The following is a 56,702-nucleotide window of genomic DNA, read 5'->3' as shown; positions in this document are numbered from 1 at the left end:
CTGCCTCCCGAGGCCCAAGCCCAAGCCGGTTTTGCCGAGGCCGAGCTGGCGGCGAAGTACTTCGTGGAGCTGCAGTACTACGTCGCCCAAACCAACGATCTTGCTACCTGGGAGCAGGTAGTTAGCCCAGAGTCTAATTATGCGAATAGGGTTTCTGCGCTCGCGATCGAGCGCCAGGAGTTGGGGGTCAGACTTGGATATGAAGGTTTAACCATTGAATCAATAAAAGTTAGACAGGGTGCTGAAAACTCTAATCGGTTCCAAATTTTTTTGATTGTTCGAATGGGTAATGAATACGCGCTAGACTCGACCGGGAAGCTCGTTGAAGAGAATGGGGGGAAAGAGATATATTTTGAAACTTATGTTGAATTTTATGGTGATGCATGGAAGCTGGTCGGTGCAGCCGACTATTCGGAGCGCCCAGAAGGGCTGGACTGACCGTCATGCTGTATCTGATGAAAAAAATTACTGCTGTAATTCTGCTTGCATTTCCCCTGTTAAGTGGAAATGTTGACGATTCTAGTGACGTCGTCGAGATGGGGGATCAGGTTTATTTGGAGGAAGTTAAGGTATTTTGTGACGAGGGTGAGGTTGGGCCTGGGGTGGTTGGGGAGGGTGGTGGGGTGGAGTTGTCTCGGGAGGAGCAGGAACGTTTGGCGGGGTGGGCGGCGTTGTGTGGGGTGCATCAGGGAAGTCAGGGGCAGGTGCCGCAGTGGTGTCAAACGCCCGTGGGGCAGGTGGCCCCGCCGCAGGTCATCAACTGGCATAAACGGGTCACCATGGCCCAGGTGGCGCAGGTGGCTATCCATGGTTCGGGCATCCAAATGCAGCCAGATCAAGGCTGGGTGCTGATAAAGCTGGAGACCATCGTGACTACCAGCAACGCGCCCCAGGAACACCAAGTCCAGGTCCTTGGCCGGCCCATCAATATCAAGGTCACGCCCATCAACTTTCACTACGACTTCGGTGATGGTCAGAGCCTGGACACCCGTGATCCGGGCCGCCTCTACCCCGACCACACCACCTTCGTGCGCTACCAAGAAACCGCTCCCGCCCGGCAGATCACCCTGACCACCACCTGGACCGCGCAATTCGAACACCCCGTCACCGGCACCTGGCACCCCATCGACGGCACCTTGCAAACCACCGACAAAACCGGTGTCTTTGAAGTCCTACGCCTGCAATCGGTCATCGGCACCCGCCCCCCAGAACCCCAAAACGCCTGGGACGTCATCCACCAACAAAACACCCAATAACCAACCCGAAGAATCGAAAAAGGTGGGGGCGACCGGGCATCCGGCCGCCCCCACCGCACTGCCCCACCTACTCGAAAGCAGCCTCCCGGAAACCCAGCGTGCGGGCATTCTCCCGCAACGTGCGCACCTCGGCCTCGGCGAAACCGCCCGCCTTGCGGGCCCGCACGTCCAGGGTGATCTCGATGTCGGCCCCGGCCTGGGCCAGGCGCTCCAGCACCTCGCGCTGCACCTCGCCCAACGGCCGGGCGTAGCGGGCCCCGTCAATGTCCACGACCGCGAAGAAAGTCGTCGGCGGAGCCGGGGTGGCCGGGGCGACCGGGCTCCCGACGATCCGGCCCGCCCCGGCCGCCGCGGCCGCGCTCCCCGCAGGGCTCGCCCCCGCCGGGGCCCCGGTGGGCAGCCCGCTCGTGTCGCCAGCGGGCTCGCCCGGCACGTCCGTCCCGGCCGCACTCTCGGCGGTGGCCGCGGCGGCGTCGGCCTGCTGCTGGGCCTCGCCCACCTCCCACCGCAGCAGCAGCGTGGCGTCGGTGACCTGCAGGGTGGCGTGCGGTGTGGGCGGCACCACGAGCCCCACGTACCGACCGGTCTCCGCCTGCCGCCCGGTGGCCACGGCGAAACGGCCGCTAAACCCGGGCAGCTGATCCAACGCCCCCGTGATCGCCGCGTCCAACACCTGCCGGTTGGCCAGGCGCAACATGTAGGGGTAGCGGGTGAAGAACCCCCACAGCTCGCCGACGCTCACCTCGCCCCGGGCCTCCCACAGGGCGCCCAGCTCGTCTTGCAACGCGGCGCCGAGCGTCTCGTGCCCCAGCTCGCACACCAGCTGCTCGGAGCGCTTCAGCTTGTTCGAGACCCGCGCGGCCAGGCTCTCCTGCCCGGAGTCGGGCACCCGCTCGATCTCCAGCGTGAACGGCGCGGTTGGGTCGTCCTGCGTCGGGTAGAGCGCCCACACGTACGCCGCGCGCAGCCGGTCCTCGACGGTGCGGCCGTAGCCGTCGACGTTGCGCTCGGCTTGGCCCCGCTGCTGGGCCGACAGGTTCAGCGCCTCGGCGCTGTCCAAAATGTGTCGCCAGGCCAGGTAGGCCCGGGTGGCGGCCTCCAAATTTTCCAGCTCGGCGTGGTCCGGGGCGAGGAAGATCAGCGAGTTGCGGTGTACCCGCTGGGCCGCCCCGCGCCCCTCCAGGGCCGCGCGCACCCAGGTGGCGGCCGCCGAGTCGGTCTTGTCCTGGCGGCGGTGGGCGTGGCGCGGGTGCAAGATGACCAGCCGGGCCTCCTCCAGATCCGGCACGTCGGCGCTGGTGGCGGGGGCCAGGTGGACGCGGTCGAAGGCGCCGCGCGGTCGATCCTGGCCGCTCAGGCGGGCGACGATCTCGTTGAACACCGTCTCCGGGTCCTCCCGCAACCGCTCGGCGTAGTCATTGGCGCTCTTGTTGACCGACGGCTGCGTGTCGAACCAGTAGCGGCCCTGCTCCTCGTAGAAGTAGGTTGAGCGCTGCGCCAGGTGGGCCAAGGCGGTGGGGAAGTTGCCGAGCTGGTCTCCGGGCAGGGCCGTGCCCAGCCACACGTACTGCTTGTCCAGGCCCCGGTGGGTGGCCTTGGTGCGCGGGGCGGCCCCGAGGAAGATGGCGCGGGCCAGGCGCTGGGTGACGTGCCGCTGCCCCAGGTTGACCTTCTCGGCGTCGATCCGCCCGGCGGTGGCCGTATCGGAGTCGATGTCGGAGTCAATGATGGGCTTCCACTGGTCCTCCAGGTACTGGGTGAGGTCGGTGTTGACGGCGGTGGCGGCCAGCGGCACCGTGCCCGGCAGGATGAGGGGCGCGGTGTCGCCGTCCCGCCACAGCTCGTGCACGATGGAGGAGACGAGCTTGAGCACCCCACGGGTGCGCTGGAAGCGCTCCAGGGTGGACCAGTCCTCGTACAGGCGGTCCAGCAGCTCGGGGTGCAAAGGGTAGGACGCCCGCAGCCGGGCCTCGTAGTCGTCGTTGGGGCCGGAGGTAGCGGCCGGGAAGTCAGCCTTGTGCTGGCGGTAGAAGTTGGCAAACGCGCGAGCCGTGGCGTTGATGGTGGCGTGGGCGGCGGCGTCGGGGGTGGCAAACAGGCGCCGCCGCACGATCTCGAACGACTCGCCCTTGCTGGAGGGCCGCCACTGGTCGGCCACCCGGCGGATGACGTTTTGCAGCCGCTCCAGCGCCAGTTGGCCGTTGCGGCCCCCGACTTCGATGTCGTTGCCGCCCGCCTGCCCGCTGCCGACGTCGGAGGCCGGAATGGAGACCACCAGCATCGCCCCGGGCACCTGCCGCACCACCTCGGTCAGCGACTGGGCGAACGTGAACTGGGTGTCGAAGGAGCCGGCGGGCAGCTCCTGATCGGTCAGCAGCTGACGGGCGTAGGCCACCCACTCATCGATGAGGATCAGGGCGGGGGAGTAACGCTCCAGCAGGGTGCGCAGCGACTGGCCCGGGTTGGTGCCGGTGCGGTCAGCGTCAGCCACCAGGGCGTAGCCCTCGGCCCCGCCCAGCTGCCAGGCCAGCTCGCCCCACAGGGTGCGGACCTCGGTGCCGTCGGGCTTGCGGGAGACCGCGCCCGGCTCCAGGTAGGTGCCCACCAGCACGGCCCGCCGCACGGGCAACCGGTCGATGTCGCTGGCCTGGGCAGCGGCCAGCAGCTCCTGCAGCTCCTGGGGGAACGCGGTGACCGGGGTGCCGGAGCACAGGTGGTACAGGGCCAGCATGGAGTGGGTTTTGCCGCCCCCGAAGTTAGTTTGCAGGTTGACGACGGGGCTGGCGCTGGCGTCGCCGCTAAGGCGCCGGGCCGCGCGCGTCAGCAGGTCTTTGAGGCCCTCGGTCAGGTAGGTGCGGGCGAAGAACTCGCCGGGCTGGGCGTACTCGGCGCCGAGCGCCTGCCCGGTGTGGACCTGGTGCAGGTCCGCGGCGAATTCGGCGGCGGTGAAGGCGCCGCTGGCGACGTCCGGGTGCGGGGCGAGAACCTCGCGCCACGGCTTGAGGCCGACGCCGGGCTCCAGCTTGACCTGGGTGGCGCGCTTGGCCTGCTGGCGGGTCTGGTCGGCGAAGATCTGGCGCTGCAGGTCGGCGTGCAGTTTGCGGACGTCGGCCGCGGAGTCGGGGGCGTCCACGGCCGCCAGCAGCAGCGCCATCGTGTCCAGGGCGCGCAGGGTCTCCTCGGAGGAGAACTTTTCCATGTGGGCCCAGCGGTTGCGGGTCTCGCGCAGTTCGGAGGCGTAGCTTTGCTGGGAGCGGGAGAGCAGGGCATTGAACTCGCGACCCTTTTCCGTGAGGGCGCGCAGCTGCACCTGGACGTCCTCCTTGGACAGGGTGCGCATCACCCCGCCGCGGGCGTCCTCCAACGCCCAGCGCCGCGGCCAGTCGGGGGTGGCGTAGGTGCGGGTGAGGACGCCGTCGACGACGTCCTCCAGGCCCTCGGACAGCAGCTCGAAGGCGCGGCTGAGGCGATCACGATTGTTGAGGGACATGGCGGGGCCTTTCGGTCTCAGGGCAGGTCGAAGGTGGTTTGGGTGGCGGCCGGGCGGGCGGCGAGGGCACGGGCCTGCTCGGTGAGCTCGGCCCAGTCCGTGACCAGGGCGTTGAACAGGCCAGCGTCGGGGCCGTGGCCCTGCTTCTCGGCCTCGTGGAAGAGCAGGAAGCCCAGCTCCTTGACGGCCTCCCAGTCCACGCGCCCGGCCAGGCGGGCCAGGAGGGCGGCGGTGGCCGCCAGCCCGGTGTGGCCGAGGCGGGCGGCCAGGCGCACGGTCGCCTCCCAGATACTCAGGTGCGCGTCGGTGTGCGGGTCCCAGTCGCCCGCCAGTTCGGCGGGCGGCAGCAGGCGGGCCTGCCCGCCGCGGGCGACGAAGATGCCGCCGCGCTCCAGGGCGGCCAGCGAGGTGTCGGCGCTGCGGGCCAGTTGGTCGGCCTCGCCCGCGGCCGCCTGCCCCCAGCTGTGCTGGCGGTACCACTTGACGGCGAAGCGGGTGTCGGGGTCGAAGTCGGCCTCCTGCTCGTGCAGCACCTCGTCCAGGGTGTGGTTGATGAGGGCCAGGGCGGCGCGCACCGACATGGCGGTCCCGTCGGCCTCCCGCACCTGGGCGTAGCGGGAGAAGACCGCGATGCCGGGGCCGATGGCGGCCTGCGCCAGGTCGACCGGCGAGATGGCGCCCTGCATGAGGGGGCGTAGGGCGGCGGGTAGCTCCCGCTTGAGCTGGGCAACGAACTTGCGGCGGTCCGTGGCCGGGGCGTCGGCGGGGCGCGGGCGGCAGGCCAGCACAATGGAGGAGGCCAGGGCGTTGCTGCCTTGGGATCTAGGACGGTTAGCCAACTCGCTGCGCACCGGCCAGGTGGCGGTCACCCGCCAGCCCGCGTCGATGAGCCCGGCCAGCAGGGTGTGCCAGCCGGTGGCGGTCTGGTCCTGGCCGTCCTGTTGCTTGTAGGCGTAGTAGACCGTCAGCGGCACGGTCGGGGAGGCCGCGGCCCGCAGGCGGGCAAAGACGCCGTTGAAGCCGTCGACGAAGAACTGTGCGGCCGCCTCCTTGCTGCCGTGCCGGTAGGGGTTGGCGACCAACTCCTCGGCCTTCGGGGTCAGCAGGGTGCCGGTTACCGCGGGGTGGACTTCGCGCAGCATGCGCCGCAGCCAGACGTAGAAGTAGTCGCTTAAGTCGCTGTAGCCGATGTTGTCGTAGTACGGCGGGTCGGTGGAGACCACCAGGCCCGCGTACTCCCGTTCGTTCGCGCTCAGCTGCGCCACCGTCCCGCTGGCCGCAGCCGGGACGGAGGCCAACGCCTTGGCCACCCACTCCACCTGCCCGAGGAAATTGCCCGAGGAATTGGAAAACGGATTGGCCTCCGCAAAGTCCCAGACCATGGGCAGCGCCTGGCGAGCAAACACGTTTCGCTGTGAATCTCTAGTGCTGTCCCAGCTGGCCAGAGAAGAAAGACGGTCTGTTTGTCGACTAACGGCCAGCGCAAGGTAAGTGGCCACCGCGTCGGCGTAGGCCCGAGCCCGCTCAGGGGACAGCCCCGCCGCTTCCGCGTCGGCCGCGACCTGCGCGCGCGCCTCGCCCACCAGGTCGCTGAAGGTGGTCAGGGCCACGAGCTGGCGATTGGTGAACAGGTCCGTCCACATGGTCATGCCGTACTGCTGCACCCGGAAACCCAGCGCGCGCTCAGGCAGCTGGGCCGCTGGCAGCGCGGGTAGATCAGTGACCACGGCGCTGGCAACATGATCAGCGGTGGGGGAGCAATACAACCTTCCCTTCGGCCCGTCCGCCACCACCGCGAGGAGGTGAGCGCCCATGCGCCCTGCCCGGGCCTCGGCGCGCACGTACTCCAGGGGAAGAGGCGTACCGTCGCCCACCGCGTGGCCGCCGGTGCGGCCGATGGTGCCGTCGACCTCCGGCCCGGCGGGGTCGTGGCGGACCTCGTAGCGCACCTGCCCGTCCACCACCTCGGCGTGCACCCAGGCCTCCTTGCCCTTCTTCTTGCTCAGCCACCACGAGTTGACCAGCGGCACCTCCAGCGGATGGGCCGGGTTGGGGCTGCGCACGGTGCGGGCCCACTTCCAGGCAATGACCGTGTGTTTAGTCCCATCGGGCGCCACCGCCGGCGGGTAGAGGTGGCCGATGCGGCGCGCGGCCGCGTCCCGCAGCCACCGCCCGTAGTGCCGCACGTCCTCGGCCAGGCCCTCGGCGCGGACGTAGTGCGTCTGCTCCGCCGGACCGGGGTGGATGGGGGCCGCGCCCGCGAAGCGGGGCGGCAGCTCGATGAGGGCCTTGTTGAGGAGGACCGCCAGCGGGTTGAGGTCCGAGGCGTGCGCCGCCAGCCCCAGCCGTTGGGCCTCCAGCGGGATCGACCCGCCGCCCGCAAACGGGTCCAGCACCGCGGGCAGCTGTCCGCCGTTGCTCTTGGCGATCTCGGCCCGAGCCGCGGCCAGCAGCGCCTCGTCGTTGCTGTTTTCCCACTGCACCAGCCTGCTCAGCAGGTCGTGCAGGCGGGCCCGCTCGGCCGCCTGCGCCTCCTCGGTCGGAAACTCCTCCGGGCGGGCGGACGGATCGTCCACCAGCTGGGCGAACAGCACCGCCCGGGCGGTGGCCAGGGGCTTGCGCGACCAGTACAGGTGCAGGGTGGAGGGGTGGCCGTGGCGGATCGACTTCTCCCGCACCGAGGCAGCGTTGATGGCCTCCAGCGGCAGGGAGGTCTCGATGAGTTTCTTGGACATGAGGGGGCTTTCTGCAAAACGAGGAGATAAGGGCAGGCGGGGGAAGATCAGTGCGGAGGCTGGCCGCGCGCCCAGTGCGCGGCCCACTCCTCCACAAAAGAGACGGTGGTGGTGGCCGGAGTCAGGTGGGTAAAGGCGCCCTCCACGTAGCGCACCTCGTCGGCCGCGGGCCCCGCCGGGCTGACCGCCACCAAGGCCAGGCGGTGGCGCGGGCCCTGGGTGCGGGCAAACTGCACCTCGTTGGCGGTGATGGAAAACGTCGGCGCCCCCGCGGTGCGGCCCTTGACCTCCAGGAAGAACACGCGGCCCTGCGCGTCGGTGGAGCGCACGTCGAAACCGGGATTGTTGCGGGCCATCTCCTCCGGCCGTCGCCCGAGCGCCCGCTCCGCGGCCAGCACCGCCGCCACCGCGCGGCGCTCCACCTCCCGGTCGGCTGCGCCCCACAGCGGGGGCGCCTGCTCCGCCTGCGGGGCGCGGGCCGCCAGCCAGCGGCTCGGCACCACCAGCGCCGTCCCCCGTACCCGCAGCTGCGCCGGGCCCAGCTGCGCGGCGCGCGCCAGCTGCGCTAACCGGGTGGTCAGCCGCGCCTCCAGGGCGTGGGCGCGCCCCCGGGCCGCGCTCGCCCGCAGGCGGCCCACCGTGCCCGCTCGCTCCAGCGCCTCCAGGCGCGTGAACTCCTGCTCCCAGTAATTGATCTCCGCCAGCAGCCGGGCGCGCACCTGGGCCGCGGTGTGCTCCACCTCGGCCCGCCGGGCCGCCGCCACCCGCGCCAACTCCGCCCCGGCGGCCTGCTGCGCCAGCCAGCTCTCCACCTGGCGGCGCGGGGGCTGGCGGGCAGTGGGCGGCAGGGCAGCGGCCAGGGCCGCCTCCTCCGCCGCCGTGGGCGCCGCAAAATCCAGGTAGGGCGGCACCGCGCTGACCCGCACCCGGCCCGTCGCGTCCACCACCGGGTGGGCGAACTGGTGCCACACCCGCTCCCCGGTGCCGTCCAGCGCCCACTGCTCCACCACGAACAACCACTGCGGCCGGCCCGCCTGCTCCGGGCGGCGATCCACAAACAGCGTGCCCGCTGCCAGGGCCCCCGCCGTCGCGGTCAACGTTGCCGTCGCCAACGCCTGCACCAGTGGGTAGCCGGGCGCCAACAGCTCCGCCGGATTGCGGCCCGGTGTCCCCGCCCCGGGCGTGAACGTCACCCGCTCGAAGGCCTGCGGCAGGCCCGCCCCGCCCGCTCGCACCACGGCCCGCGGCAGCCGCCCGATCGTGAACTCGCCGCCCGGCCGCGCCCCCAGGCGCCCGCCCAGTCGCGCCAGGGCCGCCCGCACGAAGGCCTCCAGGTAGCCGGGCTGCAGCTGGCGCTCGCGGGCGGCCTCCAGGCGGGCCGCCAGCTCCGCCACCTGCCCGGCGGTGTCCAGCCCATCGACCGCTGCCCGCCGGGCCGCCAGCTCCCGCACTCCGCGGGCCACCGCGTCGTCCACCCGCTGTGCCAGCCGGTCCGCCACGGTTTGCTGCTCTCCGAACCGGATGGCCTCCACCAGCAGCTCGCGCAACGGTTGGCCCGTGAAGGCGTCGTCCTGCCCCAGGATCGCGAACAGGTTGCCGTCGTAGGCCTGGCCCATGCAGGCCAGCTTCTCCAGCAGCCGCTGATAGACCTGGCCCTCCCGGGTATCGGCCGCGACCAGGTTCCACAGGTGGCACACCTCGCGCTGGCCGATGCGGTGAATGCGCCCGAACCGTTGCTCGATCCGATTCGGGTTCCACGGCAGGTCGTAGTTGACCATCAGGTGGGCGCGCTGCAGGTTCAGCCCCTCGCCCGCCGCGTCCGTGGCCAGCAGCACCAGCAGCTGCGGATCGTGGGTGAAGTTCTCCCGCACCGCCAAACGGGTGGCACGCGGGGTGCCCCCGTGGATGGTGGCCACCGCCTCGGCGCGCCCCAGCAGCCCGACTATCCGGGCGTGCAGATACTCCAAGGTGTCGCGATGCTCGGTGAAGACGATGAGCTTGCGCGGCTCGGCTGCCCCGCCCGCCAGCAGCTGCTCGTCCAGGATGCCGCGCAGCTGTGCCCACTTGGCGTCCGTCTCGCGCTCGCACACCCGCCCGGCCAGCTGCACCAGGCCCGCCAGCACCTCGACCTCGCGGGCCAACTCGGCGCGCGAGCGGGCCGCCGACGCCGACTCCGCCAGCGTGGTCAGCTGCGCCTCGGCCGCGCCCTGCTCGGCTGCGGGCAGGTCCTCCGCGAAATCAGCGAGAGCTAGCGGGGGGGGGTGCGTAAATCGCTGCCGGGAGGCCCCCGGCGGCCACCGGGGCGGCGCCCGCGCGCCAGTCAGCCAGCTGCGTGCGCAGCCGCGCGTGGCGGCGCTGCAGCGACCGCCAGATCGCCTGCGGGCTGGAAGCCAGGCGCCGCTGCAGGATCGTCAGGGCGAAGCCGACGCGGTTGCCTCGCTCGCCGTCACCGGCCCGGGCCACCGCCTCGGCGCGCCCCATCTCGGTGCGCACGTACTGCGTGACCTCCTCGTACAGCTCCCGCTCCGGCCCGCTCAGCTCGTAGGCCACCGTGGAGGCGCGGCGCGGCGGAAACAGCGGCTGGCCGGAGAAAGTCCGCAGGTCCTCCTTTACCAGGCGCCGCATTAGCCCGCGCGTGTCACTGCGGTGGGCGCCCGGGCGGAACTTGCCCGCGAAGCGGTCCCGGTCTAGCAGCGACATGAAGAGCTGGAAGTCGGCCTCCACCCCCGCGTGCGGGGTGGCGGTCAGCAACAACAGGTGGTGCGGCCCAGCCGCCAGGGTGCGGCCCAGCCGGAAACGCTGCGTCTCGGTGACCCGGCCGCCGCTGTAGTGGGCTGCCATGCGGTGGGCCTCGTCGACCACCACCACGTCCCAGCCCGCCCGCGCGAACTGCTCGGCCAACTCGGGGGAGCGGGCCAGTTGATCCATGCGGGCCAGCAGGTACGGGTGGGCGGCCAGGTCAGCCATGGCGCGGGAGTAGATCTCAAACTGCAGGCCAAACTTGTCCGCCAACTCCTCCTGCCACTGCTCCACCAGACCGCCCGGGGCCACGATCAAGGCCCGGGCGCACGCCCCGCGCAGCAACAGCTCCTTCAGATACAGGCCGGTCATGATCGTCTTACCGGCCCCCGGATCGTCCGCCAACACGAAACGCAACGGAATGCGCGGCAGCAGCTCCTCGTACACCGCCGACAGTTGATGCGGCAGCGGCTCGACCCGGGACGAATGCACCGCGGCCAGCGGATCGAACAGGGCGGCGTACTTGATGCGCAGCGCCTCGGCCGCCAGCTGGAAATCGGCAGGCGGGGCCGCGAGCGTTAATGCCTGCGCGGACGAGTTGGGCACCGGTGCACTCCCTGTAGCGGGGCCTGGCCGCCTGCCTTCCCCCTAGTGATCTCGGCGGTCAGTCTAGTGCAGGGCCACAGCCGCAAAGCTGGGGTGCTAATCACAGGGTGAAGCGCAGCAGCTGCAAATGCTCCGTCTCCTTTTCGACCCGCACCGTGTCCGGGTACAGCTTGCCGGAATCAGCGGCCACAAAGACGTCCAGCGGCAGCATGATCGCCCGCACCACCTGCCCGTCCTTCTTAAAGACGAACAAGTTGGTGGAGTTCAGGTAGAACTTGTCTTGGGTGAGGCGCTGACCGAATACCTCCTCAATCTTCGTCGCGGGGGTGCCCTCGGAGACAAAACCGAACTCGTCCCACTCGAAATCCGTCAAGGACTTCAGAGGCACGCTCTCTCCTCCGTCCCGGTACAGGGCAGATAGTTCATCAGTCAGTTTGTCATCCGAGGTCAGCATTACTTTCTCCGAGGTAGCGCAAGCGGGAAGCAGGAAAAAAACGAAAAGGAACGCAGAGAGGCGAAGAATAGTTTTCATGGTCGGGTGCCTTCCTGGTTAATAGTTGGGGTAAGCATCCGGGGTGCCGGGGTCAGCTCCGGGCAGCGGGGCTTCGGTGGTGTCTGGCGTGCCGGTTTGCCCCTCCTGGACCCGATCGCTCCACTCTAAGTTGCCAGACCCATCAACCACCACCACCTTGCCGTCACGCACCGCCTGCTCCACCAGCCCAGCCAGCTCCTCCGGGCTGGCGTTCGGATTGTCGCGCGCGATCTGCACCCCGACACTGTTGTTGTGCAGATCCATCGCCTCCCGGGTGGGCGGGTTGTCTGGACCCTGCTCGTGTGCGGTGGTGTACTGGCTCGCCCAGTCTGGGCCAAACCTCTGGGTCAACAGGGCGCTCCAGTAGGCGTGCCGAAAGGCATCATGGTGGTCGTCATTGGCCGTGCCATTGGGGAAACGATCAACCGCAGCTGCCATGGCGTCTTCCTGAATGCCCTTAAAGTCGCGCTTCTGGAGGAGGCTGAGCCCGTCAAGCATTCGTGCCTCAGTCTCGGTCAGCTTGTAAGCTTCAGACCAGGGCAGTGGCTTCCACTCGACCATTCCGACTTCCTGCACCTGGTACTTTCGTTTAATGTCCGCCAGGCTGGGGCGGCCACTCGGATCTGTTTGCGGCAGTGCCCCCTTCGACGATGCCCCACTCAGCCGGGCCGTGTCGATATTGGCTAGGGCTTCGCAGTAGGTCTGATCGACCTCGGTCGCACACCGCATCGCCTCAGATATCGCGGCTGCCAACACCTCAGCCTCTGCCTGCACCCGGATGATGTCCGCCGGGGAGGCGGTTGGGGGCAGCGACCAAGAGACCGTGCCATCGGCACTGGCTGTGACGTTTGCCTGCTGCGCGGCCAGTGACTGACAGTTGCGCACCAGCTCCTGGACACTGGCCACCCCGCGCGCCGCCGCATCGGTCGCGGTCTGCAGCTTCGCTACCTCCTCACTAAGCAGCGTCAACTCGTTAGTCAAAATGGCGAGTCTAACTTTAATGGCCTCGGCGGTCAGTCCCGTGGAACTAACTCTCCGCAAGGCGTCGGCAGAATCTCGCGAGAGGTCTACCAACATGTGTCGGGCGTTTTGCAAATCATCTAACGCTTCGTGCAGCATTTCCGGATTCCAGTTTTGGATATCTGACCATGTTAATGACATGTTCGCACCTGCTATTCCTCGGTTGGGAACTGGGGGGAAAGGATGCCGATAGTGGCGGAGTCGAGCGCCCTCTGTCCAGCAAGTTGCTGGTAAGTAGCCACCATCTTGTCCTCAGCTTGCGCGAAACTGTCTATCGCGATTAGCACCTTGTTGCTGAACTCCGTGTACTCCTGCGTCAGGTGCGTGGTCGCGACGCGCAGGGCGTCTGCGGTGTCTGCGGCGTTCGGCGCCGCCGCAGACCCCGGCATCGCCGCCGCGACTTGCGGCAACGCGAGCCGAGACGCCGCCGACTCCGCATCCCGTCCAATAGCTGCCGTCGAGTCCTGCAGACTCTCCAAGTCGCCTACCGGGAGGAAAATCTCTTCCATGCGCGTGCCGTCGCTTTCAGTAGGAGGGAACCACTAAACCGATGCTAGCGGCTGGCTGTGTGGACGGTGGGGAAACCAGACAGCAACTCGCGGGCGCCACCGTGCCCGGGGGACAATGGCGGCATGGGAAGGAAACGCCGGGCCGCGCGGCCCTCCGACGATCTGGGCCCCGACCGCCTCATGCGCCAATCGGCCGTCGTTATGCGGCTAGGGCAGCTGCTGCAATCGTGCGGCGCGGGCTCCTATCGCATCAAGGCCTCGATGGCCCGGGTGGCGGCCGCCGTCGGCCTGGACCGGCACGAGGCCCTGGTGACGCTGACGGAGATCACGACGACGTCCTACGCCGGGGACTACTTCCGCACCGAGGTCAGCGAGCACCGCCAGGTCGGCACCAACGCCCACCGGTTGGATGAGCTTGGGCGCCTGGTGGCGCGCGTGCGCAAGGGGACGCGCGTGGAGGAGGTGGAGGCCGAGCTGGACCGGATCGCCGCGCTGGCTCCGCTCTACCCGTGGTGGATTAACGCCCTGGCGGCGGGCCTGGCGTGTGCCGGGTTTACCTACCTCAACGGGGGGACGTGGCTGGAGTGTCTCGTCGTCGTGCTGGCCACCAGCGTCGGCCAACTGCTGCGGCGGGCCATGTTGGAGCGGCGCCTGACGCACTTCGCGGTGTGGCTGGCGGCCGGCTTCACGTCGGCCACCATTTACGTGGCCATCGTGGGCGCCCTGCAGGCCGCCCAGGTTATCGACACCTCCCACCACGCCGGGGTGGTCTCCACCATCCTGTTCCTCATGCCCGGCTTCCCGCTGGTCACCGCCATGCTGGACCTGCTACGGCACGACTTCTCCAGCGCCCTGTCGCGCGCCGCCTACGTGCTGACCGTCATGACCGCCACCGGGTTGGCCATCGGCGCCGCCACCAGCCTGTTCCACTGGGACTTCGCCCCGCCCGCCGAGACCGGCGGGGCTGCCGCGCCGCTGGCCGTCTTCGCCCTGCGGGCGCTGGCGTCCTTCGCGGGCGCCTACGGGGTGGCACTGCTCTTTAACTCGCCGCAAAAGGTGGCGCTGACCGCCGGGGTGGTGGGGGCCCTGGCTAACCCGGCGCGCCTAGCGGTGGTGGAGGCCGGGTGGGCGGCGTGGCATGTGGGCGTGGGGGCCGCCGCGTTCGGTATCGGGATCTTGGCCACCATGCTCTCGGCCCGCTCCAGCTACTCGCGCGTCACCCTGTCCGTGCCCGCCATCGTCATCATGATCCCGGGGGCGCCGTTCTACTTCGCGCTGTCGGCCTTCGACGCCGAAAACGTCCCGGCGGCCCTGGATCAGCTGGCCACGATCGCGTTGGTGATTGGCTCCATCGGCATCGGCCTGGCCCTGTCCCGCATCGTCACCGACCCCGGCTGGCGGCGCGACACCGCCACCTCCACCCTGCCGCAGCTGCGCGACCTGTAGCCGCCCGGGCGCCTCCGGGGGCGGAGAAAAAGGGGCCGCCAGGCAGCAACCTGGCGGCCCCTGCTGTTTCCCGCTAGGTGAGCATGCCCAAAATCTGGGCGGTGAGAATCTTGCCGATCATGGCCACCGGGTAGGCCATGGCGTAGCCGAGGGCCACGCGCGGGTCGCCGTTGGTGCGCTGGTTGGCAAAGGCCAGCACGGCCGGTTGGGTCTGCACGCCGCCGAGGAAGCCGGCCAGGCGGGTGCCGCCCATCTTGAAGAGCCACCGCATCGAGAAGAAGATGCCGACCGCTACCGTGGTGGTCACCGCCATCCCGAGGACCAGGATGTTCACCCAGGAACCGGAGGTGAAGGCGTTGGCGATCTGCGAGCCAGCATTGGTGCCGGCGTAGGCCAGGAACATGAGCAGCCCCAGCTCGGCCAGCACCATGGCGGCGGTGTGCGGCAGGGCCGTGACCACCTTGCCCACGCGCCCGAGCTTGCCCATCACCAGCCCCACGATCAGGGCACCGGCGGCGGCCCCGATGGAGAACTGGCTGCCGCCCGGCAGCGGGATCGGCAGGTGCCCGATGACGTAGCCCAGCGCCACGCCGAGGCCGAGCATGATCGGGTTGATGTCGGACAGCCCGCGGGCCGAGTCGCCAAAGAACTTGGTGATCTCTTTCATCTTGCCGGTGGGGGCCACCACGCGCACGCGGTCGCCCTGCTGGAGCACCAGACCGGAGGTCGCGGCCATGTCGATGTCTCCGCGCCGGACCCGCGACAGCGTCGCGCCGAACTGGCCGTCCAGGTTCAGGGAACCGACGGTGCGTCCGGCCAGCTTCGGGTCGGACACGGTGATGCGGCGGAAGTCCAGGTAGGAGCGGTCGGCCAGGAGCGAGTGGGAAGAGCCGTGGCCAAGCTCGTTGATGATCTGGGTGATGGCTTCCTGCGGGCCGACGACGGTGACCAGGTCATCCTTGTCGAGAGTGTCGGTCATCTTGGGACGGGAGATGGGGCCGGTCTCGCCGCGGCGCAACCGGGAGAAGGTCACCTGTCCGCCGAGCTTTTCGTGCAGGTCGCCGATGGTGGGGTGGTCGGCGCGCTCGACCCGGATCGTGCGGTTGGCCACGGGGGAGGGGGTGTCCTTGTCGCCCCGGCCCACCAGGAGGGCCAGGTGGCAGGCGATCAGCATGCCGAAGACCCCGAAGAGGTAGGAGATCGAGTAACCGACGGTGGCGGTGGCGGGGTCACCGGAGGACTGCCCGGCCGCCGCCAGGGCCGGGGTGTTGGTGATGGCCCCGGCGAAGGTACCCGCGATGAGGGGCACGTCCATGCCCAGCAGCTTGCCCAACCCGAAGGCCACCCCGCCCCCGGCGATGATGACGGCCACCATCGCCACGATGGGACCGGCGGCGGTCTTGAGCACGTTGAAGAAGGTGGGGCCGGAGGTGATACCGATGGCGAAAGCAAAGATCGCCAGGCCGAGGATGCCGATGTCGTGTTCGATGTGCAGCTCGTAGCCGGCGGCCAGGGCCCAGGCGGTCAGGCCGATGCCGACGAAGAGCACGGCGGCTGCCCCCAGGGAAATGCCTTTTACCTTGATGTGGCCGAAGGCCATACCCAGGCCGAGTAGTACGAACAGCAACAGCACCTGGCTGTCTGCTAGCTCGCGGAAGATCAGGTTCATCGTGTTAACTCCGAACGAAGCAGGTGAGTAAACGGGGCCAGAAGGCTCGTCAGTTGTTTCTTTAAGTATCTAAGGCGCCGCCCGGGCCAAATCGTGACTACCGTCCCGGGGGCGCGTGAAGCTCGTTACCCCCACTCGCAGACCGGACCGTTGTCCCAATATGTGGACGGATGGAGGGTGGTGGTGACAGCCTTTCCGGCCCCCGGCTACCATGGCGCTCATGCAAATCCTCGTCGTTAGCTAGCGCGGCACCGGCCGCGCGCCTCCGCCACGCAAGTGCCGGGGGTTTTTGTATGTAGCGACACGGAGTACGTGGGGAGGAAACGGCATGGGCTCTACCGCCGACAAGTCCGCCAGCCCGCCCGAGCGCATGACCGGCGCGCGCGCCGTCATTCGCTCGCTACAGGAGCTGGGAGTAACCGACGTCTTCGGCATGCCGGGCGGGGCCATCCTGCCGATTTACGACGAAATTTTCGCTTCCTCGCTTAACCACATTCTCATCCGCCACGAGCAGGGCGGCGGGCACGCCGCGGAGGGCTACGCGCACGCCACCGGCAAGGTGGGGGTGTGCTTTGCCACCTCCGGCCCGGGGGCCACCAACCTGGTAACCGCCCTGGCCGACGCCAACATGGACTCGGTGCCGGTGCTGGCCATCACCGGGCAGGTCGGCCGCCCCGCGATGGGCACCGACGCCTTCCAGGAAGCCGACATCGTGGGCGCCACCATGCCCCTGACCAAGCACTCCTTCTTGGTCACCAACCCGCAGGAGATTCCCCAACGGATCGCCGAGGCCTACCACCTGGCCTCGACCGGGCGGCCCGGCCCCGTCCTGGTGGACATCCCGAAGAACATTCAGGCCGCCGAGATGGACTTTTCGTGGCCGCCGACCCTCGACCTGCCCGGCTACGCGCCCCCCAGCGCGCCCGCCGCCGAGAAAATCACCGACGCGCTCGACCTCATTCGGGCCGCCAAACGCCCCGTGGCCTACGTCGGGGGCGGGGTGGTGCGGGCGGGCGCCTCCGCCGAGCTCGCCGACTTCATCGCCGCCACCGGGATGCCGGTGGTCACCACCCTCAACGCCCGGGGCGCCTTCCCCGACTCCGACCCCCTGAACTTCGGGATGCCGGGCATGCACGGCACCGTCGCCGCCGTCGGCGGCCTGCAGCGGGCGGACCTGTTGGTCGCGCTCGGGGCCCGCTTCGATGACCGCGTCACCGGACTGCCGACGTCGTTCGCCCCCAAGGCCAAGGTCATCCACGTGGACATTGACTCGGCCGAGATTCACAAGATCCGCCGGGCCGACGTCGCGGTCGTCGCCGACGTCAAACCCACCCTGGCGGCGCTCAGCGCCGCCGCCACCGCCGCCAACGCCACCCACGGCCGCACCGACCTGGCTGCCTGGGTGGCCCAGCTCAACCGGATCGCCCAGACCTACCCACTCGGGTGGACGGCAACCTCGGACGGGCTGCTCGCGCCCCAATACGTGATCTCCCGGCTGGCCGAACTGGTCGGGCCGGACGGCATCTTCGTCGGCGGGGTGGGGCAACACCAGATGTGGGCCTCGCAGTTCCTGCGGTTCGAAAAGCCCCGCACCTGGATCGCCTCCGGAGGGCTTGGCACCATGGGCTTTTCCCTGCCCGCCGCCATGGGCGCCAAGGTGGCCTGCCCGGAGCGGGAAGTGTGGGCCATCGACGGGGATGGCTGCTTCCAGATGACCAATCAGGAACTGGCCACCTGCGCCCTGAACGGCATCCCCATCAAGGTCGCCCTCATCAACAACTCCTCCCTCGGCATGGTGCGCCAGTGGCAGACCCTGTTCTACGACGGGCGCTACTCCAACACCGACCTGCACACCGGCGACTACGTCGAGCAAGCCATCCCCGATTTCGTCAAGCTCGCGGAGGCGTACGGCTGCGCCGCGCTGCGGGTCGATGACGAGGCCGGGGTGGACGACGCGATCGCGCAGGCGCGTGCCATTAACGACCGGCCCGTCGTCATCGACTTCCGGGTCAGCCGCGACGCGATGGTGTGGCCGATGGTGGCCGCGGGGGTGTCCAACGACGAAATCAAGTACGCGCGCGACATTGCGCCCGTGTGGGATGAGGAGGAGGCTCCGTGACCGGCCTGCAGACCCTGTCGATCCTGGTGGAAAACAAGCCAGGTGTGCTCACCCGCATCTCCGCGCTGTTCGCCCGCCGGGCATTCAACATCCACTCCCTGGCGGTCGGCCCCACCGAGGACCCGGAAATCTCCCGCATCACGGCGCTGGTGGACCCGGACCCCAACACCCTGCGCCAGCTGCGCAAGCAGCTGGACAAGCTCGTCAACGTGCTCGAGGTGCACGTGCTCGACCCGGAGTCCTCCGTGCAGCGCGAGCTGCTGCTGATCAAGGTGGCCGCCAACGCCGCCAACCGCACCTCGGTGCTGGAGATCGTCTCCCTCTTCCGCGCCCACGTGGTCGACGTGCACAACGAGTCCATCGTCATCGAGACCCTCGGGTCGCGCTCCAAGATCGCTGCCCTCATCGAGGCGCTGACCCCCTACGGCATTACCGAAATCGCCAAATCCGGTGCTGTGGCAATCACGCGCGGCCCGGCCTCGCTTACCCAACAGTTCAAGGAGAACAACCGTGGCTGACATGTTCTATGACAACGACGCTGACCTGGCCGTGCTCGCCGGGAAAAAGGTGGCCATCATCGGCTACGGCTCCCAGGGCCACGCCCACGCGCTGAATCTGCGTGACTCCGGGGTCGACGTCGTGGTCGGGTTGCGGGAGGACTCCCGCTCGCGCGAGGCGGCCAGCGAACAAGGATTGGCGGTGGCCACCGTCGCCGAGGCCGTCAAGGCGGCCGACGTCGTCATGATTCTGGCACCGGACCAGGTGCAGCGGCGCCTGTACACCGAGGAGATCGAACCGAACCTCAAGGAGGGGGCCGCGCTCTTCTTCGCCCACGGCTTCAACATCCGCTTCGGCTACATCCAGCCCGGCCCGGGCCACGACATTGCCATGGTGGCCCCGAAGGGGCCCGGGCACACCGTGCGCCGCGAGTACGAGGCCGGGCGTGGCGTGCCCGTGATTGTGGCCGTCGAGCAGGACGCCTCCGGCCAGGCCTGGCCGCTGGCGCTGGCCTACGCCAAGGCCATCGGTGGCCTGCGGGCGGGCGGCATCCGCACCACCTTCACCGAGGAGACGGAAACCGACCTGTTCGGGGAGCAGGCGGTGCTCTGCGGGGGAGTGTCGCAGCTGATCCAGTACGGTTTCGAGACCCTGACCGAGGCCGGCTACCAGCCGGAGATCGCCTACTTCGAGGTGCTGCACGAGCTGAAGCTGATCGTCGACCTCATCTGGGAGGGCGGCATCTCCAAGCAGCGCTGGTCTGTCTCCGACACCGCCGAATACGGCGACTACGTCTCCGGGCCGCGGGTGATCGATCCGCGCGTGAAGGAGAACATGGCCGCGGTGCTCGCCGACATCCAGTCCGGGGCTTTCGCCAAGCGCTTCATCGACGATCAAGACTCCGGGGCACAAGAGTTCAAGCGCCTGCGGGCCGCGGGCGAAAACCACCCGATTGAGGTCACCGGCCAGCAGCTGCGCAAGCTTTTCGCGTGGTCCGCGCAGCAGCGCGACGCTGACTACACCGACGGTTCCGTCGGTCGCTAACCCTCCCCAGGAGGGGCGCTAGGCGCCCCTCCGCCGCCCCGCTGGAAGAAACCGAGATCCGCGTGAAGTTAGCTCTTATTCCCGGTGACGGGATCGGGCAAGAGGTAGTGCCCGTCGCCCTGACCGTTTTGCAGGCCGCCCTCGGCCCGGACGTCGCGGTGCAAACCACAGAGTTCGATCTGGGTGCCCGCCGCTACCTGGCCACCGGCCAGGCCCTGACCGAGGCTGATCTGGCCGAGTTGGCCACCCACGACGCCATCCTGCTGGGAGCGATCGGGGACCCCGCCGTTGCCTCCGGCGTCCTGGAACGGGAGCTGCTGCTCCGGCTGCGCTTCGCGTTCGATCACGCCGTGAACCTGCGGCCCTCGCGCACCTATCCGGGGGCAGGCAGCCCGTTGGCGGCCGCCCCGCCGATCGACTTGGTGGTGGTGCGGGAGGGCACTGAGGGCCTGTACTGCGGCAACGGTGGGGTGGTGCGGGGCGGCACCGACGCCGAGATCGCCACGGAGGTGTCCGTCAACACCGCCTACGGGGTGGCGCGGGTGGTGCGGGACGCCTTCGCCCGGGCGGCGGCCCGGCGCGGTCAGCTCACGCTGGTGCACAAACACAATGTGCTGGTGCACGCGGGGGGACTGTGGCAGCGGCTGGTGGACGAGGTCGGCGCCGAGTTCCCGCAGGTGCAAACCCGTTACCTGCACATCGACGCGGCGATGATCGCCCTGGTGGTGGACCCCGGGCAATTCGACGTGGTGGTCACCGACAACCTGTTCGGCGACATTTTCACGGACCTGGCGGCGGCCGTCACCGGAGGAATCGGGCTGGCGGCCAGCGCCAACATCAACACCGCTGGCACGTTCCCGTCGATGTTCGAGCCGGTGCACGGTTCGGCCCCCGACATCGCCGGGCGCGGGGTGGCTGACCCCGTGGCGGCGATCTTGTCGGCCGCTTTGCTGGCCGCACACCTGGGCCAGCCGACGGCGGCGGCCCGCATTGAGGCGGCGGTGGCCGCGCACTTGGCCGCGCGGGGGAGCCAACCGGTGCGCACGGAGGCGGTGGGCCGCGATATCGTGGCCCGGCTGGGTGAGGCATAGAGCAAGAGGAGACCGGGACATGGAGATGACCGAGCTGGAACGGGCGGCAGCGGCGGTGCCACCGCGGGCCGACGAGTTGGCTGGCAGGTTTCCGGTGTCTGGGCCGGTGCCTGTCCGCAGTCAGGCGGAGCGCGCGGCGGTCTTTGCTGACCTGGGGTTTGGCACCCAGTTTTCCGACCACGTGGCGCGGGCAACGTGGACGGTGGATGCTGGTTGGGGGCAGCGGCGGTTAGTGGGCTACGGTCCGCACCGCCTCGACCCGGCTGCCTCCGTGCTGCATTACGGGCAGGAAGTATTTGAAGGCTTGAAGGCCTACCGGCACGCCGATGGGTCAATCTGGACGTTCCGGCCGCAGTGGAACGCGGCCCGGCTGCAGGCCTCGGCGCGGCGGATGGCACTGCCGGAGCTGCCGGTGGAGGACTTCTTGGCCTCGCTGGTGGATCTGGTGCGGGCCGACGCCGACTGGGTGCCCGCCGCGGCGGGCGCTGCGCTCTACCTGCGTCCGTTCATGTACGCGGCCGAGCCGTTCCTGGGGGTGCGGGCGGCGCACACCGTGGCGTACGAGGTGATCGCTTCCCCGTGCGGCCCGTACTTCCGGGGCGGCTTTACCCCGGTGTCTATCTGGATCACCCGCGATTTCCACCGGGCGGGCCCCGGCGGCACGGGCGCGGCGAAGACGGCGGGCAATTACGCAGCGTCGCTGTTGCCCCAACAGCAGGCCGCGGCCCGGGGCTTTGACCAGGTGTGCTACCTCGATGTCACCAACACCTACTTGGAGGAACTGGGGGGCATGAACGTGTTCGTCGTCGGCGCTGACGGTGTGGTCTACACCCCGGCGTTGACGGGCACGATCCTGGAGGGGTGCACCCGAAACTCGATTATCACCATGTTGCGGGACCAGGGCAGGCAGGTGCGGGAGGAGCACTTGTCGGTGGAATGGTTGCGGCAGGGACTGGCCAGCGGCGCGCTGACCGAGATGTTTGCCTGCGGTACGGCGGCGGTGGTCACGGCCATTGGTCGCCTGGCGGGCGACGACTTCGACACCGTGATCGGTGATGGCCAGCCCGGTCCGGTGACGGAAGCAACCTACGCAGCCTTGACCGCGGTGCAGCTGGGGCAGGCGCCTGACCCACATGGGTGGATGTATCGCCTAGCTTAAGCGCTGCCCGTCCGGTGGTCGCACCGGGCCAGTGCCTGCGGTGCGCCCCGCGCTGCCCCAGCCGCCGCGCGGCGGGGCAGCGCGGGCTTTGCTGCGCCCGGACAGGCCCGCAGCGGCACACTAAATCCGATCTATTTTGCGCATAACCCCTTGCCAGTGAGCTAATTTGCTCAGAAAATAGGGGGAGAGACTCGGCGCGGATGTCCAACGACGGACACCCACGCCGGTCTGACAGGTCGATGGAGACTGCTCGTGAAGGAGAAACGGATGCGCAGCAGCTATAGACAGCGTCTGCACCAGGCAATAGCCGCAACTGCGCTCTTGGCGCTCATGCCCGCCACCGCAGCCGTGGCCCAGGAAGCTGACCGCAATCTGGCGTTGCGGCAACCGGTCGTTGCTTCCGGCCAGGAGGTGGCAGACAGGTGGGGGCCGGACAAAGCGGTCGACGGCGATGACGGGGCCGGAGGCACTGCCAATCAGGTGGCGGCCGACGCCTCCCGCTGGTCTGGTCCCGGCGACCCAAACGCCCACCTGACGGTGCAGCTCCCGGGCCACGCGGTGGCCAAGCGGGCCCGCGTGCAGTGGGCGGGGGCCTGCGCTACCGAGTATCAGTTCCAGTACTCCACCAACGGCCAAGCCTTCCTGCCCGCCTCCGCGCGGGTGGTCAAGACCGGCGCGGAATGCTTCAAGAAGTCCATCGAGACGCCGCTGACGATCCCCGCCGGTGTGCACCCCACCCACCTGCGCCTGCAGGCCTTCCAACTGCGCAACGAGTGGGGCCCATCCCTGTGGGAGTTGGAGATCTGGGGCACCGGTGACGTGGCCGCCCCTCCGACCCCGGCCCCGTCGACGGACCTGAGCGCTATCGTGCCCCTCCCGGTGAGCGTGCAGGCAGGGGAAGGCGAGTTCACCCTTGCGCCCGCCGCCCGCATCGGCTTCACCGGGGGCGGCGAGTTTGCGGCCAATAACCTGGCCCACGTGCTGCGCTACTCCACCGGCTACGCCCTCCCGGTGGACGAACAGGGGGACATCCAATTCGTCCTCGATCCCAGCCGCTCGGCTGACGGCGCGGAGGGCTACGCGCTGGAGATAACCGACGCCGGGGTGACGATTACGGCCGCCACCGAGGCCGGGCTCTTCTACGGTTCGCAGTCGCTGCTGCAGCTGTTCGGCCCCTGGGCCACCGCCGGGGTGGAGGTAGTGGGGCCCTGGCGGGTGCCGACCGGCACGATCGTGGACAAGCCACGCTACGCCTACCGCGGGGTCATGGTCGATGTGGTGCGCTCCTTCTTGGACAAGGGCGAGATGCTGACCATCATCGAGGAGATGGCGGCCCTGAAGCTGAACAAGTTGCACCTGCACCTGACCGATGACCAGGGTTGGCGTATCGAGATCACCAACGACGGCAAGGCCGCGGATGACCCAATTGACTACCGGCTACTGACCGACGTGTCGGGCAAGACCGCGGTGGCGGCCGGCAAGTGGGCCCCGATCTCCAGCGAGCCGAACGCCCCGCAGGAGGGCGGCATCGGCCGGGTCCCGGGACGGCCAGGTTTCTTCTCCCAGGCAGACATCCGGGAGCTGGTCGCCTACGCCCGCGCCCGCAACATTGAGATCATCCCGGAGATTGACGGCCCGGCGCACTCCAATGCCCAGCTGCACGCCATCGCGGAGCTGAACGGCGGCGGCTCCTTCCCGGTGGTGGCGCCGGGGCAGACCACGCCCGCCATCACCGACACGTCCGTGGGGGCGGCCAACATGGGGGCGCGCAACGAGAACACCTACAAGTTCCTGGGCCACGTTTTTGACCAGGTCACGGAGATGCTGCCGGGCAGCTATCTCCACGTGGGCGGCGACGAGGCGTTCAATATCTCGGCCCCGGATTACACCACGTTCATGACCCGCACGATGCCGCTGATCACGCAGCGGGGCCGCGTGCCGATGGTGTGGAACGAGGCGGCCGCCCACCTGGATGCGCTCCCCGACGGGACGGTCATCCAGTATTGGAACGGCAACGCTAATAACGTGCGGCAGGCGGTGCTCGCCGGGCGCGGCATGAAGGTTGTCATGTCGCCGGCCTGGACCACCTACTTCCCGCAGATCCAGTCCCGGCAGTTGGGTGGGCCGTCGTGGGCCTGCGGTGGGGGATTGTGCGACATCGAGAAGTTCTACAACTGGGATCCCTCGCACTCCGGCCCGGCCGTGGGGGACGAGCACACTCTCGGGGTCAGTGCCGCCATGTGGTCCGAGCACACCCGGGGACTGACTGACACCCAGTTCTGGATGTTCCCGCGCCTGCTCGCCACCGCCGAGGTGGCCTGGACTCCGCAAAGCGCCCGCAGCTTTGGTGACTTCGCCCAGCGGGTTGCGCGCCGCGGCACTGCGCTGACTGTCAACGACATCAACTTCTACGGCGATCCGAAGGTGCCGTGGCAGGTGCAGCTGCGTGGGGACGCGCAGGTCGATGACGGCTACCTGGCCTACCTCACCGGACCGGTGGCGGATCTGGCGGCGGCGACGGTGAGCGTGCGTGACGCGCACGGCCAGGCGGTGCCCGCCACGGTGGAGGGGGTGGCTGCGGCCGATCGTGCGGCAGGTCTGGCGCGGCCCGGCGACCAGGTGCCGCGGGCGGTGAACTCGCTGTTCGCGGTGTACACGGAGCAGGACGAACTAGCGGGGCCGCTGCAGGTAGAGGTGCGCGTGGCGGGGCAAACGCTGACCACGACCGCCACCTTGGGCGAAACGACTGCGGAACCGACGCCTACCCCGACGCCGACGCCGACTCCGACGCCAACGGCTGAGGAACCGACCCCCACGCCGACCCCGACCCCCACGCCTACCCCAACGCCAACGGCTGAGGAACCGACCCCCACGCCGACTCCGACGCCAACGGCTGAGGAACCGACCCCGACCCCGACCCCGGCTCCTGCCGTGCGGTTGGCGGGCAAGAACCGGGTAGAGACCGCCATCGCGGCGGCCCAGGACGGCGGTTACACCCCCGGGGTGGCGCTGTTGGCCACCGGGCAGAACTACGCCGACGCCGTGGCGGCCGGGCCCCTGGCAGGGGCGTTGGACGCCCCGTTGTACTTCACGGTCGGTGACCAACTGGAACCGGCAGTGCTCCAGGCACTCTTGGAGGCCAAGGTCACCAAGGTCTACATCGTCGGCGGCACCGGTTCGGTCAGCGAGCTGAAGGCCCGGGCGCTGCGCCTGGCGGGCCTGGAGGTAGTGCGGGTGGCCGGGGCCAATCGGTACGCCACGGCAGGCGCCGTGGCCGGTGAGCTGGGCAAACTCGGCCACCAACCGGCCAAGTTCTTCCTCGCTTCCGGTGGCTCCTACGCCGACGCTCTCGGGGCGGGGGTGGCCGCCGGGCGGCACGACGGGGTGGTGATCCTGACCGACGGTGGTCGCCTGCCGCACGCCTCGCGCCAGCTCTTGGCCGCCGCCCCCCAGGTGCCGGTGGTGATCGTCGGGGGACAGGCAGCCGCGGTCGCGCAAGATCCGGCGGTGGCCGGACGGCAGATGGAGGTGATCGTCGGCGCCAACCGCTTCGCAACCGCCGCCCAGCTACACCACAAGTACAGCCAGGATGCCACCAAGCTGGTGGTCGCTTCCGGGTTGAACTTTGCCGACGCCTTGGCCGCGGGGGCGCGCGCCCTGGCAGACGATGGGGCACTGCTGTTGGTGCAGCCCACCAGCATCCCTGCCCCCACCCGCGCCGCCCTGGCAGGCTCGCAGTTCCGTGCCGTGGAGATCCTCGGCGGGCCCGCCACTATCAACGACAAGGTGGTGAACGAACTGAACCAACTGTTACGTCGCTAACACCCAATCAGCGGTAGCGACATTCAGGTGGGGCGGGGCGGATTTGCCCGCCTCCCCCCACCCTCGATCTGTCAACGAAGACCAGAGAGAAGATGATGCGCACCAACCACACCGTTCGAGTTATGCCAGCCATGGGGTTAGCGTTAGCGCTCTCCTTGTCTGCCGTGCCCAGCGCTCACGCCGACCCGGTAGCCCCGCCTGCCGTGCCGACAGCGGTGGCCAGCGGCATCGCCTACCCGGGCCAGGCCCCGGGGGTTGCCACCGCCACCGCGGCGGAGCAACAGTTCACGCTCAGCAACGCGGTCATTGCCGCCACCTACGACTTCACTAGCGGCCAGCCGCTCCTCGCCGCGGTCTTGAATAAGGAGACTGGGCAGGCGGTGCCGCTGCAGTCCTCGCCTGTCTTGCGTTTCTCTCTCGGCGGCACCGAGTACGACCTGACCGGGGCCACCGTCGTCGACCAGCCCCGGATTGTCGACCTTGCCGCCACCGCCGATTCTCCGACCCTCGCCCTGCGCCACGCCGGTAAGGCACTCACCGCCACCTACCGGGTCGATGCGGGCGCCGCCGGGCAAGTCGATGTCACGCTGCAGGCCGAACTACGCGACGAGGCCAACTACGTGCGGCAGGTGGTAAAGATCGCCCCGGCAGGCGAGACGCCGCTGCCCATCACGGCGTTCACCGTGCTCGATGCCCCCGCTACCGCGGCGGCCGTGGAGGGCCGCGACGCGGGCTACCCGATCACCTTCGGGGAGGAAGGGGCCCGGACCGCGTGGATTGGCCTGGAAAACCCAATGGCCAGTGCCTCGGTCGAGGGCGGGCGGGCCGTGCTCTTCCTGGAGCGGGCCGGACACGTGCGCAAGGCCGAGCCGGTCGAGTTGGCCACCACCGTCGGAGTCAACGTCGCCGGGCAGCAGCGGCGCGCCTTCGCCTATTACCTGGAGCGTGAGCGGCCCCACTTCCGGCGGACCTTCCTGCACTACCAGTCCTGGTTCGACCTGAAACCGGGTGATGCCGGCACCGACGTGCTGACGATGCCCGCCACCGAGTTGACCAGCGCCATCGACCTGTTTGGCACCCAGTTCACGAGCCGGGGCGCACAACTGGACTCCTACTGGATCGACGACGGCTGGGACTACCTGCGCGACCCGCGCGTGAGCGACGAGTCCGACATGCACGTGTGGGACTTTGACCCCGGCCAGTTCGGCGACGGTTTCGCCGCGCAACGAGCGGTGGCGGAAAAACACGGCGGATCGCTGTCGGTGTGGATGAGCCCGTTTGGTGGCTACGGCACCTCGGCGGCCCGGCGGCAGGCCCTCAACGCCTCCAAGGAAGGCGACCAGGTGTTGGAGACCTACGGGGGCCGCCAGTTCAAGCTCTCCGGCGAGAAATACTTCTCCCACTTCCGCTCGCAAGTGTTCAACATGATGGACAACCACAATGTCCAGGGCTTCAAGTTCGACGGTATCGGCGGTGGCCTCTACCAGACAGTGCCAGCGGCCACCTATCGGGCGGACTACGAGGCCATGTTCCGGCTGGCGCGCGACATGCGCGCCCACCGCAGCGACGTGTTCATCAACACCACGGTCGGCACCTGGGGCTCGCCGTACTGGATGTGGCACTCCGACTCGATTTGGCGCGACGGTCACGACGCCGCCAAGGCGGGGGAGGGCCCCGATCAAGAGCTGTACGTGTCCTACCGGGACGGGGAGGTCTACCAGAACTTTGTCGTCGAGGCACCGTTGGTGCCGATCACCAAGCTGATGAACCACGGGTTCATCTTCTCCAACCGGGCCCCGCAGTTCGCGGCCAACCACGACCTGGGCCGGCCGGAGACCCGCCGCGCCCTGGCAGCCGACATGCGCAACTACTTCGCGATGGGGCTGGAGTTGCAAGAACTCTACGTGCGCAACACCCTGGTCGACCCCGCCCGCATCGGGGAGGAAAACGCCGACTGGTTCTGGGACGAGTTGACCCGCAACGCGAAGTGGGCCCGCGCCAACGAGGCCCTGCTGGCCGACGTCCACTGGGTGGGCGGCGACCCGCGGGCGGCCGAGGTGTACGGTACCGCCGCCTGGAGTAACGCCACCGGCAGCGAGCAGGCCATGCTCATGGTGCGCAACCCGGCCGCCCGCCCGCAGCACTTCGCGTTCGCGCCGGGGGAGGCATTTGAGTTGCCCGCCGGGGCGCACGGCACCTACCGGTGCGTGGAGCGCGATGGGCAGGCCGAGCCGTTCGTGGCGGGGCAGGCCCACCCCTACTACGTGACCTTGGAACCCTTCCAAGTCAAGTTGTTCGAGTGTGCACCGTCGACCGAGGCCCCGACGGACTCCGCCGAGCCCGAGTACTCGCCCGAGTTCAACAAGTTGCCCAAGAACGGCTGGCAGATCGTGGCTTCCAGCGAGGAGACGCAGGGCGAGCCGGGGCAGGCCAGCCGCGCCATCGACGACAACGCCTCCACCATCTGGCACTCGCGTTACACGCGGCCCACCACCGGCCCGCACTGGCTGCAGGTCGACATGCAGCTGGCTAACGAGGTATGGCGGCTCGGCTACACCCCGCGTCCGGGCGGGGGCGGCAACGGCCGTTTCAAGGACTTCGAGTTGTTGGTTTCCGCCGACGGCACCGAGTGGCGCACAGCGGTGGTGGGGCAATTCCCCAACTCCGAATCGACCCAGTTCCTCACCCTGCCGGAGGAGTTGCGCACTTTCCGCCACTTCAAGCTGGTGGGCAAGAACACCCACAACGGCCGCGACTTTGGGGCGGTGGCCGAGCTGACGGCCTACGGGGTGGCGGGCGAGGACCCGTTCCTCGATCGCACCGGGTGGCAAGCCTCCGCCGACTCTGAGGAGACGCAGGGCGAGGCCGGGCAGGCCAGCCGCGCCATCGACGGCAGCGTCGGCACGTTTTGGCACACGGCCTACCACCCGAGCATCGACCCGCTGCCCCACACCCTGACCCTGGACATGCAGTACGTCGCCTCGGTCGACGGCCTGCGTTACCTCCCGCGCCAGGACGAGGGCACCAACGGGGTGATTCAGGACTACCGAATCGAGGTCAGCGCGGACGGGGACGCGTGGCAGGTGGCGCACGAAGGGCAGTTCACCGATAAGAACGCCGCCCTGGTCACCTTCGATCCCGTCACGGCGCGGTACGTGCGGCTGGTGGCGCTCTCGGCTCAAAACGGCGGCCAGTTCGCGGGCGCGGCCGAGGTGGATGTGCAGGGGCAGTACCTGTTCCTCACCCCGCCCGCGCAACTGGAGATCGATGATCAACCGGGAACCGGGGCCGACTCCTTCCTCATTCCCGAACTGCCGGGCATCCGCTTCCTCAGCAACGGCAACGACATCGCCGCTGGTAAACACGTGGTGCCTGCCGGGACGGAATCGGTGCTGATCCAGGCCGCCCCGCAGCCCGGCTACCGCTTCGTTCCCCAGGCCAAGACCGACTACCAGCTGACCTTCTCCACCGCGGGCAGCAACGTCACGCACACCCGCCTGGCGGGCCGGGACCGCGTCGACACCGCGATCGCGGCGGCCCAGGACGGCGGCTACACCCCGGGCACGGCACTCCTGGCCACCGGCAACAGCCACGTCGATGCGATGGCCGCCGGGCCGCTGGCGGGCGCCCTGGATGCGCCGATCTACTTCTCCACCAGCCCGGACTTCTTGGAAGTCAAGGTGTTGGAGGCCATGCGGGCGGCCCAGGTGCAGAAGGTCTACATCGTCGGCGGCGAGCACTCGGTGCCGGTGGCCAAGGAACTGGCCCTTAACTACGCGGGCATCGAGACCGTCCGGGTGGCGGGCCAGAACCGCTACACCACCGCCCAGGCGGTGGTCGCGGAGACCAGCAAGGTGCGGGGTAAGGAACCGCAGGCGTTCTTCATCGCCTCCGGATCCTCCTACGCCGACACGCTCGGGGCCGGGGTCGCGGCCGGGCGCTCCGGAGGCGTTGTCATCCTCGCCGGCGACGGCACGCTGCCGTCCGCCTCGCAGGCCATGTTGGCCCAGGCACCGCACGTCCCGGTGGTGCTGGTCGGTGGCCCGGCGGCCCAGGTGCGGCAGCATCCAGCCCTCGCGGGGCGTGAGGTCACCACGGTGGTGGGGGCCAACCGCTTCGAAACGATGAGCAAGCTGCACGCGGCCTACGCTGCGGACGCCACCAAATTGGTGGTGGCCACCGGCTTCGGTTTCGCTGACGCCCTGGCCGCGGGCTCCCGGGCGTTGGCCGACGACGGCGCGCTGCTGCTGGTCGAACCGACCCGGGTGCCCCCGGCCACCGCGCAAGCCCTAGCGGGCGGTAAGTTCCGCAAGCTAGAGATATTGGGCGGCCGGGCCTCGGTGCACGACGAGGTAGCGCAGGCCTTGCACGCGGCCCTGCAAAACTGAGGGGCGTGGGGTGGGGGCGGCCGTGGTCGCCCCCACCCCACGTTTCGGTCGCCGCAGTTGGCCAAGTTGGCTGCGGTGGCGCCCCGCGCCGGGAACTCCTCGCCCTAGGCTGCCCCGCCCGCGCGTCGTATCTTGGCAGGGCCGGTCAGGTGCGCGGGCGGGGCGGCCAACATTCGTCTCAGCGGGGCCCCACCCACAGCAGCCGCAGCACCGGGGCCAGGGGCGCGCCCGCGGGCGCGGCGGCGGCCGCCGCGTCGGTGGCGGGCAGATCGACTAGGGCCACCAGTTGCCAGTCGCAGGCCTCTGCGTCGTCAACCAGGGTTTGGGTGGCCAGCCAGGCGCGTCCGGCGCGGGCGGCCTCCGCCAGCGTCGTCAGACGCTCGACCCCGAGGTCAGCCAGCCCAGCGGCCAGCAGCGCCGCGGTGTCCACCTGCTCGACCAGGGTGAAGTAGTGGCCCCCGCGGGCGCGGGCGGTGGTGTCTATCCACTCGTGCTCGTCCCAAAACGCCCCCAGCGCGGCATCCCAGCGGTCGTAGTCCCACCCGGCGGACTCGTCCAGCCGGGCCAGGCCCGCTACATCGTCACGGGCCGCCAGTTCAACCCGCCGGAACATGGCCGTCCGAACCGCCGCGCGCAGGGCGTGCGGGTTGGTGCTCGGCCGCACCCGGCCGTCCGCGTCGGCCCCAAATGCCACCTCGCCCACGGGGGAGGCCCCACCCGGCAGGCGGTCGACTTTGCCGTCGCCGTCCTCGTCCTGCCCGAGCTTCTCCCACTCGTCCAACAGGGAGCGGTCCACCGCCCGCACCAAGGTGCCGAGCCAGTCGATGATGGCATCCACCTCGGCGGTGTGCCACGCCGCCGGTACCCCGCGCCGCAGCGTGCGGTAGGCGTCGGTCAAATACCGCAGCACCACCCCCTCGCTCCGCGCCAGGTCATACCGGGAGATCAGGTCGGAGAAAGTCATCGCGTGCTCAATCATGTGGCGCACCACCGACTTCGGGGCCAGCTCGTTCTCACCCACCCACGGATGGGCGGCACGGAACATGGCGAAGGCCGGTTCCAGCAGCTCGGCCAGGGGCCGCGGCCAGGTGACCTCCTCCAGCGCTTCCATGCGGGCGTCGTAATCGAGGCCTTCAGCCTTCAAGGCCCCCACCACCCGGCCCTTCTCCTCCCGTTCTTGCGCCCACAGCAGCGGCCGCGGGTCCTCCAGGGTGGCTTCGAAGACGGAGACCAGGTCCAGGGCGTGGGTGGGAGCGTCGGGGTTGAGCAGGTCCAGGGCAGCCAGGGCGAAAGGCGCCAGAGGTGCGTCCAGGGCGAAGCGCTCGGGCAGCTCCGCGGTCAGGCGCAGCCGCGGGCGACCGTCGGCGGCTGCCGTGGCGCTGGAGACATGCTCGACGAGTCCACCGGCCTTTAGGGTGGCATAGATCCGCACGGCCCGCCGCACCAGCTCATTGCGGTCGCTCGGAGGTTCGTGATTGTCGGTCAGGAGCCGAGCCAGGACCTGCACGGGGTCGCTGGCCGGGCGGGCGAGCACCGACAGGAGCATGGCGGCCGTTATCTGCAGCTGGCTGGTCAGGCGCTCCGGCTCGGCGTCGCGTAGGCGCTCGAAGGTCTTATCGGTCCAGTTGACGTGGCCCTCCGGTGCCTTCTTGCGCACTATCTTGCGGCGCTTGCGCTCATCGTCACCTGCCTTGGCGAGGGCGGCGGCATTGTCGATGACGTGCTGCGGGGCCTGCACGACGACGTTCCCCTGCGTGTCGAAACCGGCGCGCCCCGCCCGGCCGGCGATCTGGTGAAACTCGCGGGCCGTCAGGTGGCGCTGCTTTTGCCCATCGAATTTCGTCAAGGCCGTAAACACGACGGTCCGAATCGGGACGTTGATGCCCACGCCCAAGGTGTCGGTACCGCACACCACCTGCAACAGGCCGGCCTGCGTCAGGCGCTCCACGAGTCGCCGGTAGCGGGGCAGCATGCCCGCGTGGTGCACCCCGATGCCGAGTTTTAGCAGCTTGGCCAACTGGCGGCCGAAAGCCGTGGAGAACTGATAGTCGGCCAGCTCCGCGGCAATCGCTTCGCGTTGGGCTTTGGTGGCTACCGGCACCGAGGTCAGGGCCTGGGCGCGTTCCGCGGCCTCCCGCTGCGAAAAGTGCACGACGTAGACGGGGCCGAGTCCCGTCTGGGTCAAGCGGGGCAGCAACTCCCCGATGGGCTCCAGGGAGTACTCGAAGCTGAGGGGCACTGGTCGCTCGGCTCCGGTCACGAGGCTGACGGGCCGGTCGGTGCGGCGGTGCAGATCCTGCCGCAACCACTCCACGTCCCCGAGCGTGGCCGACAGCAGCACGAACTGGGCTTGGGGCAGGGTCAGGAGCGGCACCTGCCAGGCCCAACCGCGCTGCGGGTCGGCATAGAAGTGGAACTCGTCCATCACCACCGTGCCCACGTCCAGCCGCTCGCCCTCCCGCAGGGCCGCCAGCGCGAGGATCTCGGCGGTGCAACAGATGATGGGGGCGAGCGGATTGATACTGGTGTCGCCGGTGAGCATGCCAACATTGCTTGCCCCGAACAGGGCCACCAGCTCGAAGAACTTCTCCGACACTAGGGCCTTGAGGGGGGCCGTGTAGTAGGTGCGTTCATCCTTGGCGAGGCTCGCCAGGTGGGCGGCGGCGGCGATCAGGGATTTGCCCGAGCCGGTGGGGGTGGCGGCGATGACGTGATTACCGCTGATGATCTCCAGGGCGGCCTCCTCCTGGTGGGGGTAGAGGGGACGGCCGGTGCTCGCCGCCCAGTCGGCAAACCCCGCCAAGAGCTCGTCGTCGGCGAGCGGGCCGTCGGCGGCGTCGAGGAGGTCATCCAGGAGAAGATTGAGGTCAGCTGCCATAGGTACATCGTTCCAGAAAACCGCTTGTCCAGTATGCAAGCAGTATTCCGATGCGCGGACAATGCTGGGTATAAAGCTGGAATAATCAGGCCCGATGTGTGCCCACCGGCACGGCGGAAAGGAAGAACCACCACATGGACGCATTAGCTGCGCTGCTCGAACGACTGGGCGACAGCGTCACCCTGTGGTTCACGATCCCCGCCCTCATCGGCACCGGGCTATTTCTCACCAGCGTCACCCGGGTCGTCCAGGTGCGCCACTTCGGGCGCATGCTGCACGCCATCCGCCACTCGCGCCGCGGTGCCGAAGGCGGCATCTCCTCCTTCCAAGCCTTCACCATTTCCCTGGCCGCCCGCGTCGGCATAGGCAACATCTTCGGGGTGGCCGCCGCGCTGGCCCTCGGGGGCCCCGGCGCGATCTTCTGGATGTGGATAGTGGCCCTAGTCGGCACGGCCACCGCCTTCTCCGAGGCGACCCTGGCGCAAATCTTCAAGGTGCGCCACACCGACGGCTCGTTCCGAGGCGGCCCCGCCACCTACATGGCCCGCGGTCTGGGCGCCCGCTGGCTGGGCATGATCTTCGCGGTCCTGACCGTCATCACCTGCGCCTTTTCCATCACCATGGTGCAAGCCAACGCGATCGCGGGAGTGATGAGTCACGGCACCGGCCTGGACGCCTGGGCCACCGCCGTCATACTGGCCGTGCTCACCGCCCCGGTGGTGCTGGGCGGGGTGCGGGCGGTGGCCCGCGTCACCGAATGGCTGGCCCCCGTCATGGCGGTCGTCTACCTGGCGTTGGTGGCCGTCATCGTCGCCCTCCACCTCCCGGCCGTGCCCGGTATCCTCTGGCAGTTCGTCTCGCAGGCCTTCGCTCCCAGCCCTGCCGTCGGCGGGATTGCCGGCGGACTCTTCGCCGCCATCATCAACGGCACCCGGCGAGGGCTGTTTTCCAACGAGGCCGGGCAAGGCACCGCCCCCAATGCCGCCGCCACCGCTACCGTGGCCCATCCGGTGCAGCAAGGACACGTCCAGGCCCTAGGGGTCCTCGTCGACACCCTGGTGGTCTGCACCGCCACCGCAGTCGTCATCATGCTCGCCGGGCCCGAAATCTACACCTTCGGCGTTACCAGCCCCGATAGTGCAGGCATCCTCACCCAAACCGCTGTCACCAGCCTCCTCGGCGCCTGGGCCGGCATCCCCATCGCGATCGTCATCTTCGTCCTGGCCTATTCCTCGATCATCGCCGCCGCCACCTACTCGGAGATCAACGTCGCCTTCCTCACCGCCGCGCCAAGGGCCCGGTGGGTGCCCCGCCTCATCTCCAGTATCTCCGTGGTGCTCGGCGCCCTCACCTCCCTCCGGTTGGTGTGGAACACCGTTGACCTCACGATGGCAGTGATGACCGGCACCAACCTGTTGGCCCTCGTCCTGCTGTACCGGTGGACCACCGGCGCGCTGCGCCACTACGAAGCCGCCGCGCGGCAGGCGACAACGCCGCGCTTCACCGTCGGCGATAACCCCTACCTGCCCCAGACCCTGCCCGCCGGAGCGTGGCCCGACAAATAAAGGAGCGGCAATGCGAGCCGTGCTTGAGACAATAAACGACTACCTCTACGGCTACGTGCTGGTAGCCCTGCTGGTGATCGTAGGTATCTTCTGCACGCTGCTCACCCGCGGCGGACAATTCACTCTCCTGCCCGACGCCGTGCGCTCCCTGGTGCGCTCGCGGCGCGCCAGCCACGGCATCACCTCCTTCCAAGCCTTCGCCGTCGGCATTGCTTCGCGGGTCGGTATCGGCAACATCGCGGGCGTGGCCCTGGCCCTCATCCTCGGGGGACCGGGGGCCCTCTTTTGGATGTGGGTGGTGGCGCTGGTCGGCATGGCCACTTCGCTGGCAGAAAGCGTGCTAGCGCAGTTGTTCAAGCGCCGCCACCCAGACGGCTCCTATCGGGGCGGCCCCGCCTTCTACATGGAGCACGGCCTCGGTTCGCGCACTTTGGGCAAAGTCTTTGCTGCGCTGTTCATCTTCGCCGTCGGCTTGTGCGTCTGCATGGTGCAGGCAAACACCGTGGCCGGGATTTTTGCCGAAACCCACCAGGTGCCGACCTGGGGCACCGGCATATTTCTCATGGCGCTGGTGGCGCCAGTCGTCTTGGGCGGAGTGCGCTCGGTGGCCCGCGTCACCGAATGGCTCGCCCCGAGCATGGCCCTGCTGTACGTGGCGATGGTCGCTGTCATCATCGCGCTGCACCTGCCGGCCGTGCCCGGGGTATTTGTCAACATCTTCCAAGGCGCCTTCGGTTGGGGGGAAGCTGCCGCTGGCACCACCGGCGGAGTCTTGGCAACCGTCTTGCACGGGGCCCGGCGCGGGCTGTTTTCCAACGAGGCCGGGCTCGGCACCGCTCCTAACGCCGCCGGAACCGCGACCGTGGCTCACCCCGTCAGCCAAGGCCTTATCCAATCCCTGGGGGTGTTCCTGGACACCATCATCGTCTGCACCGCCACCGGCCTGGCGATCCTGGTCACCGGCACCTCCCTGGCGGTCGACCCCAAAATGGGGGCAGTGCTCACCCAGCAGGCGGTAGTCAGCGGCCTCGGCCAGTGGACCGCGACGCCGGTGGCCGTGATAATCCTGGTCTTTGCCTACTCCACGCTTCTTGGCTGTTACTCCTACTCGCAGGTGAATATCGACTTCCTGGGCCACCGGCGCCACCTGCATTTGCTCAACGGGGTCGTGGTCACGGTCGCGGCCGGGCTGGGCAGCGTGCTGGAGCTGAAGACGGTGTGGGCGCTGTCCGACATCGCCCTGGGCCTGCTCGGCATCCTGAACCTGGTGACCATCCTCGTGCTTTCCCCGTGGGTGCTGGCCCTCCTCCGGGACTACCGCGCCCAGCGGGCCCGCGGCGTCGCAGAACCTGTCTTCGACGCCGCGGCCAGCGCGGGGCTACCCCGCCTCCTGCCCACCGATGCGTGGAGTCGGCAGGCCGACGCGGGCTAGCTGCCGGCCGCCCTCGGCACCGTCCGGGCCTGCCGCGGCAGGCGGGCAGCCCCGTCGGCAAACCAGGCCATCGCCTGTTCCAGTGGGCCGCGCTGGAACAGCGCCGCCCACACCAGTGTCACAACCGCGATACCTCCCAGCATCATTAGGAACGGCGTATTAGTTTCCCCCGTGAAGTTATCCGCGAAATGCCACATGAGAACCACATGCAAGCAGTAAGAACTCAGGGACATTGACCCCATCGCCACCAACGGGGCGGCCAGCAGCTTTGCCCAGCGCCCCAAAGCCGTGAACGCGCAGATGGCCGCCACCGCGAAACCCGCCGAGCCCAGCGCCTCGAAGGGAGAGCCGGAATGCGGGGCAATCGTCCATTGGCTCCGAGCCGCCCCCCACAACAGCTGCCACACAGACTCCTCCGGGGGGCGCCGCTGGGCACGCATAAAGGTGTCCCACTGTTCGTTGGTCCACGTGTCCATCTGCTGCTGTTGCTCCTCCGGGGTGCACGGGTAGAGGGTCTCGCCGTCCAGGCACTCCGGCTCGGTCGGCGCGGACTGATCCACACTGTCCACCAGAGCAGGAGACACCCCCCACACGGGCTCCAAGGAGCCGGCCTGCCACACGAACGGAGTCACACAACCGACAAACACGACCGCGCCCGCCAGGCCCCAGCGCCACAGGGTCCGCGCACTGCCCAAACCTGCACGCCCCAGCGCCAAACCCGCCAGCACGAAACCCAGCCAGATGGCGGCCGGGTACTGGGAGGTAAAAAGCAAAGCAAACAGGGTGTTACCCAACTGGCCATCGAACTTCAGATCCAGATTGCCGGCCAGCAGCAGGCCCGCCCACTGCAGCATCCACCCCAGCCCCAGGAAGACGCTGGCGGCCAGCAGCACCGTTTGCCACCGGCAGCGCAGGAACGGCAACGCCAAGACGAACCACAACCCATAAGACCCGAGAATGATGCCGATTGGTGTGCCGAGAATCGCCATTAGCGACCCCAAAACAAACAAGGCAAAGGCCCGCGCGAAAATCCGCAACCGGTCCCGCACGACCCAGGGGCCAGTGTGGGCCCGGCCGCCTCCGGTGATGATTGCCAAAGACACGCCTGCCACCGTGGCAAACAAGATGGAGGAGTGGCCGTTGGCAAACCCCAGCCAGGTAGGGGAGGTAACTTCCTCAACCTGTTTGGCGGAGTGGGCCGCCATCATGCCTGCCAAAGCCAGGCCGCGCACCGCATCCAACCCGGGTAGTCGGCGCGCATCGCCCAAGAAGGCCCCGCGGCGCAGCTGCGGCCACCACCGGCGGGCAGGTGCCGAAAACGCCCGCACCAACTCTTCCTGCTCATCAGCGGTAGGCCGGGTTCCCGCCGACGGCGCGGCAACGGTGTCAGTCTTCCCCGGCGCGGTTGCTTCCCCTTCCTCCGGCCCGGGGAGGGGCTGCTCCGTCTCCGCGGCCCCCACCATCTCCACCTCCGGCTGCTCGTCGGCAGTCAATAACTCGGTCACGCTGACCCGAGTGTCCGGTTGCTGCGCGGCAGCGGCCCTGACGTTGCTCTCGCTGTCCGTGGAGAGCCCGGGCGCTGGGCGATTGTGGGAATCGTAGGGAGACAACGGCCGCCTGCCGTCGCGTTCAGGAAAATCATGCATGGCGCCCATTGTGACGCGCCGCGAACGGGCCTCCATCCACCATCAGAAGGAATGGGCCTATTCTCACAGCATGAGAATCGCCCGCTTTACCCTGCACGATCGTCCCACCTACGGCGTACTAGAAGATGGTTCGGAACGTCTGGTAGTGCTCGACGGGGACCCCCTGTTCGGGGGCACCAAACCCACCGGCCAGATAGCAGCTCTCGACGAGGTTCGGCTTCTGAGCCCCGTTATCCCACGCAGCAAAGTAATTGGGGTGGCCGACAACTATCGCCCCGCCGGTCAGCGGCAGGACCCCGCTTCCCACCCCACGTGTTTCTTCAAACCCAACACCAGCGTCATCGGTCCAGATACCCCCGTGGTGGTACCCCCGTGGGCTGACGAAGTACACATTGAGGCCGAGCTCGCCGTCGTCATCAAAACCCTGGCCAAAAACGTCTCGGCTGCCGAAGCCGAAACCGTCATCCTCGGCTACACCGTGGCAAACGACATCTCCGCCCGCGACCCCCACACCGCCGTTGGCCCGCACGCGGCCGCCAAGGGCTTCGACACCGCCTGCCCGCTCGGGCCGTGGTTAGTGGTGGGCAGCGACCTCGACCTAACCAACCTGACGGTGCGCGCCCGGGTCGACGGGCAGGTCTGGCAAGAGGGCACGACGGCCGACATGGTGAATAAGATCCCCGAGCTGATCGAATACCTCACCGGTTGCATGACGCTGCTACCCGGCGATGTCATCCTCACCGGCACCCCGGTGGGGCAGGCCGTGGCCCGCCCCGGCCAGCGAGTAGAGGTGGAGGTGGCTGGGGTCGGCAGCCTGGCCAACCCCGTCGTCCAACGCTAACCACGGGTGGGGCGGCCCGCAGCTTGCCGGCCCCACCCATCCCGTTGTCACTGGAGGCTGTCTACGGCGGCGCGCAGGCGGTCGGCCATTTGGGTCACCAGCGCGTGGGAGGTGGCCAGGTTGACCCGCACGTACGGCCCGAAGTCTCGCCCGCACGCCCGGCCGTCTATCACGTCCACGCCCGCCTGGTGCAGGAAGAAGTCCTGCACGCTGGTCGCGGCGGGCAGACGGTCAGCTAGCGCGCGGCAATCCAACCAAGCCAAGTAGGTGCCCTCCAGGGAGACGGGGCGCATCAATGGGTGGTCGGCGAGCGTCTGCTGCCAAATGTCCGCCCCGCGCGCCAGGTAACTGGTTAGCTCGGTCAGCCAGGGCTGGGCGTGCCGATAGGCCGCCACGGTGGCGCTGGCCCCCAGCGGGCTGTGCAGGGCCGCCAACGGATCCTGCCAGGGCAGCAGGCGGGCGCGCAGCTGAGCATCCACCACCACCCCCTGGGCGCATTTGAGGGCAGGCATGTTCCAGGCCTTAGTAGCCGAGTAGGCGGCGATGGTGTGGGGGGCGGCGGTCGGCAGGCTCGCGTACGGCACATGCCGCGGGGCGTGGGGGAGGACCAGCGGGGCGTGTATCTCATCGGCGAAGACGAGCGCGTCGTAGCGGTTGACCAGGTCCGCCAGGGCCGACAGTTCGGCACGCTCCAGCACGCGCGCCACCGGGTTCCACGGGTTGCACAGCACCACCAAGCCCGCCCCGGCCGCCAGCGCCGCCTCAATGCCCGCCAGATCCAGCCGGTAGCGCCCCGCGGCATCGGCGGCGCTCGGCACCTCGATGACCTCGCGGCCGTGCAGCGCGGGCAAAGTGAGGAAGGGGAAGTAGGCGGGCGTCGGGACGACCACGGCACTGCCCGGCCGCGTCAGCTGGGCGATGGTCAGCGTAAACAAACTCAGCACATCCGGGGTCACGAACACCGCCTCGGGCGCCACCTGCCAGGCGTGCTGCGTCGCCAAGTGTTCCACGGTGGCGGCCACGAGGGCCGCCTTGTCAGCAGGCGTGGGGTAGCCCAGGTGCGAGGCCGCCAATTGCTGCGTAACTGCTTGCCGCACGACGTCAGGCGTCGGGAAGTCCATCTCCGCCACCCACGCGCCGAGGGCCTGCGGATGCCGGGACCACTTGAGGGAGGCGTCGGCCCGCCGTTGGTCGATTGAAACGTCGTCGAATCCCATGCTGCTCCTTCGCTGAGGTGAGGCCCCCAGCCTAAAGCCAATGTTGGCTGCACCACCCCGGTAGAAGCCGAGGGTGGCCTGCCCCCGCGCCTAGACTGGTGCCACCATGACTACTTCGCCTGCAAAACCGATTCGTGTTCGTTTCTGTCCCTCGCCCACCGGCACCCCGCACGTGGGAATGGTGCGTACCTGCCTGTTCAACTGGGCCTACGCCCGGCACACCGGTGGCACCTTCGTCTTCCGCATCGAAGACACTGACGCCGCCCGCGATAGCGAGGAAAGCTTCGAGGCGATCCTGGATTCGCTGCGGTGGCTGGGGCTGGACTGGGACGAAGGCGTTGGGGTAGGTGGCCCGCACGCCCCCTACCGGCAGTCCCAGCGGATGGAGCTGTACGCCGAGGTGGCCGCCCAACTGCTCGCCGCCGGTTACGCCTACGAGTCGTTCTCCACCCCGGAGGAAGTCGAGGCGCGGCACCGGGCGGCAGGCCGCGACCCGAAGCTCGGCTACGACGGATTCGACCGGGACCTGACCGCGGAGCAGAAGGCTGAGTACCTGGCGCAGGGCCGTCAGCCGGTGCTGCGCATCCGGATGCCAGACGAAGACCTGACGTTCACCGACCTGGTGCGCGGGGAGATCACTTTCAAGGCGGGCAGCGTCCCGGACTACGTCATTGTGCGGGTCGGGGGCGCGCCGTTGTACACGCTGGTCAACCCAGTGGACGACGCGCTGATGGGGATCACGCACGTGCTGCGCGGCGAGGACCTGCTCTCCTCGACTCCCCGCCAGTTGGTGCTGCACCGGGCGTTGGTGGAGCTCGGCATCTCTGCGGCCGTCCCCGAGTTCGGGCACCTGCCGTACGTGATGGGGGAGGGAAACAAGAAGCTCTCCAAGCGGGACCCCGAATCGAACCTGCTGCTGCACCGGGAACGCGGCATGATTCCGGAGGGACTCACCAACTACTTGGCGCTCCTGGGGTGGTCCATCGCCCCGGACCGTGACGTCTTCTCCATGGCCGAGATGATCGAGAAATTCGACATTCACGACGTCAACCCGAACCCGGCCCGTTTCGATCCGAAGAAGGCCATCGCCATCAACGCCGAGCAGCTGCGTTTGCTGGCCGAGTCCGACTTCCGGGACCGCACGGTGCCCTACCTGCAGGCGGCGGGCCTGGTAGCGGGGCAGCAGTTCGACCAGCTGACCGCGCGCGAGCAGGAAGTGCTGACCGCCATCGCCCCGCTCGTGCAGTCCCGCGTGCAGCTCCTGGGCGAAGTGCCAGGCATGGTCGGCTTCCTTTTCGCCACCGGGCCGGTGGCCTACGACCCGCAGGCGCTCGCCAAGTTGCGGCCCGAGGCGCGTCAGGTGCTGGATGCTTCCCTGGCGGCCCTGGCGGAGCAGACAGATTTCTCGGCTGCCGCGTTGGAAGCCACCCTGCGGGCAGCGCTCGTGGACGGGCTCGGACACAAACCAAAGTTCGCCTTCGCGCCTTTGCGGGTAGCGATCACCGGTCGGCAAGTCTCGCCCCCGCTCTTTGAGTCGATGGAGATCCTCGGCCGCGCCGAATGTCTGGTGCGCCTGCGGCACCTGGCGGCGCAGCTGGACTGACAATCTGCGCGTGCGGGCGCACAGGCAGGAACGTGGCGCGGATCGCACCTGCTCGATTGGCCCTCGGGCGCGATGTCGTGTAACGTTCTTCCTCGGCGCCAGGAAGCAATTCTTGGAGCCGAAGCCAATGGGGTATGGTGTAATTGGCAGCACGAGTGATTCTGGTTCATTTAGTCTAGGTTCGAGTCCTGGTACCCCAGCTGCGGCGCTCAGCGTCGCGTGGCCCCGTCGTCTAGCGGCCTAGGACACCGCCCTCTCACGGCGGCGGCGCCGGTTCGAATCCGGTCGGGGCTGCAAAGAGCGGCCCGGAGATGTTTCTCCGGGCCGCTTTGCTGTGCGGAGGGGGAATGTGGGGCCGGACTGAATGTGTCGCAGGGGATGTTTAGCGTCCGGCCACTAACCCCCGCTGTTCCCGCTCCCGCCATCTCCGTAGCTCCACCGTCATGTCCTTAGCGCACCGTCATGCCTTTAGTGCACCGTCATGTCCTTATTTCAGTGTTTTAAGGGCATGATGGTGCCTTAAGCGCATGATGGTGACTTAAGGGCGTGGTGGTTGCCCCGTCATCGGGCAGCAACTCCTCGCGAGTCGTGAATGGCTGGTGCAGGGGGCAGCCCCAAAGACGCCGCTAATCCCACTGCTTGGGCTGTAACTCCAGCTCGGCAAGGCGTGCGAGGCCTTCCGGCCACAGCAGGCCCTCCCGCAGTACTTCCAGTTCTGCCAGGAGTCCGTTGCGGATCCACAACACCACCCACACGGGTGCCCCCGCGTCGTCGCCAGCGAGGGCGACAGGGAAATCGTAGTTCGGTCCGCAGATCCGGGGCGCGTCGGCGCGAACACGGAAATCGATCCAGCCGTGCTGGCTGCGCGCCTCCTGGGTCAGGGCCAGCTGGGCCCGCAACTGCGGGGCGCCATGGTCCGTGCCCGCGCCGAGTATTTGCTCCAGCAGCTCCCGCACCTGTGGGCTGAGGGGCACGAAGCTCGGCTCGATCTGCCCGCTCACGTCGGGTCCAGTTGGCAACCGTTGGCGCGGAAGATCGCCAGCATAGGGGCGTTGGCGGGGTCGGCGGAGCCGACGTAGTGCGTGGCGCCGCGCCGGGCGAGCTGCCCGAGGCCGAAACTGTGCAGCTGTCGCCCGCGCCCCTGCCCGCGTCGCTCGGGAACCACGGCGAGGTAGAAGAGGGTGCCCGTCGTCGGGTCGTCGGGGAAGAGCTGTGGCAGGACGACGCCGAAGTCGCCCTGCTGGTCCGCCACCGTGAACCAGGCGGTCGCGTCGAAGGCCGTTCCCGCCGCGGAGATCAGCTCCTGAAAGTCATCCTGCGCCGATTCGCGGGTGCTCGTGTGGTGCGGATCGCCGAGGCTGGCGCGCAGTAGCAGCCGCACGAAAGCGTCCTGCCCCCGCTCAGCCAGGGTGGTGACGACCCAGTCCGTGGGCGGGTCCCAGCTGTCGGCGAGTTGGCGGTGGGCGACGATCTTCTGCTCTGGCATGACGCTAGTGTTCTCCTGCGTTCGGGTGTTGGCAACCGGCACCCCGGGCCCTGCCCGGCCGCACCCCGCCGGGCCGTCAGTCACTCACCCACCGGGGCGGGCCGCCGGAAGCCGCCCTTGTCTCGGTGGACGGCGGCGTCGCCGGTCAGCGTACGAATGTCGACAAACTCGGCGCGCGTCACCCAACCGGACAGGCTGCGTTTCGTGCGCGAGCACGGCACCAGTAGCACCGCCAACAGCGGCAGTGCCAGTGAGACGAGCTCAAGTGTGGGGAGTGAGTGCCACAGCAACGTGACGGAGGTGGCCAGGGTGGGCAGGCTCACCACGCTCGCCCGCGCCAGCCGCCGCCACCGCCGCCCGTGGCCGAGCGCGCCGTCGGCGGCACGCCACATGGGCGTGAGCCACACCGCGGCCTGCCCGAAAGAGGCCCCCAGGTGGCTCCAGGCGGGCACGACGAAAACCAACAGCCAGGTGACGACCTCTGCCACCGTGTGCAGTTGCCAGGCGCGATCACTGACCGGGGAGAAGCCCAGCAGCGTGGCGCCGACCGCCACGCCCGTGTGCAGCAACGATGCCACGAACAAGTAGAGCGCCAGGTCGATGAGTTGGCCCGTCCAGCGGCGCACGTTCGTCACCGGCCGCGGTTGCAGGCGCTTGGCGGACAGGGCCCGCGCATCGGGCATCCACCACAGCACCAAAGGCGCGACCAAAGCCCCAAGCAGCGCCCCCGCCGTGTTGGTGAGCAAGTCGTCAACGTCAGCCAGCCGGTAAGCGCACGGGTAGAGCCCCCACATGCCGGTGCCCTGCGTCGTTTCGATCAGCAGGCTGGCAAGGAACCCGGTGGCCACCGTGAAGATGAAGCCACGGCGCAGGTGTCGCCGCAGGATGATCCCCCACGGCACGAAGAGCAGCACATTGAACGCCACCTGCAGGAAGGTAAAACTCGTCAACAGGCCGCGCAGTGAGCCGTGTCCGGCGTACTCGGCCGAGATGTCGCTGACGAACCGCAGCGGTGTTAGCTGGGGGTCGCGGCTGCCCGCCCGGCACTGCAGGGTCTGTGGGTCGGGCAGGGGCAGGAGCGTGTAGCTGACGAGGGCCGCACCATAGAGCGATATCGCTAGCGAGCCCGCCAGACGGGCCAGGTTCCAGGAGCCCCAGCGGCGGTATTGGGCCACCAACATCGGAATCCACAACACCGCAAACGAGGCGCCTCCGAGGAGAATCGCCGTTTGCCCTGACCAAATCCACGGAGACATGGGGGCGAGTATATGGGGCCATTGCCGCCGACCGTGGCGGGCAGTTGCTGCCGGCCTGGCAGCCTAGAGGGGGGACAGCGGCAGCAGCTCAGTGGGGGAAATGCCAAAGTCGCGGGCTGTCCGGGCGGTGTGCAGGAGCCGGGCCAGGAGGGCTTGCCGGGCGGGGGAGCCAGCTGGACTGGCCACGAGGTCGGCCAACAGGGCGTCGGTGGCCGTCACCGCGGCCTGCTGCACCCACTGCTGGTCAGAGGAGGAGGAATCGAAGGGGAAACTGAGGGTCCGCGGGCCAGGGCCGCCACCGCGCAGCGAGTCAGTCAGCTGGGTGCGGGTGTCGGCGGCCGCAGCCAGTAGCCGCTGCTGCTCGTCCTCGTCGGCCCGCATGGCGGCGTTTTCGGTGTACCACTGCAGCTGGAAGAGGGCGTCGGTGGCCGTGGCGGACAGCACGACGGGGGTCGTCGTCGACTCGCTGCCTGGGGCTGCGGCGCTGGGTGCCGCCGGGGCGCTGACCCCCTCGGGCCCCTGGGCGGCGCGGGGCTGTTGCAGGGCCGTGGCCAGGGCATCGGCGTCGAGGGAATAGGAAACGTACAGAGAGGCGTATAGCTGAGTCAGCGCTGGATCCGCTTCCTGGGCGGTGGCCACCTGGGCCGCCTTGACCGCCAACTCCAGTTCGGCCAGCAGCGCGGACTGGTCGGCGGGCAGGGGGCGCGGGGCGGGGCCCGCATCGGCCCCCGGGGGCGCCCCCTGCGGCCACGGTGTCCACACGCCCCCCAACGCTGTCAAGCGATCCTGGGAGCGGGAAGCTAGACGGGTGAGCTCCGTGTCCGACGCCCCGACGGCGGAGGAAGGGGCGGGCGTGGCGGTGCTGGCCGGGGCGATCAGCGCCAGCGCTCCCTTACTGATCGCGGCCTCGCGCCGCGACAGCTCATCGCGTAACTGTGCCTGGGGGGAGAGGGTGGGGATGGTGGTGGGGGGAGCCGCCAAGCGGACACCGCAGCCACCGAGCGGTACCAGCAGCGCTGCGGCGCAACAGGCGGCCAGCAGGGCCTGGGCGCGCGAGAAACGAACCGGGCGGGAGGCGGCAGTGTTCATAGCCTTAGATCTTGGCACGGTTAGAATGTAGCCGACGATTGCGAAACGAGAGGCGGGCGAACGTGGGGCGGAACATAGCGCAGCAGGTCGAGGAGCAGCTCGCTGACGTAGTGACTGGGGCGGGGCTGTATCTGGAAGGGGTGCAGATCACCAAGCAAGGAAGGTTCACCGTCGTGCGGGTGGTGGTCGATCTGCCCGACGGGCCGGGCGGTGTCGACAGCGACCAGTTGGATACGGTCACGCGCGCCATCTCTGCGGCCCTGGACGAGGCAGACCCGATCGCCGAACGCTACACCCTGGAGGTGTCCACGCCGGGGGCCGAGCGGCGGTTGACCACCCCGCGGCACTTCCGGCGGGCGGTCGGGCGCCTGGTGGTGGCCGAGGTGGCGGGCCAACAGGTCCGCGGACGCCTCGAACAGGCAACCGACGACGTCGTCCACATCGGGGGGCAGACCTATTCGGTGACCGACGTGGCTGGGGCCCAGGTCGAGCTCGAATTCAAGCGTGACGAGGACTGAGGAGGAAACCCATGGACATCGACATGACCCAACTGAAAGTGGTGGGCGACGAACTGGGGGTGTCTGTCGACACGCTCGTTGATGCCATCGAAGTGGCTCTTCTCAAGGCCTACGCCCAGGTGCCGGGGGCCATCCGGGGGGCGCGGGTGACAGTCAACCAGACCTCCGGCCAGGTGGTCGTGCTGGCTCCGGAAGTGGACGAAGAAGGCAACGTCATTGGCGAGTTCGACGACACCCCGGCGCATTTTGGTCGCATCGCCACCGCCACCGTGCGTTCCATCATTGCGCAGCGGCTGCGCGACGCGGACGACGCCAAGGTATTCGGGCGGTTCAAGGACGCCACCGGGCAGCTGGTGTCAGGGCGGGTGGTGCAGTCCGCAGACCGGCGACTGGTGAAGGTCGACCTGGGGGACGACATCGAAGCGGTGCTCCCGCCCGAGGAACAGGTGCCGGGCGACAACTACGAACACGGCACCCCGCTGCGGGCTTACGTCATTGAGGTAGCGCGCGCCCACGCGGGGGCGCAGGTGCGGCTATCGCGCACCCACCCGGGCCTAGTGCAGCGCCTGTTCGAAAAGGAGGTGCCGCAGATCGCCGACGGACTGGTGGAGATTAAAGCCATCGCCCGGGAGGCGGGGCATCGCACCAAGATCGCGGTGGTCTCCCACGATCCTGATGTCGCTGCCGTGGCGGCCTGCATCGGCAAGATGGGAGCGCGGGTGCGTTCCGTCATGGCGGAACTCAATGGGGAAAAGATCGACATCGTCGACTGGTCCAGCGACCCGACCCGGTTTGTGGCCAATGCTCTCAGCCCGGCCAAGGTAGGCAACGTGACTGTCGTCGACGAACGCGCCAAGATGGTGCGGGTGATTGTTCCGGACTATCAACTGTCCCTGGCGATCGGCAAGGAGGGGCAAAATGCCCGCCTGGCTGCCCGGTTGACCGGTTGGAAGATCGACATCAAGTCGGACACCGCGTCAGGCACCAACGTCATCGGGCAGGGTTCGCGTCCCGATCGGGCCTGGTGAAACGCAACTTGCGACCAGGCCCACTCGCCAGTGACGGAGAAAACGCGGCCCAGCCGGGTACACTGGCCGATGGTTCACTTTCCTGGGTGGAAAAAACGAAACATGTGCCGCTGCGCACGTGTGTGGGTTGCCGCACTAAACACCCGCGGTCGCACCTAGTGCGCCTCGTATTCGACGCGAGCACAAGACGCGCGGCCGTGGATGAGCGGGGCGGTGCCCCGGGGCGGGGGGCCTGGATTCATCCGCAGTGCCTGGCGCTGGCGGTAAAGAAACGGGCCCTTGCGTGGGCATTTCGTACCTCCCAGGCGGTGGACGTCACGGAAGTGGCAAACACGTTGCGTAAGGTGCGCGACGGTGAGGGCGGCGCGAGCCAAACTCGAGGAAAGGCGGAAAAGGCCATGGGCACCCGATGAGTACCCAGCAATGAGCTGCCAGACCAATTGATGTTCTCCACCTGTGTGGGTGGGGGACCCAGACAGGAGAAAAGTGGCAAAACCCCGCGTGCACGAACTTGCCAAGGAGTTCGGAGTCACAAGCAAAGAAGTTATTGAGACGTTGAAGGCCAAGGGCGAATTTGTGCGCACGGCCTCTTCAACGGTTGAGCCGCCGGTGGCGCGCATGCTGCGCGAACACTTCGCGGCCGCCAGCAAGCCCGCCGAACCGCAGGCTGAAGCCGCCCCCGCGGCGCAGCCTGCTAAACCGAGCCCGACGCCCGCCAAGGCGGCGAGCAGCAAGCCTGCCGCCAAGCCGACGCCCGGGGGCGGCAAGACGGCCCCGGCCGCCCCCAAACCGGGGCCCGCCAAGGACAAGCCGCTCCCCGGCAAGCCGGGCCCGGCTGACAAACCCACCCCGGTAGCTGACAAGCCCACCGCGAGCAAACCGCCGGCGGCCGCCAAGCCGAGTGCGGCACCGAGCAAGCCTGCCCCCAAGCCAGGGGTGAAACCGGGACCGAAGCCGTCGGTGGCCAAGAGCGAACCGGCTGCCCCCGCCCCCCGGCGGGATGCCGCGCCTGGCGCCCCCAAGCCGGGCGCAGTGCCCGGCCCGCGCCCGGCCGCCCCGCGTCCGCAGGCTCCCCGCCCGCAGCGTCCCGCCGGTCCGCGGCCAGGCAACAGCCCGTTCGCCCCGTCGCAGGGTATGCCGCGTCCGGGCCAACCGCGTCGGCCCGCGCCCCCCGCTGGGGCCCGCCCGGGCGGCCAGCGTCCGGCGGGTGAGGCGCCCCGCCCGGGTGGGCCGCGGCCCAACCCGGGAATGATGCCGGGGCAATCCGGTCTGGGACGGCCCGCGCCCGCCGCGCGGGGTGGCGGTCGGGGCCGGGGCCCCGGCGCCCCCGGCGGGGGAGCCAGCAACACCGGCGGGTCGTTTGGGACGCGCGGTGGCGCGCCCGCGGCGGCCGCCGGTCGCGGCGGTGGCCGCGGTGGCCGCGGCGGGACGCAGGGTGCCTTCGGGCGGTCCGGTGGCCGCCCGGTGCGCGGCAAGAAGTCCAAGCGGGCCAAGCGGCAGGAGTTCGAGCAGCAGTCCGCGCCCATGATCGGGGGCGTGCAGGTGCCGCGCGGCAACAACACCAAGGTGCGGATTCGTGCCGGGGCGTCGTTGGCGGACTTCGCGGAACGGATCGACGCCAACCCGGCCAGCCTGGTCACCGTCCTGTTCCACCTGGGGGAGATGGCCACGGCCACCCAGTCGCTGGACGAGGACACCTTCATGCTGCTGGGCACCGAGCTGGGCTACGACGTCCAGATCGTCTCCCCGGAGGACGAAGACCGGGAGTTGTTGGAGTCCTTCGACATCGACCTGGACGCCGAGGAGGCCCTGGTGGAGGACGCGGACCTGCTGCCGCGGCCCCCGGTGGTCACGGTCATGGGGCACGTCGACCACGGGAAGACCAAGCTGCTGGACGCCATCCGGTCGGCCGATGTGGTCGCCGGGGAGGCCGGCGGCATCACGCAGCATATCGGCGCCTACCAGATCCACCGCCTGCACGAGGGCGAGGAGCGGGCGATCACCTTCATCGACACACCCGGTCACGAGGCGTTCACGGCGATGCGGGCCCGTGGGGCATCCGTCACCGACATCGCCATCCTGGTGGTGGCGGCCGACGACGGCATCATGCCGCAGACCATTGAGGCGCTTAACCACGCCCAAGCGGCCGGGGTGCCGATCGTCGTGGCCGTCAACAAGATCGATAAGGACGGCGCCAACCCGGAGAAGATCCGGGGGCAGTTGACCGAATACAACCTGGTGTCCGAGGAATACGGTGGCGACACCATGTTCGTCGACGTCTCGGCGCTCAAGCGTATCGGCATCGACGACTTGCTCGACGCGGTGCTCCTCACCGCCGACGGGGCCCTGGAATTGCAGGCCAACCCGCGGCAGGATGCCCGTGGCGTCGCCATCGAGGCCAACCTGGACAAGGGCCGTGGCGCCGTCATCACGGCACTGGTGCAGCGCGGTACTTTGCGCATCGGGGACTCGATCGTGGCCGGGACCGCCTACGGGCGCGTGCGCGCCATGTTCGACGAGCACGGCAACGCCCTGACGGAAGCAAAGCCGTCGCGCCCCGTACAGGTGCTGGGCTTGACCTCGGTGCCGCGCGCCGGCGACAGCTTCCTGATCGCGGGCGACGACCGCACCGCCCGGCAGATTGCCGACAAGCGGGCGGCCGCCGAGCGGGCCGCCAACCTGGCCAAGCGCCGCAAGCGCATCAGCCTGGAAGACTTCGACGCGGCCCTGAAGGAAGGCAAGGTCGACACCCTTAACCTCATCATCAAGGGTGACGTCTCCGGTGCCGTGGAGGCCCTGGAAGACTCGCTGCTCAAGATTGACGTGGGCGAGGAAGTCCAGCTCCGCATCATCCACCGCGGGGTGGGGGCCATCACGCAGAACGACGTCAACCTGGCGACGGTCGACAACGCCGTCATCATCGGTTTCAACGTTCGCCCGGCCGAGCGCGTGGCCGACATGGCCGACGCCGAAGGCGTGGAGATCAAGTACTACTCGGTCATCTACCAGGCGCTGGAAGATGTCGAGCAGGCCATGAAGGGCATGCTCAAGCCGATCTACGAGGAGGTCCAGCTGGGCACCGCGGAGATCCGGCAGGTCTTCCGCTCGGGTCGGTTCGGCAACATTGCCGGTTCGATCGTGCGCTCGGGCACCATCCGCCGCAACACCAAGGCCCGCCTGGTGCGCGACGGGGTCGTGGTGGCCGACAACCTCAACATCGAGTCGCTGCGCCGTGAGAAGGACGACGTGACTGAGGTGCGCGAGGGCTACGAGTGCGGTATCACGCTCGGGTACAAGGACATCGCCGAAGGCGACGTCATCGAGACCTGGGAGATGCGCGAGAAGCCGCGCAGCTAGCGTTTGCCGTCGGGGAGGGGGTGACCGTCACGGTCGCCCCCTCCCCGTATGCGCGGCGTGAATCGTCCGCCGCCGAGCATGGGACGCCTAAGACTGGCGCGGGGTGCGCCGCCGGGCCCGCAGCGAGTCAGTCACGAAGACGGCGACGGCCAGCCACACCAGCGCTATCGCCCACAGGCGGGCGGGAGGTAAGTGCTCGTGGAAGAGGAAGACGGCCACCAGGAACTGCAATGTGGGGCCGATGTACTGCAAGAGCCCCATCACCGTCAACGAGACGCGGCGCGAACCCTCGGCAAACAGCAACAGGGGCAAAGCGGTGATGGGCCCGGCGGCCAGGAGCAGCCACGTCAGCGTCCCGGTGCCGCTCACCAGGCTCGGCAAACTGAAGGCCCCTACGCCGGTGGCGGCTAGCCACAGCAGGTAGCCGCCGGCCAGCGGGGTCACCGCGGCGGTTTCGATGGCCAGGCCGGTCAGCGGATCGACCCGGGCCCCCGCCTGCTTTTTCAACAGGCTATAAAAACCGAAGGTGAAGGCGAGCCCCAGCGAGATCCAGGGAACACTGCCGTAGGCCACGATAAGCACCACCACCGCGAGGGTGGCGATTGCCAGGGACAGCCACTGCAAAGGCCGGAGCGGCTCGTGCAGGAAGAAACGGGCGAGGGCGACAGTCAGCAGCGGGTTGAGGAAGTAACCGATGGCGGCGTCGGTGGTACGTCCGGTATTGACCCCGTAGACGTAGGTGAGCCAGTTCAACGTCACCAGGGCCCCCGCTATTGCCAACAGCAGCACCGTGCGCCGATCGGCCAATGCCCGACGCAGGCGCTGGCCTCGCCGCAGGAGGGCCAGGAGCCCCAGACAAGTCACGCAGGTCCACACCGCGCGATGCGCGATGATCTCTACCGCATTAACCTCGATCAGGGTACGGAAGTACAGGGGAAACAGTCCCCACAAGAAGTAGCAGCTGCTGGCAATACCGAGCCCGAGCAGGGCGCGGCGATCGGCGTAGTTAAGCACCGGGTAATGGTAAGTATTGCGGCCGCTGCCAGCCAGTCGCGGCCCTGCGGCCAGCAACGTTAGGCCCTAAGCCCGCACCGCGGGCGCTGCCAGTGGGTATCATCACAATTGCTTGCGCTACGCAACGAAGCTATGCGGCAGGGAGGGCACATGGCACGCAGAACCGCAGTGGAAGCGAAATTGCCGCGGCTGACGAAAGTGAAAGCCGCGGGATTACTAATTGCCACGGTGGCAATGGTGGTCACTTCGGTGGTGGACATAGCAGGCCTGGCACCCCCAGGTCGGCGAATGCTCGGGATCTTCTTGGCCGCCATCGCGTTGTGGGTAACCGAGGCCATCCCGTTGTACGCCACCGCCGTGGGGGTGATTCTGGCGCAGGTGCTGCTAATCTCCACAGACGGGCTGGTGGATGCGGGCCCCGACGCCCCCACCTCGACCGCGATATTCGCCACCTTAGCCAGCCCGGTACTCATCTTATTTTTGGGCGGATTCCTGTTGGCCGACGGGGCGGCCAAGTTCGGACTAGACCGGTCGATCGCCGCCGTGATGCTGCGACCATTCCACGGGTCGGCGCGGGGCACAGTTTTTGGGTTGATGCTCATCACCGGGCTGTTGTCGATGTTTATGTCCAACACTGCCACCACCGCCACGATGTTCGCGGTCGTGTTGCCAATCCTGGCCCTAGTGCCGGAAGAAAAAATGCGGGCCGGGGTCGCGGTCAGCATCCCGGTGGCGGCCAATATCGGTGGCATCGGCACCCCCGTCGGTTCACCGCCCAACGCGGTAGCGCTCGGGGCGCTGAAGGAAAGGGGAGTGGATCTCACCTTCGTGGACTGGATGGCGCTGGCCCTGCCCTACACGTTGGCACTGCTTTTCTTCGCCTGGTGGGTCATCTGTTTGTGGTTCGTGCCCCGGGGCGGGAAGTTGACGGTGACCATGTCGGCGTCGTTCGACACATCCATCCCAGCGCGGGTCTTTTACGTCGTCGCCGGGGTGACGATCCTTTTGTGGATGAGCGAGCCCCTGCACGGCCTGAGCTCTAACATCGTGGGCTTCATCCCGGTTGTGGCGCTGCTGGGAACCCAAGTCATGTCGGGCGAGGACCTGAAAAAACTCTCGTGGCCGGTGCTGTGGCTGGTGGCCGGGGGTATTGCCCTCGGCAAGGGGGCGCAGGCCACCGGGCTGGATGGCTGGATCGTGGGGGCGGTGCAGTGGAGCAGCCTGCCGGTGTGGGCCCTGCTGTTGGGGCTGGCCGCCCTCGGGCTCGGCATGTCGAACGTGATGAGCCACTCGGCTTCCGCCAACTTGCTGGTGCCGCTGGCGCTCGGCTTTTCCGCCGGTCTAGCCGTCTCGCCCATCACGATCGCCGTCCTCATCGCCATCGCCTGCTCCCTCGGCATGTCGATGCCTATCTCCACCCCACCCAACGCGATCGCATATGCCACCGGGGCCATTAAGACCAAGGACATGGCCGTGGTCGGGCTGGTAGTCGGCGGGATAGGCGCCCTAGTTTTGGCTTTCGCACTGCCGTGGCTGTGGGACCTGAGCGGGATCACGTCATGAACGACGCTCCAATAGAGGAGGCGTGGACCCCGTTGGCGCTGGTCGTCGGCGCGGGGCACCTGGTGGCAGAAGCCGAGGCAGAGCTCCGCAACGGCCTGGGCGACGTCGTCGAGCTGCGCACGGTGCCCACCCCAGCGGCCGCAGTCGAGGCCGCCACCCGCCCGGTGGCGCTCGCGGTGGTGGCCTGCGTTTCCCAGAGCGTGGACAAGATGCTGGAGGTGCTGATGGCCTCCCCGCACCTGGCGCACGCGCGCATGCTGGTGCTCTCCGGCCCCGAGGTGCCCGGTGCCTCGCACTCGGTGGACGCGGGCTGGGTCGATGCCTTCATCGGCCTGCCCATGACCCCGGGGTTCCTCGCCAAGCACGCCGCCAACCAGTTCGCCCGCTGGATGCGGCGCCACGGGCCGCCCGCCGCCCCCACGGCCAGTGAGGCGCAGGCCCGGGAACGCATCGCGCAGGTGACCGCCCGCCCCGAGAGTGAGTTGTTGCGGGATCTGGACGCCTCCGACGGGGTGCTCATGGTCGAACTGATGGACGCCATCGAGCGGGTGCTGGGCCCGCGACCGCGTGTGCGGCTGCCCGCCGGGGTGCGGTTGACCCACCAGGATCGGCACCTGGACGGGGTCTATGTGCTGCTGTCCGGCCGGGTGGCATTGACCCGCGTAAATCAAGGCAAGGAAATCCTCTTTCACCACGCCACCACCGGGCGGATTGTCGGGCTGTTGGCCCTGGCCAATCGGCGCACCGCCTACTTCACGGCCACCACCACCTCGCCCACGGTGTTGGTGCACTTGTCTCAGGACCAACTTGACCGGGCGCTGCGGCTGGAAGGGCAGGTGGCCGCGGTGCTGGCCGCCACTGCCATTACCGTGCTCGGAAGTCGGTTGCAGCGGGCCGAACAATTGCAGATCGAGCGGGACGAACTCACCGACCATTTGCGTACCGAGCGGGCGGAGCTGGCCCGCGCGCTCAGCGCGTTGGAGGAGGCTCGGCTCTCGCTGGTCACGCAGGCTCGCTTTGCCACCCTGGGGGAGCTGTCGGCCGGTATCGCCCACGAGTTGAACAACCCGGTGGCGGCCCTAGTGCGTTCCACCGAGCATTTGACCAGTGACGTGAAGGCACTATTGGCGTCGCATCCGCGCGGTCCGATGTTGGTGCAGGCCATCGCCGAGGCTGCCACCCGGCCGCCGTTGCCTACGCGCGCCGAGCGGGCCGCCCGGCGCGCGATAACGGCCCGTATTGGCGACGACGCGCTGGCGCGACGCCTGGTGACGGCGGGTATCACCGAGGTGGAGCGGGCAGCCCAATTGGCCAGTCACCCGGCGGACCTAGAGATCGTCGAGCGGGCTGCCTCGCTCGGCACCGCTGTGCGGGCCATCAACCAGGCCGCGGGGCACATCACTCGGCTAGTGGCCTCCCTGCGTAACTATGCGCGCCCGGAGAGTGGGCCGCGGGATGGGGTGGACGTAAATGAGACCTTGCAGGACACCTTCCAGTTGGTCTCCCACCGGTTGCACGGCATCGATATCGACCGGGATTACGGTCAGTTGCCGGTTATTCGGGCTCGCGCCGCCGAATTGGGGCAGGTGTGGACTAACGTGCTGGTTAACGCTGCCGAAGCGCTCGGCGGGCAAGGCAGGATCAAAGTCACGACCCGGCAGGACGGTGAGTGGATCGTGGTGCAGATAAGCGATAACGGTCCCGGCATCAGCCCCGACGTGCTCGCGCACGTCTTCACTCCCCGTTTCACCACTAAGCACGGCACAGTTCGCTTCGGTCTCGGGCTGGGTCTGGACATCGCTAAGCGTTTCGTCACCGAGCACGGCGGCGACATCACCATCGACTCGGAGCCTGGCAGCACCGTGGTGACCGTGCGTCTGCCCGTGTCTGCCCCGCCCCTGCAGGAGGAAACATGAAGCTAGCCATCTTGGTTTTAGAAGACGAACCCCCGGTGCGGGCGGCCTTAGCCCGCGACCTAGAGCCATTCGCTCCGTGGGTGCGGATCGAGTACGCCGAGGACGTCGCCGACGCGCGGGAGGTGGTTGAGGAGATAACGGCCGACGGGGATGAGTTGGCCCTTATCCTGGCTGATCACCGACTGCCGGGCGAGTCGGGGGTGGACTTTTTGGTGGCGTCCCGGCAGGTGGCCGCCACCGGGGATGCCCGCCGAGTGCTGGTGACGGGACAGGCGGATCAGGCCGACACGATTCGCGCCATTAACGACGGGGGTCTGGATCACTACATCGCCAAGCCGTGGCAGGCCGCCGAGCTGGCGGACACCGTGCGCACCCAGTTGACCAACTACGTGGTTAGTACGGGCACTGACCCGTTGGTGGCTCTGCCGGTTTTGCAAGCCGACCGGGTGGTGGACCTGCTGCGTTCGCGTCCAGACCGGTAGGGGCCGTAATCTGGGGCCCGGAAAACACTGAAGGAGGCCGACATGGCAGATCAGGCACGCGCCCGCAAGGTAGCCGATCGGATTCACGAAACGGTGGCTCGCCTGCTGGACACGCGCGTTAAGGACCCCCGGCTCGGCTTCGTGACCATCACGGAGGTGCGGGTTACCGGGGACCTGCAGCAGGCCACGGTGTTCTACACGGTCTATGGCGAGGAGTCCCAGGCGGAGGCCAGCGCGGCGGCCCTGCGTTCGGCCACGGGCATGTTGCGCTCGGAGGTGGGCAAGGCCCTCGGTATTCGCCTGACTCCCAGCCTGACATTTGTGCGCGACGCCCTGCCGGAGACGGCTGCCTCAATTGAGGATGCTCTGGTGGCAGCTGCCGCTAAGGATGCCGAGGTGGCTCGCCTCGCGGCGGGCAAGAGCTACGCCGGGGAAGCCAATCCGTACCGGGAGCCACGTCCGAGCGCGGAGGAAGAAGCGGAGGGGACGCTCTGAACGGCGCACCGCAGCGGGCGACCGACCGGTTCCCGGCGCCTCGCGCCCTGGCCCCCGCCCCGGCGGGCCTAGTGGTGGTGGACAAACCGCAAGGGTTGACCTCGCACGATGTGGTCGGCAAGCTGCGGCGGCTGGCAGGCACCCGCAAGGTCGGGCACGCCGGCACGCTGGACCCCCTGGCCACCGGGGTGCTGGTGGTGGGGGTGGGGGCGGCCACGCGGCTCCTGACCCATCTGAGCGGCACCACCAAGAGCTACACCGCCACCATCCGCCTCGGCCAGGCCACCGACACCGACGACGCGGAGGGGCAAGTGGTGGCGGGCGGCGGCTGCCGGGAGCTCGCGGAGCAGACGTTGGCCGCCGAGATCGCGCGGCTGACGGGGGACATTTTGCAGGTGCCCGCCAGCGTGTCGGCGATCAAGGTCGACGGGCAGCGGGCCTACACCCGGGTGCGGCAGGGGCAGGGGGTGCAGCTGGCAGCGCGCCCGGTGACGGTCAGTCGGTTCGAGGTGGTGAGCCCACCGCGCCCGGCCCGGGCGGCGGATGGCACGCCCGTGCTGGACGTCGACGTGGACATCGACTGTTCGGCCGGCACCTACATACGGGCCTTGGCCCGTGACCTGGGTAAGCAGCTTGGCTGCGGCGGGCACCTGACGGCGTTGCGGCGCACGCGGGTGGGGGCCTACCGTCTGGATGCCGCCCGCACGCTGGAGGAGCTCAGCGCCGAGGTGATGGCAGGCAATGCTGCCGAGCCTCCCGTCGCCTTGCGGGTGGTGGGGCTGGCCGCCGTGGCACGCGCCGAGTTTACGGTGCGGGAGGTGACGCAGGTGGAGGCCGCCGCGCTGCGGCAGGGGCGCTTCCTCCCCGCCAGGGGGCCTGCGGCGCAGGCGGCTATCGGTCCGCACGAGGACCTGGTGGCCTTGCTGCGGCGACAGGGCGAACATGACCGACCGCATGTGGTTTTTGCCCCACCGGGGCAGGCCGGGAACTAGCGGGCCGGTCACCTAGCATTAGCTGCCGGAGGGAGAAGATAACGTGAACGACAAAGTAACGCCGAACCCAGCGCCCACGCCCACCCCCACAGGGGGCGGGTGTGGCTGCGGGGGCCGCGGCCGTGGGCACAAGGCGCGGGCCGAGGAAATCGGTCCGATCAGTGAGGGCCGCCGCGACCTGGGACTGAAGGCTGCCGGGGC

At 68.7% G+C, this 56,702-nt stretch carries 39 protein-coding genes and 2 tRNA genes; 25 read left to right on the top strand and 16 right to left on the bottom strand.

Annotation, left to right across the window (positions count from 1 at the left end; all coding sequences use genetic code 11):
* Both BSZ40_RS11895 and BSZ40_RS07215 read left to right on the top strand, forming a co-directional pair.
* Positions 1–438 (top strand): DUF6318 family protein (locus tag BSZ40_RS11895; protein ID WP_158020877.1); only part of this gene is annotated, 438 nt, incomplete at its 5' end.
* Between the two features lie 17 nt (positions 439–455).
* Positions 456–1,256, top strand: coding sequence for a hypothetical protein (locus BSZ40_RS07215; protein ID WP_143180908.1), 801 nt, complete (start codon positions 456–458; stop codon positions 1,254–1,256).
* Between the two features lie 67 nt (positions 1,257–1,323).
* On the opposite strand, the gene BSZ40_RS07210 is transcribed toward BSZ40_RS07215, so the two are convergent.
* The 7 genes from BSZ40_RS07210 to BSZ40_RS07180 form a co-directional block, all read right to left on the bottom strand.
* On the bottom strand, positions 1,324–4,746 hold the full coding sequence (locus tag BSZ40_RS07210) for a Swt1 family HEPN domain-containing protein (RefSeq protein WP_073824655.1): 3,423 nt from the start codon (positions 4,744–4,746) through the stop codon (positions 1,324–1,326).
* Positions 4,747–4,763: 17 nt separating this feature from the next.
* Positions 4,764–7,481, bottom strand: a complete 2,718-nt coding sequence (locus BSZ40_RS07205; RefSeq protein WP_073824681.1) for a DUF1156 domain-containing protein — start codon at positions 7,479–7,481, stop codon at positions 4,764–4,766.
* A 47-nt stretch (positions 7,482–7,528) separates the two neighbouring features.
* On the bottom strand, positions 7,529–9,622 hold the full coding sequence (locus BSZ40_RS12375; RefSeq protein ID WP_073824653.1) for a helicase-related protein: 2,094 nt from the start codon (positions 9,620–9,622) through the stop codon (positions 7,529–7,531).
* 97 nt (positions 9,623–9,719) lie between these two features.
* Positions 9,720–10,826, bottom strand: coding sequence for a DEAD/DEAH box helicase (locus tag BSZ40_RS07195; protein WP_073824651.1), 1,107 nt, complete (start codon positions 10,824–10,826; stop codon positions 9,720–9,722).
* A gap of 100 nt (positions 10,827–10,926) precedes the next feature.
* Positions 10,927–11,280 carry a hypothetical protein gene (locus BSZ40_RS07190; RefSeq protein ID WP_073824649.1) on the bottom strand — a complete coding sequence of 118 codons (354 nt, stop codon included), beginning with the start codon at positions 11,278–11,280 and terminating at the stop codon, positions 10,927–10,929.
* 96 nt (positions 11,281–11,376) lie between these two features.
* Positions 11,377–12,477 (bottom strand): DUF6973 domain-containing protein, encoded by a 1,101-nt coding sequence (locus BSZ40_RS07185; protein WP_073824647.1) that lies wholly within the window; start codon positions 12,475–12,477, stop codon positions 11,377–11,379.
* Positions 12,478–12,530: 53 nt separating this feature from the next.
* Positions 12,531–12,887: a hypothetical protein gene (locus tag BSZ40_RS07180; RefSeq protein WP_073824644.1), complete on the bottom strand. Its 357-nt coding sequence runs from the start codon at positions 12,885–12,887 to the stop codon at positions 12,531–12,533.
* Between the two features lie 123 nt (positions 12,888–13,010).
* On the opposite strand from BSZ40_RS07180, the gene BSZ40_RS07175 reads away from it, so the two are divergent.
* Positions 13,011–14,333, top strand: a complete 1,323-nt coding sequence (locus tag BSZ40_RS07175) for a threonine/serine exporter family protein (RefSeq protein ID WP_073824642.1) — start codon at positions 13,011–13,013, stop codon at positions 14,331–14,333.
* 73 nt (positions 14,334–14,406) lie between these two features.
* Here BSZ40_RS07175 and BSZ40_RS07170 read toward each other — a convergent pair whose 3' ends face one another.
* Complete coding sequence (locus BSZ40_RS07170) at positions 14,407–16,002, bottom strand: aspartate:alanine exchanger family transporter (protein ID WP_073824640.1); 1,596 nt, start codon at positions 16,000–16,002, stop codon at positions 14,407–14,409.
* 328 nt (positions 16,003–16,330) lie between these two features.
* On the opposite strand from BSZ40_RS07170, the gene BSZ40_RS07165 reads away from it, so the two are divergent.
* The 7 genes from BSZ40_RS07165 (at position 16,331) to BSZ40_RS07100 (ending at position 30,123) form a co-directional block, all read left to right on the top strand.
* Positions 16,331–18,121, top strand: a complete 1,791-nt coding sequence (locus BSZ40_RS07165; RefSeq protein ID WP_073824637.1) for an acetolactate synthase large subunit — start codon at positions 16,331–16,333, stop codon at positions 18,119–18,121.
* A complete protein-coding gene (gene ilvN / locus BSZ40_RS07160; RefSeq protein WP_073824635.1) occupies positions 18,118–18,639 on the top strand; it encodes an acetolactate synthase small subunit in 522 nt (173 codons plus the stop codon). Before BSZ40_RS07165 ends, ilvN begins: the two co-directional genes overlap by 4 nt.
* 1 nt (position 18,640) lies before the next feature.
* A complete protein-coding gene (gene ilvC / locus BSZ40_RS07155; RefSeq protein WP_187343213.1) occupies positions 18,641–19,663 on the top strand; it encodes a ketol-acid reductoisomerase in 1,023 nt (340 codons plus the stop codon).
* A gap of 62 nt (positions 19,664–19,725) precedes the next feature.
* Positions 19,726–20,754 carry a 3-isopropylmalate dehydrogenase gene (locus BSZ40_RS07150; RefSeq protein WP_084542699.1) on the top strand — a complete coding sequence of 343 codons (1,029 nt, stop codon included), beginning with the start codon at positions 19,726–19,728 and terminating at the stop codon, positions 20,752–20,754.
* 19 nt (positions 20,755–20,773) lie between these two features.
* Complete coding sequence (locus BSZ40_RS07145) at positions 20,774–21,913, top strand: branched-chain amino acid aminotransferase (protein ID WP_073824628.1); 1,140 nt, start codon at positions 20,774–20,776, stop codon at positions 21,911–21,913.
* 267 nt (positions 21,914–22,180) lie between these two features.
* Positions 22,181–25,735 (top strand): family 20 glycosylhydrolase, encoded by a 3,555-nt coding sequence (locus BSZ40_RS11315; RefSeq protein ID WP_084542698.1) that lies wholly within the window; start codon positions 22,181–22,183, stop codon positions 25,733–25,735.
* A 122-nt stretch (positions 25,736–25,857) separates the two neighbouring features.
* Entirely contained in the window at positions 25,858–30,123 is a 4,266-nt protein-coding gene (locus BSZ40_RS07100) for a discoidin domain-containing protein (protein ID WP_158020876.1), read from the top strand.
* Positions 30,124–30,301: 178 nt separating this feature from the next.
* Here the strand turns inward: BSZ40_RS07100 and BSZ40_RS07095 are convergent, their stop codons facing one another.
* Positions 30,302–33,001 (bottom strand): DEAD/DEAH box helicase, encoded by a 2,700-nt coding sequence (locus BSZ40_RS07095; protein ID WP_073824625.1) that lies wholly within the window; start codon positions 32,999–33,001, stop codon positions 30,302–30,304.
* 134 nt (positions 33,002–33,135) lie between these two features.
* Here BSZ40_RS07095 and BSZ40_RS07090 point away from each other — a divergent pair, with 134 nt between their 5' ends.
* Together BSZ40_RS07090 and BSZ40_RS07085 are read left to right on the top strand one after the other, a co-directional pair.
* A complete protein-coding gene (locus tag BSZ40_RS07090) occupies positions 33,136–34,566 on the top strand; it encodes an alanine/glycine:cation symporter family protein (protein ID WP_073824624.1) in 1,431 nt (476 codons plus the stop codon).
* A 10-nt stretch (positions 34,567–34,576) separates the two neighbouring features.
* A complete protein-coding gene (locus BSZ40_RS07085) occupies positions 34,577–35,998 on the top strand; it encodes an alanine/glycine:cation symporter family protein (RefSeq protein WP_073824622.1) in 1,422 nt (473 codons plus the stop codon).
* Here BSZ40_RS07085 and BSZ40_RS07080 read toward each other — a convergent pair.
* The gene (locus BSZ40_RS07080; protein ID WP_073824621.1) at positions 35,995–37,644 is read right to left on the bottom strand and encodes a heparan-alpha-glucosaminide N-acetyltransferase domain-containing protein; all 1,650 of its coding nucleotides are present in this window, start codon (positions 37,642–37,644) and stop codon (positions 35,995–35,997) included. The two genes, BSZ40_RS07085 and BSZ40_RS07080, sit on opposite strands and share 4 nt — an antisense overlap.
* A 70-nt stretch (positions 37,645–37,714) precedes the next feature.
* Between BSZ40_RS07080 and BSZ40_RS07075 the strand changes: the two genes are divergently transcribed.
* The gene (locus tag BSZ40_RS07075) at positions 37,715–38,485 is read left to right on the top strand and encodes a fumarylacetoacetate hydrolase family protein (protein ID WP_073824679.1); all 771 of its coding nucleotides are present in this window, start codon (positions 37,715–37,717) and stop codon (positions 38,483–38,485) included.
* A 47-nt stretch (positions 38,486–38,532) separates the two neighbouring features.
* Here the strand turns inward: BSZ40_RS07075 and BSZ40_RS07070 are convergent, their stop codons facing one another.
* A complete protein-coding gene (locus BSZ40_RS07070) occupies positions 38,533–39,702 on the bottom strand; it encodes a MalY/PatB family protein (protein ID WP_073824618.1) in 1,170 nt (389 codons plus the stop codon).
* A 106-nt stretch (positions 39,703–39,808) separates the two neighbouring features.
* On the opposite strand from BSZ40_RS07070, the gene gltX reads away from it, so the two are divergent.
* The 3 genes from gltX to BSZ40_RS07055 all read left to right on the top strand — a co-directional run bounded on the left by gltX (position 39,809) and on the right by BSZ40_RS07055 (position 41,599).
* On the top strand, positions 39,809–41,305 hold the full coding sequence (gene gltX, locus BSZ40_RS07065) for a glutamate--tRNA ligase (RefSeq protein WP_073824617.1): 1,497 nt from the start codon (positions 39,809–39,811) through the stop codon (positions 41,303–41,305).
* A gap of 128 nt (positions 41,306–41,433) precedes the next feature.
* Positions 41,434–41,505 (top strand) — tRNA-Gln (locus tag BSZ40_RS07060).
* A 21-nt stretch (positions 41,506–41,526) separates the two neighbouring features.
* Positions 41,527–41,599, top strand: a tRNA-Glu gene (locus BSZ40_RS07055).
* Positions 41,600–41,931: 332 nt separating this feature from the next.
* On the opposite strand, the gene BSZ40_RS07050 is transcribed toward BSZ40_RS07055, so the two are convergent.
* The 4 genes from BSZ40_RS07050 to BSZ40_RS07035 all read right to left on the bottom strand — a co-directional run bounded on the left by BSZ40_RS07050 (position 41,932) and on the right by BSZ40_RS07035 (position 45,154).
* Positions 41,932–42,306 (bottom strand): hypothetical protein, encoded by a 375-nt coding sequence (locus BSZ40_RS07050; protein ID WP_073824614.1) that lies wholly within the window; start codon positions 42,304–42,306, stop codon positions 41,932–41,934.
* Entirely contained in the window at positions 42,303–42,791 is a 489-nt protein-coding gene (locus BSZ40_RS07045) for a GNAT family N-acetyltransferase (RefSeq protein ID WP_073824613.1), read from the bottom strand. Before BSZ40_RS07045 ends, BSZ40_RS07050 begins: the two co-directional genes overlap by 4 nt.
* An 80-nt stretch (positions 42,792–42,871) precedes the next feature.
* Positions 42,872–44,047, bottom strand: a complete 1,176-nt coding sequence (locus BSZ40_RS07040) for a VanZ family protein (protein WP_084542696.1) — start codon at positions 44,045–44,047, stop codon at positions 42,872–42,874.
* A gap of 63 nt (positions 44,048–44,110) precedes the next feature.
* Positions 44,111–45,154 (bottom strand): hypothetical protein, encoded by a 1,044-nt coding sequence (locus tag BSZ40_RS07035; RefSeq protein WP_143180906.1) that lies wholly within the window; start codon positions 45,152–45,154, stop codon positions 44,111–44,113.
* A 44-nt stretch (positions 45,155–45,198) separates the two neighbouring features.
* Between BSZ40_RS07035 and BSZ40_RS07030 the strand changes: the two genes are divergently transcribed.
* From BSZ40_RS07030 to infB, 4 genes are all read left to right on the top strand, one after another.
* Positions 45,199–45,654: a ribosome maturation factor RimP gene (locus BSZ40_RS07030; protein WP_124852197.1), complete on the top strand. Its 456-nt coding sequence runs from the start codon at positions 45,199–45,201 to the stop codon at positions 45,652–45,654.
* An 11-nt stretch (positions 45,655–45,665) separates the two neighbouring features.
* The gene (gene nusA / locus BSZ40_RS07025; protein ID WP_073824604.1) at positions 45,666–46,682 is read left to right on the top strand and encodes a transcription termination factor NusA; all 1,017 of its coding nucleotides are present in this window, start codon (positions 45,666–45,668) and stop codon (positions 46,680–46,682) included.
* The gene (locus tag BSZ40_RS12510; RefSeq protein WP_367997561.1) at positions 46,679–47,095 is read left to right on the top strand and encodes a YlxR family protein; all 417 of its coding nucleotides are present in this window, start codon (positions 46,679–46,681) and stop codon (positions 47,093–47,095) included. The genes nusA and BSZ40_RS12510 overlap by 4 nt, the downstream gene beginning before the upstream one ends.
* A gap of 73 nt (positions 47,096–47,168) precedes the next feature.
* A complete protein-coding gene (gene infB, locus BSZ40_RS07015) occupies positions 47,169–50,039 on the top strand; it encodes a translation initiation factor IF-2 (RefSeq protein ID WP_073824599.1) in 2,871 nt (956 codons plus the stop codon).
* Between the two features lie 87 nt (positions 50,040–50,126).
* On the opposite strand, the gene rarD is transcribed toward infB, so the two are convergent.
* A complete protein-coding gene (gene rarD / locus BSZ40_RS07010) occupies positions 50,127–51,053 on the bottom strand; it encodes an EamA family transporter RarD (RefSeq protein WP_073824596.1) in 927 nt (308 codons plus the stop codon).
* A 150-nt stretch (positions 51,054–51,203) separates the two neighbouring features.
* Between rarD and BSZ40_RS07005 the strand changes: the two genes are divergently transcribed.
* The 5 genes from BSZ40_RS07005 to truB all read left to right on the top strand — a co-directional run bounded on the left by BSZ40_RS07005 (position 51,204) and on the right by truB (position 56,501).
* Positions 51,204–52,616 carry an SLC13 family permease gene (locus tag BSZ40_RS07005; protein ID WP_073824595.1) on the top strand — a complete coding sequence of 471 codons (1,413 nt, stop codon included), beginning with the start codon at positions 51,204–51,206 and terminating at the stop codon, positions 52,614–52,616.
* The gene (locus tag BSZ40_RS07000; RefSeq protein WP_073824592.1) at positions 52,613–54,532 is read left to right on the top strand and encodes a sensor histidine kinase; all 1,920 of its coding nucleotides are present in this window, start codon (positions 52,613–52,615) and stop codon (positions 54,530–54,532) included. The genes BSZ40_RS07005 and BSZ40_RS07000 overlap by 4 nt, the downstream gene beginning before the upstream one ends.
* Positions 54,529–55,014 carry a response regulator gene (locus BSZ40_RS06995; RefSeq protein ID WP_073824590.1) on the top strand — a complete coding sequence of 162 codons (486 nt, stop codon included), beginning with the start codon at positions 54,529–54,531 and terminating at the stop codon, positions 55,012–55,014. The genes BSZ40_RS07000 and BSZ40_RS06995 overlap by 4 nt, the downstream gene beginning before the upstream one ends.
* A gap of 42 nt (positions 55,015–55,056) precedes the next feature.
* Positions 55,057–55,509 (top strand): 30S ribosome-binding factor RbfA, encoded by a 453-nt coding sequence (rbfA, locus tag BSZ40_RS06990; protein WP_073824588.1) that lies wholly within the window; start codon positions 55,057–55,059, stop codon positions 55,507–55,509.
* Between the two features lie 74 nt (positions 55,510–55,583).
* Positions 55,584–56,501: a tRNA pseudouridine(55) synthase TruB gene (gene truB / locus BSZ40_RS06985; RefSeq protein WP_342741916.1), complete on the top strand. Its 918-nt coding sequence runs from the start codon at positions 55,584–55,586 to the stop codon at positions 56,499–56,501.
* Positions 56,502–56,702 lie beyond the last annotated feature (201 nt).

This window comes from Buchananella hordeovulneris, assembly GCF_001907235.1.
Taxonomy (GTDB): domain Bacteria; phylum Actinomycetota; class Actinomycetes; order Actinomycetales; family Actinomycetaceae; genus Buchananella; species Buchananella hordeovulneris.
Note: the sequence above shows the minus strand (reverse complement) of the source record. Positions and strands in the feature narration are given on the sequence as shown.

Excerpts from the sequence above, each read along its gene's own strand:
- BSZ40_RS07215 (WP_143180908.1), top strand. The coding sequence starts at position 456 with ATGAAAAAAATTACTGCTGTAATTCTGCTTGCATTTCCCCTGTTAAGT.
- BSZ40_RS07210 (WP_073824655.1), bottom strand. The coding sequence starts at position 4,746 with ATGTCCCTCAACAATCGTGATCGCCTCAGCCGCGCCTTCGAGCTGCTG.
- BSZ40_RS07205 (WP_073824681.1), bottom strand. The coding sequence starts at position 7,481 with ATGTCCAAGAAACTCATCGAGACCTCCCTGCCGCTGGAGGCCATCAAC.
- BSZ40_RS07190 (WP_073824649.1), bottom strand. The coding sequence starts at position 11,280 with ATGCTGACCTCGGATGACAAACTGACTGATGAACTATCTGCCCTGTAC.
- BSZ40_RS07185 (WP_073824647.1), bottom strand. The coding sequence starts at position 12,477 with ATGCTGCACGAAGCGTTAGATGATTTGCAAAACGCCCGACACATGTTG.
- BSZ40_RS07180 (WP_073824644.1), bottom strand. The coding sequence starts at position 12,887 with ATGGAAGAGATTTTCCTCCCGGTAGGCGACTTGGAGAGTCTGCAGGAC.
- BSZ40_RS07175 (WP_073824642.1), top strand. The coding sequence starts at position 13,011 with ATGGGAAGGAAACGCCGGGCCGCGCGGCCCTCCGACGATCTGGGCCCC.
- BSZ40_RS07170 (WP_073824640.1), bottom strand. The coding sequence starts at position 16,002 with ATGAACCTGATCTTCCGCGAGCTAGCAGACAGCCAGGTGCTGTTGCTG.
- BSZ40_RS07165 (WP_073824637.1), top strand. The coding sequence starts at position 16,331 with ATGGGCTCTACCGCCGACAAGTCCGCCAGCCCGCCCGAGCGCATGACC.
- ilvC (WP_187343213.1), top strand. The coding sequence starts at position 18,641 with ATGTTCTATGACAACGACGCTGACCTGGCCGTGCTCGCCGGGAAAAAG.
- BSZ40_RS07145 (WP_073824628.1), top strand. The coding sequence starts at position 20,774 with ATGGAGATGACCGAGCTGGAACGGGCGGCAGCGGCGGTGCCACCGCGG.
- BSZ40_RS11315 (WP_084542698.1), top strand. The coding sequence starts at position 22,181 with ATGCGCAGCAGCTATAGACAGCGTCTGCACCAGGCAATAGCCGCAACT.
- BSZ40_RS07100 (WP_158020876.1), top strand. The coding sequence starts at position 25,858 with ATGCCAGCCATGGGGTTAGCGTTAGCGCTCTCCTTGTCTGCCGTGCCC.
- BSZ40_RS07095 (WP_073824625.1), bottom strand. The coding sequence starts at position 33,001 with ATGGCAGCTGACCTCAATCTTCTCCTGGATGACCTCCTCGACGCCGCC.
- BSZ40_RS07090 (WP_073824624.1), top strand. The coding sequence starts at position 33,136 with ATGGACGCATTAGCTGCGCTGCTCGAACGACTGGGCGACAGCGTCACC.
- BSZ40_RS07085 (WP_073824622.1), top strand. The coding sequence starts at position 34,577 with ATGCGAGCCGTGCTTGAGACAATAAACGACTACCTCTACGGCTACGTG.
- BSZ40_RS07080 (WP_073824621.1), bottom strand. The coding sequence starts at position 37,644 with ATGCATGATTTTCCTGAACGCGACGGCAGGCGGCCGTTGTCTCCCTAC.
- BSZ40_RS07075 (WP_073824679.1), top strand. The coding sequence starts at position 37,715 with ATGAGAATCGCCCGCTTTACCCTGCACGATCGTCCCACCTACGGCGTA.
- BSZ40_RS07070 (WP_073824618.1), bottom strand. The coding sequence starts at position 39,702 with ATGGGATTCGACGACGTTTCAATCGACCAACGGCGGGCCGACGCCTCC.
- gltX (WP_073824617.1), top strand. The coding sequence starts at position 39,809 with ATGACTACTTCGCCTGCAAAACCGATTCGTGTTCGTTTCTGTCCCTCG.
- BSZ40_RS07045 (WP_073824613.1), bottom strand. The coding sequence starts at position 42,791 with ATGCCAGAGCAGAAGATCGTCGCCCACCGCCAACTCGCCGACAGCTGG.
- BSZ40_RS07040 (WP_084542696.1), bottom strand. The coding sequence starts at position 44,047 with ATGTCTCCGTGGATTTGGTCAGGGCAAACGGCGATTCTCCTCGGAGGC.
- nusA (WP_073824604.1), top strand. The coding sequence starts at position 45,666 with ATGGACATCGACATGACCCAACTGAAAGTGGTGGGCGACGAACTGGGG.
- BSZ40_RS07005 (WP_073824595.1), top strand. The coding sequence starts at position 51,204 with ATGGCACGCAGAACCGCAGTGGAAGCGAAATTGCCGCGGCTGACGAAA.
- BSZ40_RS07000 (WP_073824592.1), top strand. The coding sequence starts at position 52,613 with ATGAACGACGCTCCAATAGAGGAGGCGTGGACCCCGTTGGCGCTGGTC.
- BSZ40_RS06995 (WP_073824590.1), top strand. The coding sequence starts at position 54,529 with ATGAAGCTAGCCATCTTGGTTTTAGAAGACGAACCCCCGGTGCGGGCG.
- rbfA (WP_073824588.1), top strand. The coding sequence starts at position 55,057 with ATGGCAGATCAGGCACGCGCCCGCAAGGTAGCCGATCGGATTCACGAA.